Genomic DNA, 56392 nt, shown 5'->3' on the forward strand with positions numbered 1-56392 from the left:
GGCCGACACGAAGGGCGAGGAGCTTGCCTATCTGGCCGCTTGCATCGAGACGGCGGGCGGGAGCGGCGTGCGCGTCGATGTCGGTACACGCGAGCCTGCGACCGCCGTCGACATAACCGCCGAGACGGTTGCGGCCTGCCATCCGGAGGGTGTTGGAGCCGTGCTTGGCTGCGACGACCGCGGCAAAGCAGTCGAGGCGATGGGCATTGCCTTCTCGCGCTTCGTCATTGAACGCCAGGACATTGCCGGGGTCATCGGGATCGGTGGCGGCGGGGGCACTTCTATCATCACCGCAGGCATGCGCCAATTGCGGCTCGGCCTGCCAAAGATCATGGTCTCGACGCTCGCGTCCGGCGATGTCGCTCCCTATGTGGACGTTTCCGACATCGTGATGATGCCCTCGGTCACCGACATGGCGGGTCTGAACCGGCTCAGCCGGGTCATCCTGCACAATGCGGCCCAGGCGATCACGGCCATGGCCCACTGGCCCGCTGAGCTAACGGCATCGAAACCGGCGCTCGGGCTTACCATGTTCGGGGTAACGACGCCTGCCGTAACCGCCATGGTCGAGCGCCTCAGATCGGACTACGATTGCCTGGTTTTCCACGCCACCGGCACGGGCGGGCGCACGATGGAGAAACTTGCCGAGAGCGGGCTTGTCTCGGGCGTGCTCGACATCACGACGACCGAGGTCTGCGACTTGCTTCTCGGAGGCGTCCTGCCTGCAACCCCGGACCGTTTGGGTGCGATTGCGCGCACCGGCTTGCCCTATGTCGGCTCCGTCGGCGCGCTCGACATGGTGAACTTCTGGGCGCCGGAGACGGTCCCGGAGCGCTATGCCGGTCGGTTGTTCTACCGCCACAACCCGAACGTCACCTTGATGCGCACGACCTCGGCCGAATGTGCGCAGATTGGCCGCTGGATTGGAGAAAGGCTCAATCTCTGCCACGGCCCCGTCCGTTTCCTCATTCCCGAGAAGGGCGTCTCGGCCCTCGACATCGAAGGCGGTGCATTCTTCGATCCGCAAGCTGACGTCGCGCTCTTTACCGCGCTCGAGGCGACGGTGAAGCCGACGGCGGCGCGACGTATCGTCCGCCTGCCGCTGCATATCAACGACCCGCAATTCGCAAAGGCCGCCGTCACAGCCTTCCGTGACGTCGCCAAACCCTGAGAGACAAAATCGATGCCAGTCATCCCTCGCAAAACCATCCTCGAAAAATTCCACGGCATGATCGCCGCCGGCGTGCCAATTGTCGGCGGCGGCGCCGGCACGGGCATCTCCGCCAAGGCGGAGGAGGCTGGCGGCATCGACCTCATCATTATCTACAACTCGGGGCGCTACCGCATGGCGGGGCGCGGTTCGGCGGCCGGACTGCTCGCCTATGGCAATGCCAACGAGATCGTGAAGGAAATGGCGCTCGAAGTGCTGCCGGTAGTGAAAAAGACGCCGGTGCTTGCCGGCGTCAACGGCACGGATCCCTTCGTGCTGATGCCGCGCTTCCTCGCCGACCTGAAGGCAATGGGCTTTTCCGGCGTCCAGAACTTTCCCACAATCGGCCTGTTCGACGGCCGGATGCGGCAGAGTTTCGAGGAGACGGGCATGGGCTACGGTCTGGAGGTCGACATGATCGCGATGGCGCACCGGCTGGACCTGCTGACGACGCCCTATGTATTCAATGTGAGCGAGGCGATCGACATGACGGTTGCCGGCGCCGACATCGTCGTGGCGCATATGGGGGTGACGACCGGGGGCACGATAGGCGCAACCTCCGGCAAATCGCTTGATGACTGCGTCGATGAGATCACGGCGATCGCCAAGGCCGCGCGCGCTCTGCGCGACGACGTCATCGTGCTCTGCCATGGCGGCCCGATCTCCATGCCGGACGATGCGCGGTACATCCTGGAGCGTTGCCCTGGCTGCCACGGCTTTTACGGCGCAAGCTCCATGGAGCGCCTGCCCGCCGAGGCGGCGATCCGCAAGCAGACGGAAGATTTCAAGGCGCTCGCCATCGGCGCGGTCGTCTGACGAGAGATATTGGAGGAGACCATCTCATGGCAAAGACCAACTACTTCGTTTATCAGGAGGACGTGAGCACCTTCGGTTTCGACTGGGGTAAACTATCGCTGACGGTGGCGCCGGAGATCAACGGCGCCGGTCGATTTTCCGGTGGTGTCGTCGACCTGCCGAGTGGCGAGGGCCATGCCCGCCACAATCACCCGGGTGCAGAGGAAATCATCTTCGTCATCTCCGGCGAGGGCGAACAGATGGTTGAGGACGAGAATGGCTATCCGATCACGACGAAAGTTGGCCCCGGCTGCACCATCTATGTTCCGGAGAGCCGCTTCCATTCGACGAAGAACACTGGCTCTGGTCCGATGCAGCTCTTCGTCGTCTATTCGCCGCCGGGGCCGGAGCTTGCGCTTCGCGAGCTGCCGGACTTCCGCCTGTTGCCCCCGGGCTCCTGAAGCCGGGGGTCACACATTTTCTGGGAGGAAAAACGTTGAACATCAATCCAGCGGAAAAAAGGCCCACCGTGCCGCCGTTCGATACGGCCAAGCTCGACCGGCTCATGGAGGAGGCCGGTATCGACGTCATCGTCGCCACCTCCAAGCACAACACGCAATATCTGATGGGCGGCTACAAGTTCATCTTCTTCGCAGCCATGGATGCGATCGGCCATAGCCGATACCTGCCAATGCTGATCTACGAGAAGGGCGCGCCGGACCACTCGGCCTATGTGGGCAACCGCATGGAGGGCGCAGAGCATCAGAACAATCCGTTCTGGACGCCCGCCGTGCATGCGGCGACCTGGGGCACCCAGGATGCCGCCGGGCTCGCCGTCGAGCACCTGAAGAAGATCGGCAAGGCCGGCGGGCGCATCGGCATCGAGCCGGCCTTCCTGCCCTGCGACGCCCGCGACCTTCTTGCCTCGCGGCTGGAGGGCGCGCGGTTCGCAGATGCCACGCATGCGTTGGAGCGGCTGAGGGCCGTCAAGACGCCGGATGAACTGGCAAAGCTGAGGCGCGCCTCCGAACTGATCACCGACGCGATGCTGGCGACCATCGGGGCGATTCGCGCGGGCGCGATGAAGACGGAGATCATCGAGCAACTGCGGCGGGAGGAAACGAACCGTGGCCTGCATTTCGAGTACTGCCTGCTTACACTGGGATCCAGCCACAACCGTGCAGCCTCGCCGCAGGCCTGGGCCGAGGGCGAGGTCCTGTCGATCGATTCCGGCGGCAACTATCACGGCTATATCGGTGACCTCTGCCGCATGGGCGTGCTTGGCGAGCCGGATGCGGAGCTGGAGGACCTTCTGGCCGAGGTGGGATCCATCCAACAGGCGGCTTTCGCCAGGGTCAGGGCAGGGGCTGCGGGTAGCGAGATGATCGAGGCGGCGGAAGCCGTGCTCAAGGCCTCGCCATCGGCGGCCTTCACCGACTTCTTCTGCCACGGCATGGGACTCATCAGCCACGAAGCGCCGTTCCTCATGACGAACCACCCCGTCGCCTATGAGGGCATCGATGCCCACAGGCCGCTGGAAGCCGGCATGGTGATCTCGGTCGAGACGACGATGCTTCACCCGAAGCGCGGCTTCATCAAGCTGGAGGATACGCTCGCCATCACCGATGCCGGCTATGAGATGTTCGGCGACCGCGGCCGCGGCTGGAATCGCGGCGGCCTCTAGTTGATCGCCTTTCGGCATATCGCAGACCCGGGACCTTCGGGGACCGGGTCGTTTGCGCTCGTGGCTCGGCTCAGGTGTGGTGAATTTCCGTTCCCAGCACCTTCAGGCATTCGCGGATGAAGGCGGCGAGCGCCGTCCAGCCCTTGGCGGAAACCATCGTGCCATCGACATAGGCCTCGGTCGGAGCGAGGTCGATGTAGGTGCCGCCCGCCAAGGTGACTTCGGGTTCGCAGGCCCCAAGTGCACCCACCTTCTTGCCGCGAACGACACCATCGACCGCGATCAGGATCTGGACCCCGTGACAGATGGTAAAGATCGGCTTCTTCTCGTCGTGGAAATGGCGCACCATCGCCTGCACCCGCTTGTCGGTGCGGATATATTCCGGCCCGCGCCCGCCCGCGCAGTAGACGGCGTGATACTGGTCGAGCTGTTTCTCGGCTTCGGAAAACGTCTTGTTGATGGTGACGTTGTGCCCGAGTTTTTCGGTGTAGGTCTGGTCACCCTCGAAATCGTGCAGCGACGTCCTGAGAATGTCGCCGGCGCTCTTGTCGGGGCAGACGATGTGCACCGTATGGCCGACGGCCTCCATGGCCTGCTGGTAGACGAAGATTTCGTACTCCTCGGTGAAATCGCCGGTGAGCATCAGGATTTTCTTGCCTGGCATGGGTTCTCCTCCTCGTTGTCAGATCGGGCAGGCACTTCCTTGCCTGCCGGGTTCTCAGATTTCGTCGAATGCCGGCAGCAGCCGGTCGCGCGAATGTTCGATATGGATGCGCATTGCCTTCGCCGCAGCGTCGGGGTCGTGGGCCGCGAAGGCATCGAGCAGCGTCTGGTGTTCGCCGAGTGCCTCCTCGGTCACGCGGCGATGGAACATCAAGCGGAAGATGTGGAAATGCGTGTGCTGGAATGTCAGCGTCTCGCGGATCAGCTCGTTACCGGCAAATTCCATGATGCGGTCGTGGAAGATCGCGTCCTTTCGGGCGAAAGCCGAATAGTTCGCCCGCTCGTCCCTGTCGTCGCTGCGCGTCATAACGCCAGCGGCCTCCGTCAGGACAGCGAGCTTTTCGTCGTCCATCGCCTGGGCCGCCTTGGCAGCACCGGCGGGCTCCAGCAGCAAGCGGAGTTCATAGAGTTCGTCGAAGCGGTGGCGCGTGATCTGGGGTGCGGCACGAAAGCCGACGAGATGCTGCTTGACGACGAGACCCTCGCCTTCAAGCCGACCGAGCGCTTCGCGGATCGGCGTGTGGGAGACGTTGAATTCCTTGACCAGATCGTCGACTGTGATGCGCGCGCCCGGCGCGATCTTCAAGGACATGAGCTGGTTGAAGATCGCCTCGTAGACGTCGCCCGCCAAGCTGTTGGCGCGTGGTATCTGGGTTGTGCCTGCTGATGGTTCCTTACGTCTCGTCAAAATCATCTTGTATTGCCCCTTGACAGGTTCAATCGCTAGCACGATGCTGCGGCCAATACAATCCTATATCCTATACGATTATAGGGAGAAGAAATATGCGGATATCCGAAGTGGCAGCCCTTGCGCTCGCCACCCGCCTGCTGGAAGCGCACCGCGCACCGCGTGATCATGCGGTCCTGCAGGCTCGAGTCCTGGTGACGGCGGAGATGAAAGGGCGTCCTTTGCACGGCCTGCACTGCCTTCCGCGACTGGTCGAACAGATCAAGCGCGGTGTCATTGACCCCGAGACGAAGGGCACGCAGCGCTGGCGGGCGGATGCCGTGATGGAGGTGGAGGGTTCGTCAGGGTTCGGCCCTGTCGTCGCCATGGCCGCGATCGAGCGGCTCGCGCCCCACATCCCCGATCTGGGCATCGGCCTCTTCGCCGTGCGTAATGCGAACCATCTCGGCATGCTCGCGCATTATGTGGAGGCTATCGCCGCGATGGGTTTCATCGGCATCGCGCTCTCGTCGAGCGAGTCGCTGGTCCAGCCTTTCGGCGGTACGCGCGCCATGCTTGGCACCAATCCCGTTGCGGTCGCTGTGCCGACCGCCGAGGAGCCGCTCGTGCTCGATCTCGCGACCGGCCTCGTGCCCCTGGCCAGGATAAATCACCACGCGGCGACCGGAATGCCCAATCCGGAGGGCCGCCCGACGACCGATCCGGATCGTACCAAGGCCGGCGCGCTTGCGCCATTCGAAGATGCGAAGGGGCACGGCCTCGGCATCGCCATGGAGTTGCTGGTGGCAGCCATTGCCGGCACGGCGCTTGCGCCCGATGTGCGCGGCACACCGGACAGCCAGTCGCCCTGCAACAAGGGTGGTGACGTCTTCATAATGATCGAGCCCAGTCTGGCGTCGGGATTGCCGGCACGGCTGTCGGCCTATCTCGATGCGGTACGCACCGCACCGCCTCCCGCCGCCGGCGATCCGCTTCTCGTTCCGGGCGATCGTGCCCGCCGGCGGCAGGAGGCGGCGAGCCGCAACGGATTCGATATCGACCAGCGCCTCTGGGAAGACCTCAATGCGCTTTCCCGCTCCCGTATTCTGGCCTTCGAAGGACAAAGATCATGAGCCTGTTTGCCGTCCTGAGGCTGCCGCGCGAAATCCTTTTTGGCGTCGGCCAGCGCCATGCGCTCGCGAGTGTCGCCGGCAGGACGGGCCGGCGCGCACTCGTCTGCACGGACACGCGCTTTGCCGCCACCCCAGAGTTCGCGGAAATGATAGCCGCGCTCGAAGCCGCCGGAATCGCCGTGCTGGTGCACGACCAGACGCTCCCCGACGTGCCGCGCGATACGGTCGCGGGTTGCGTGGAGGCCGCGCGCGGCTTTGCGTCCGACATGGTGATCGGCATCGGCGGCGGCAGTTGCCTCGACATGGCCAAATGCGCCTCGTTGCTGCTCGCCCATGGCGGCACGCTCGGCGACTACTACGGAGAGTTCAAGGTGCCTGGACCCGTCCTGCCGTTCATTGCCGTGCCAACGACGGCCGGTACGGGCTCCGAGGTCACGCCCGTCGCCGTTGTCTCCGATCCCGAATGCATGCTGAAGGTCGGCATCTCGAGCCCCTATCTCATTGCCGCAGCGGCGATCTGCGACCCGGAACTCACGGTCTCCTGTCCGCCGGGTCTTACGGCGATTGCCGGTGCGGATGCTCTGACGCATGCGATCGAAGCCTTCACGGCCATGCGCCGCCCCGGCGATCCGGAACTCCCGCAGCAGCATGTTTTCGTCGGCAAGAGCGATCTCTCCGACCAGTTCGCACTGCATGCAATCCGGCTCCTCAGCCGGAGCCTGGAAAAGGCCTTTGCCGACGGCTCCGACATTGATGCGCGTGCCGATGTTATGATGGGCGCGCTGGCGGCAGGCTGCGCCTTCGGCACGGCAGGCACCGCCGCGGCCCATGCGGTGCAATATCCGGTCGGTGCCCTGACCCACACGGCGCACGGTCTCGGAGTCGCGACCATGCTGCCCTATGTGATGACCTATAATCGCCGCGTCGCCGCTGCGGAAATCGCTGTTGTCGGCAGGGCGCTCGGCCTCGATCCCGTCGGCGCGGAGGACGAGGAGGCGCTTGCCGATGCGGCGATCGGCGAGGTGAGCCGCCTCTTCGCCGCGATCGGCATCTCGCCGACGCTCGCCAAGCTCGGCCTGCCGGAAGACCGTCTCGACTGGACTGCCGAGCAGGCGCTCGGCATCGGCCGGCTGATCAAGAACAATCCGCGTTCCTTCGATTCGGCCGCCATGCACAGCCTCGTGCGCGCCGCCTATGACGGCGACCTCGCCGCCTGCGCCCTCTGACCTCGAGAAAACATCATGAATGGTAACCAGCATCCTTTGCATCCCGACCACGATCGCTTCGGGTTCCGCTCGTTCTCCCACGGTCTTTATATTGGCGGCGTCTGGCGGCCAGCCGCAGGCGAGGGTTGGATTCAGGTGATTGATCCCTCGACCGAGGCGGTCATTGTCGCCGTGCCCGATGCGACTGTCTCGGATGCGGCGGCGGCCGTCGAGGCTGCTGCAAGCGCGGCGGAAGGCTGGCGCGAGACGCCGCCGCGAAAGCGTTCCGAGATACTGCGCCGCTGCTTCGAACTTATGGTGGAACGCTCCGAGACGCTTGCCACGCTCATTTCGCTCGAGAACGGGAAGGCCTTGCGCGACGCGCGCGGCGAAGTGGCCTATGCGGCGGAGTTTTTCCGGTGGAACGCGGAGGAGGCGGTGCGCATCTCCGGCGAGTTCGGCATTGCCCCGTCCGGTGCGAACCGGATCATCGTCGATTACCAGCCTATCGGCATCTGCGTTCTCATCACGCCGTGGAACTTCCCGGCCGCGATGGCGACCCGCAAGATCGCACCAGCCCTTGCCGCAGGTTGCACCGTCATCCTGAAGCCCGCGAGCGAGACGCCGCTAACGGCCTATGCGCTTGCGGCCCTCTACGAGGAGGCTGGTGTGCCGCCCGGCGTCGTCAATGTGCTGACCACATCGACCCCCGGGCCCGTCACTGCCGCGATGCTGGCCGATCCGCGCGTGCGAAAACTCTCCTTTACAGGCTCGACGGGCATCGGCCGCACGCTTCTGGCAGAAGCGGCCAAGAATGTCATCTCCTGCTCTATGGAACTTGGCGGCAACGCGCCGTTCATCGTGTTCGACGATGCGGACCTCGACGCGGCGATCGAAGGCCTGATGGTAGCCAAAATGCGTAATGCGGGCGAGGCATGCACGGCCGCAAACCGCATTTATGTCCAGTCCGGTATCCACGATGCCTTCGCGGAAAAATTTACCCAACGCATGGCCACCCTAAGGGTCGGCCCAGGTGTGGATTCGGATACGGAATGCGGTCCGATGATCACGCGCAAGGCAGTGGAGAAGATCGAGCGGCTTGTTGCGGATGCCATTTCGCGGGGCGCGCGTGTCCTCTGCGGCGGACGGGCACCGGCAGGACGCGGCTTCTTTTATCCGCCGACGGTACTTGCGAATGTTTCCCCCACCTCTGACATGGGCCGCGAGGAGATTTTCGGTCCCGTCGCGCCGCTTTATCGTTTCGAGAGCGAGGCAGAGGTCGTAGCTGCTGCCAACGATACGGAATATGGCCTCGCCGCTTACATCTATACCGGCGACATTGGCCGTGGCATACGCATCGCCTCGAAGGTCGAGGCAGGCATGATCGCGCTCAATCGTGGACTGGTCTCCGATCCCGCTGCTCCCTTTGGCGGTGTGAAGCAGAGCGGCCTTGGACGTGAAGGAGGGCAGCATCACGGTATAGCGGAGTTTATGGAAGCCAAATACATTGCGACAGGTTTCTGAAGGAGGAAGCTGTGACCGCCGATCCGTTCCGCATTCGTGACCATGTCGCAAGTTTTGACGACATTGTCGACGATATTCGTACCCGCAGCATCGCCACTCGCCGCACCGTCGCCATGGAGGCCAACGTCGCCTACGGTGGTGAGCCGGGCGAGACTCTCGACATCTTCCTGCCAAATGGTACCGGCTCGGACATGCCGATCCACATGTTTATTCATGGCGGCTATTGGCGTATGTTTTCCAAGGAGGACTATTCCTGCGTCGCTGAGACCGTTACACGCGCTGGCGCGGTTGCTGCCATCGTCGATTATTCGTTGATGCCCATGGCGAGGATGGACGTCCTGATCGGTCAGGTCCTGAATGCCAAGGCTTTTTTGCTGGCGCATGCCGATCGCTTTGGTGCCACGCCCAGCAGATTTTCCGTCAGTGGCCACTCCGCTGGTGCCCATCTTGCGACCTTTCTCTTCAATCGCTCAGTAGCGCCCTCGGGCGTAGTTGCTGCCTTCTTGCTTGGCGGGCTATACGATCTCGCACCCTTGCAGACGTCTTTCCTGCGTGACGAGATCGCCTTGAGCGACGAGGAGGTGCGACGGTTTACGCCGATGCATCGCGAGCACGATCCTGCAACGCGCGTCGCTATCATGACGGGCGAACTGGAAACTCACCCCTTCAAAATCCAGGCAAATGCCTTCAGGAACATTCTTGCCGCCCAAGGACTTGAAGTGAGAGCATCGCACATTACTGATGGGGATCACATGAGTACCGTACGCGATCTTGCCGTCGTTGGAACCCCTGTAGCGGCAGCCTTGCACGCCTTTATTGCCAATGATGCCAGCGAACAACCGCGTTGAGGACGGCTCGAACCATTCAGCCCTGGCACAAGATACTCGTGGGCTACAATAGACCATAGCTCGCCAGGACCGCGTGCAAGCGGAAGGTCAAGCGGCCACCTGAATCGAGCGAACCAGGGTTGTCCGCGCCGAGGTCATGTGGCGGAGGCATGCGCGCTCGATTTCATGCGCGTCGCCGCTCGACAGCGCGTCGATGTAGGCGAGGTGCTCGCGTATCGCCGCCTCGTTGCGCTGCAGTTCATCTTTCTTGTTCCACTGGTAGTGGTAGTGGAAGATCAGGGTAATGACCTCGTAGAAATCGTCGATGAAGCGGTTCGGCGCAGCGCGATTTATAAGGCGGTGCAGACGATTGTCCAACCGCGAAAAATCGTGGAAGCGCCGGCCGATTTCCAGCAGCAACTGTTGGTGCGCCGTTTTCAGTGCGGCAAGTTCCGTCCACAAGGGCGAGTCATCGGGTAGTTCGGCGAAGAGGATTGCCGAGCGCAACTCGAACATGACGCGGATCTCGAAAAGTTCGAGCGCGAACTCCTCGGTGAATCCCTTGAACAGCCATCCTGAATTCTGCTTTTTCTCGATGAGTCCGAAGCGGCTGAAGCGGATCAGGAATTCTCTGATGCCGTTTGTTGCCACGCCAAACTGCCTCGCCAGCTGCAGTTCGTTAATGAGCGTGCCTGGCTGGGTGTCCCCGCGCAGCATCCACTCCATGAACTGTTCTTCGACATGCTGGCGTTTCGATGTCGTCTCCGGATCGGGAAAATAGTCGGATTTCGATATGGGCCTGCCAGCCCTCGGCCGGTTGCCGGACGCCTGCGTGATGCTGCGGGCATCGAGCTCGCTAAGCACCTTGCGCACGGTGGTGCGGCTGACGCCGATCCTTGCCCGCAGAGCGTTCTCGGAGGTTGCGCCGATGTCGACGTCGCCGGCCTCGATCAGTTGCAGCGTACGGTTGAAAGCTTTCTTGAAAACTGAATCGGGCTTCACAGATGCGCCTGTCTTTTGTTGTTGCACATTACTTATAAAAAACAACTTGACCTTCGTCCAGTCCTGCGGCTTTTTATCGATAAGAATACAAACCCCGGGTTGCATTGTCATCAGGAGGTTGTGTTGACGGGGACGGACGAATCGCTTGAACGAGAAGTCGCTGAACCGCGCGCCGCTGTTGCGAACAGCGAGAACATCGCAGTGGCCGTTGGCCTCAAGTTGCTCGGTGCAGGTGCTGTCCTCATTTTGATCGGGCTCGTTTTGGTCTTGAGCCTCCTGTCGCCATACTTTCTGTCGCCGCGCAATCTCGGCAACATCCTCGCGCAGACCGCGGTGATCTGCGTCGTCGCCATGGGACAGCATCTGGTCATCCTGACCAAGGGGATCGACCTTTCGGTCGGATCGAACCTCGCACTGGCTTCGGTGCTCGGGGCGCTGAGCTTTCACGCCGGCGCTTCGACGCTGACGGTCGTTGCCGTTATGGTTGCGGCCGGCGCGGCCGTCGGTGCCGTCAACGGCCTGTTTTACGTATACGGACGCCTGCCGCACCCGTTTATCATTACGTTGGCGACGCTCAGCATTGCCAAAGGCATCGCCCTCGAGCTTGCCGACGGCCGCGCGATTCCGGGGATGCCGCCAGCCATCCGGAGCTTGGGCCAGGAGGCCTTTGCCGGGCTTCCCGGGTCGGTATTTGTGGTCGCGGGGGTTGCGGGGCTGATGTTTCTCCTGACGCAGTCGACGGTCTGGGGCCGCTGGATGTATGCCGTGGGTGGCAGGGCCGACGCCGCCGTCCGCATGGGCATACCGGTTTCCGCGGTCTTGGTTTCGGCCTACGTCATTTCGGGGACCTGCGCAGGCATTGGAGCCGTACTTCTCGCCGGCCGCACCGATGCGGGATCGCCGCTGTTCGGCAATCTGCTGGAGCTCGACACCATAGCTGCGGTCATCATCGGCGGAGCCAGTTTTCTCGGGGGTCGCGGGCACATCGGCCACGCCCTGATCGGAGCGATCATGATCGGCGTGATCCGCAATGCCCTCAATCTCTTGAACGTCGGGGTGTTTTACCAGCTGATCGTCATCGGGGTCGTCATTGTCGTCGCCGTCGAGGCCGACGTGCTGCGCAATCATCTCGAGTCCCGCATGCGTGTGCTGCGGGCGGAGACCGGACCATGACGCAGCACCAGCTCGCCGCACATCCGCAACATCCCGTGTTGTCCGTCCGCGGTGCTTGCAAGCGTTTCGGCTCGGTGGTTGCGCTCGACGACGTCAGCATCGACGTCCATCGCGGCGAGATCCTCGCCCTGCTCGGAGACAACGGCGCGGGCAAATCCACGCTTATCAAGTGCATCAGCGGCGTCCACCGGCTGGACGCAGGCGACGTCGTGATAGACGGCGCGGCCAACGTTCTGCGGTCGCCCGCCGACGCGCGGTCGGCCGGCATCGAGACTGTCTATCAAGACCTCGCGCTCTTCGACAACCTTACCCCGGCACAGAACTTCTTCGCCGGACGCGAGATTGCCGGTCCGAAATGGCTACCGCGCGCCATGCGCTTCCTCGACAAGCGGAGGATGGACGAACAGACGCGCTCGTTGATCCAATCGCTCAATGTGTCGCTGCCCCACCTTGACGCGGTCGTGGCGTTGATGTCCGGCGGACAGCGCCAGGCCATCGCCGTCGCCCGCTCGGCGGTCTTCGCCCGCAAGGTGGTCATCCTGGACGAACCGACCGCGGCGCTCGGCCAGCGCGAATCTCGCAAGGTGCTCGACCTCATCGGCGCGCTGCGCGACCGCGGAAATGCGATCATTTTGATCACCCACAATATGGAGCACGTGACGGAACTTGCCGGTCGAGCCGTGGTACTCCGACAAGGGCGGAGAGTCGGCGAGCTCGTTCCGACACGGGACAACAAACAGGAACTGGTCTCGATGATCGTCGGGGCTTGAGCCAAAAAAATGGCGGGTTCGAAAGGCGGCCGCGAGGAGCCGTCGCAGGGCCCGTCAAAACAGGGAGGAAGCGCGATGAAACTGCAGTTCTTTATGGGACCGGTGCTGGTCGCCGTGATGGCCAATGCGGCGGTTGCCGCCGAGAGCGTCAAAATCGGACTGATCACCAAATTTCCGGTGCCGTTCTATTCGACGATGGAGGAGGCCGCCAAAAAATACGCAGCCGACCACCCCGGGATCGAGCTCGTCACCGGCCAAGGTCAGTCAGCAACCGACATCGAAGGTCAGATCGCTCTGATCGAATCGATGATCACGCAAGGCGTCAAGGGACTGGCGATTACGCCCGTCGATCCCACCGTCGCACCCGCGCTCGACAAAGCCGTCGCCGCCGGCATCAAGGTCGTGCTGGTCGACAACAGCATCCCTGGCTGGAAAAGCCAGACGGCGCTGGTATCCACCAACAACCTCAACGGCGGCAAGATCGCCGGCGAGTTCCTGAAGACCAAGCTCAAGGACGGCGACAAGATCGCAATTCTGGAAGGCGTGCCGGGTGTGCCGGCGCTGGACGAACGCGTCACCGGGATGATGGAGGGCTTGGGCGGCGTCAAGGTCAACGTCGTCGCAAAGGGCGCGACCAACTGCACGCTCGAACTCGGCACTTCCGTCACCGAAGACATCTTGACGGCCAATCCGGATCTGAAGGCGATCTACGCGGCGTGCGGTCCGCCAATTCCCGGGGCCGTCAAGTCGCTGGCCAACGCGAATGTTGCTAACGATAAAATCATTCTTGTGGGTTTTGACGCCTGTTGCGGCGAACTTGAAGCGATCAGAGCCGGAACGGAAGATGCGAGCGTCGCGCAATTCCCGGCGAAGATGGGTGAGCTTGGCATTGCGACCGTAGTCAAGGCCATCCAGGGTGAGGCGGTGGATGCCAATGTCGACACTGGGGCGGGGCTTGTTACATCCGAAAACGTCAAGGATTTCGATTGACCCAAGGAGCCCGACGGACTTCCGGCGGGCTGCTTGCGACGCTCTTGGGCTTAAGCAAGGGCGCCGCATCGGCGCGTTTGGCCTTGGTGTGCACGAGAACGAGGCATGCCTGGAAGAACGCGGTCCTTGCCCCGCAATCTCCATGCGATCCATGCGCGGTGGCCCGAGGGCGGTGATGCCATCTTCGACCCGCTAGGATAGGGCGTGAATGCGCAGCGAGGAGAGTAGCGTCTGCTTCGATGTGCGAAGGTGATCGCGCGCTGCCGCGAGCGCTGCGGTTTCGTCGCGCGCTTTCAGGGCCGCGATCAGTCTAAGATGTTCGTCGATTGCGGCTGCGTTACGCTCGCGTTCGTCCTTCTTATCCCACTGGTAATGGTAGTGGAAAATCAAGGAAATCACTTTCTGGAATTCGGCGACGAAGCGATTGCGCGTGATGCTGCCTATCGCCAGGTGAAAGCGCTCGTCCAGCAGGGAAAAATCGTGAAAACGCGCATCGATTGCCGCTGCAAGCGCGCGATGCGCCTCGTCGAGCTCCTCTATCTTGTGCCAAATCTGGTGGCTGTCGGGCAGCGCGATGAGCTGCGAAATCGCATTGAGCTCAATCATCATGCGGAAATCGGAAAGCTCGATCGCGAAATCAGAAGTGAATCCAACAAGCTCCCAACCGTTTTTGGGCCGCCGTTTGACAAGGCCGAACCGGCTGAGCGACGCTAAAAACTCCTGCAGGCCGTGGACGCTGACCCGAAACTGTCGGGCAAGTTCGGCGACATTGAGTGGCGTGCCCGGCGGAACGTCGAAGCGCAGGATCCAGTAAAGAAACTGACGTTCGAGCTCTTCGGGAGAAACCTGGCTCGCACTTACCGTCAGCCATTCGTCTTGGCGCGGCATCCGCATGAGCGCTTTCTGGCGTCCCTTCCATTGCACTACCCCGATCATGTCCAGGCGTTCGAGGATTGAACGGATCACTGTACGGCTCACGTCAAATTGCGCAGCAAGCGCCAGTTCCGAAGCCAGCAAATCACCTGGTTTCAACGCGGAACACTCCTCAAGAACCGCATTGAAAGTCGCCCTGAAACGTTCGTCTGTCCGCGCCATTGCGAGAGCCTCCTGTCGTAGCTCCCAATAGACCAAACGACAGGTGTCGACAATAATTAAAAACAATTGACAGCGGGTGTTTCGACCTGCAGTCTGCATTTAATTATTTTATACCGCTCAGGGAGGGGCGTTATGTCAGTTGAAGTGGAACGGCTTGTTGTGCCGTTAGCTGGGGTCAAAATTTCATCGGATGCCCTGCATAAGCTTTCAGCGCTATTCACGCTTTTGATGCTGGTTGGACTGTTCGCCTTCGGCAATGCCGCCTTCCTGAGCGTCGGCAACGGGCTGACGGTGCTGTTGCAAACGTCGGTCATCGGCCTGCTCGGGATCGGAATGACGTTGGTGATCCTGACCGGCGGTATCGATCTCAGCGTCGGTTCGGTACTGGCGCTTTCCGGAACCGTGGCTGGGCTGGCGGTAAAGTTCGGAATTCCTGTACCGCTCGGCATGGCCATGGGAATCGTGGTCGGAGCTCTGTGTGGGGTGGTCAATGGGATCGTGGTCACGAAGATGCGCATCACGCCATTTGTCGCCACACTCGGCATGATGCTGATCGCGCGAGGCATTGCCTTGCAGATCACTGGCGCCGCTCCGATTTCGCAGTTGGGCGAGGCGTTCGGCAAGTTGGGCAACGGTTCGCTTTTCCGGGTCATCGGCATGGGTTCGAACGGGCTGCCCAAGGTCATTTTTCCGGGGATTCCCTATCCGGCGATTCTGCTTGCCGTCGTCGCCGTGACTGTCGCCTACATGCTGCGCCGCCGCTCCATCGGCCGTCACATCTATGCCACTGGTTCGAATGAGGAAGCCGCGCGGCTTTCCGGTGTCGAGGTCGATCGAACCAAACTGGCCGCCTATGTCATGTCCGGCGCGCTCGCCGGACTGGCGGGGATCGTTTTGATGTCCCGACTGGTTACTGCCCAGCCCAATGAGGGCGTCATGTACGAGCTCGACGCGATCGCTGCGGCCGTCATCGGCGGGGCGTCGTTGATGGGCGGGGTCGGCACCGTTTCCGGAACCATGATCGGCGCGTTCATCATCGGCGTCCTGCGCAACGGCCTGAACATGGCCGGCGTCTCAGCCTTCATCCAGCAAATCATCATCGGCTTTGTCGTCATCATGGCGGTCTATGTCGATCAGTTGAGAAGCCGCCGTTAACCGGCAAACTGTCTTCATCAGAGGAGGAGAACATGAAGAAGACCTTGAAAGCACTGTTTCTGGCAAGCACGATGATCGCCGCGCCCGCCACCGTCATGGCGGGGGAAATCGCGGTGATCGTCAAGACAACCAACTCGAACTTCTGGCAGAATGTCAACAAGGGCGCGTCTGCCGCGATCACCAGCCAGAGCGAACATACGATGACCTTCAACGGCCCGGCCACGGAATCCGCGATTGCCGACGAACTCAGCATGGTCGAAAACGCTATCAATCGCGGCGTGATTGGCATCGTGCTCGCACCGTCGGATCCGGATGCACTCGCTCCGGCCGTCAAAAAGGCCAACGAAGCCGGTATCCCGGTCGCCATCATCGACTCCGCGCTCTCGGATGCCAGCAAGGGCACCTTCCAGACCTTCCTTTCGACAGATAACTGCGAGGCCGGCAAGCTTGCCGCGACGATGATGATCGACAAGGTCGGGAAAGAAGGCAAGGTGGCCGTTATGTCCTATGTGGCGGGCGTCGGCTCGGAAGTCGGTCGCGTCGGCTGCTTCGTCGATCATCTGAAGGCGAATTCCAAGCTGGAAATCGTCGGCCCATACTATTCGCAGTCCCAGATGGCGACGGCGCTCAACCAGACGACCGACGTGCTTGCCGCCAATCCGGATCTCAAAGGCATCTTCGGTGCCAACGAGCCGACCGCGGTCGGCATGGGGCGTGCAATCGTCCAGGCCGGCAAGGTGGGCCAAGTTGTCGCCATCGGATTTGACGGCAACGAAGATCTGCAGGCCTTCGTCAAGGATGGAACGCTGGCCGCGACCATGGTCCAGGGTTCCTATCAGATGGGCGAACTCGGCGTGAAGGCCATTCTCGACATCATCGGCGGCAAGAAGGCCGAGCCGCAGATCGATACGGGCGTGGTTGTCGTCACCAAGGACAATATCGCCGCTCCCGAGGCCAAGAACGTTCTCTACTGAACGGCGGGCCGCGAGAAGGTAGAGGCTCAGGCCTCTGCCTTCTCTTTCGTCAGGAAAAGCTCATGAACGCGCAAATAACAGGATCGCGGCCGCTGGTCGAGATGATCAATATCGAGAAGAGCTTCGGCGGCGTGCACGCAGTCGAAGACGTGTCGGTCAACCTCTTTCCCGGAGAGGTCGTTGGAGTCCTCGGCCATAATGGCGCGGGAAAATCCTGTCTGATGCGGATTCTCTCCGGTGCCATGGCGCCGAACGCCGGCCGGATCAGGATGGGGGACGAGGATGTCCGGTTTCTATCACCTCAGGACGCTCGACGTCAGGGGGTCGAGACAATTTACCAAACGCTTGCCCTTGCCGACCATCTCGATGCTCCGTCCAATCTTTTTCTCGGCCGCGAGCTGAAGACGCGCTGGGGCAATCTTGACGATAAGAACATGCTGGAGGAAGCGCGCCGGGTGCTGCATCGGCTCAACCCCAACTTCAAGAATCTGAGCGACCCGGTTTCCCGGTTGTCCGGTGGTCAGCGGCAGGTCATTGCCATTGCGCGTGCCATCTATTTCAAGGTGAAGATCCTCATTATGGACGAGCCGACGGCTGCGCTCGGACCAGCCGAGACAGCAATGGTCGCCGATCTCATCAGGCAGTTGCGGAGCGAAGGTATCGGCATCTTTCTCATCAGCCACGACATGGACGACGTCTTCGACCTCTGTGACCGTATTGTTGTGATGAATCGGGGACGCAATGTCGGCGGCTACTGCATCGAGGAAGTGACCAAGGATGATGTGCTGAGCCTGATCGTCAAGGGCGAGATGCCCGATGGCTGGCGGCCGCGCAATGCGCCAAAACACTACAAACAGGCCTGAGTTCGAATTGAGGAAGGAAGACGAATGTTATGTGGCACCTGCGTCGAACCAGGACGGTTCGAACTCATCGAACGGCCTCTTCCCAGGGACTTGCCGGAAGGCTGGGCTTTTGTCGACATCGCGGCGGTCGGCATTTGCGGAACGGATTACCACATCTATACCGGCAAGCATCCTTATCTCAATTATCCACGCGTTATCGGCCATGAACTCAGTGGCCGGCTGGTCACCCCTGTAGGCGGCATCGCGGCCGGCACCCTTGTCGTGATCAATCCCTATATCGCCTGTGGCACATGCCGCGCTTGCCTGCGCGGCAAGCCCAATTGCTGCACGAACATCGCGGTCTTGGGCGTTCATCGCGACGGCGGCCTCTGCCAGCGTATTGCAGTCCCGGCGGGCAACCTCATAGCCGCCGAAGGACTCGACGAAATCCAGGCGGCCATGGTCGAGTTCCTGGCGATCGGGGCTCATGCGGTGGCCCGTTCGGGATTGGCCGCCGGCGACCGGGTTCTGGTTACGGGCGCCGGACCGATCGGCATCGGGACCGCGCTCTTCGCGCGGCTCGCAGGCGCGGAGGTTCACCTTTTGGATTTGAGCTCGCAGCGGCTGGCTTTGGCGCGCGAGAAGTTCGGTTTTCAAAATACGTATGAAGATATGTCGCGGATCCTTGAAGGCGACCGCGACGATGGCTTCGACACCGTCTTCGATGCGACGGGGGCCGCGGTAGCCATAGAGGCAGGCTTTTCATTACTCGCGCATGGCAGCAGTTACGTGCTCGTCAGCGTCGTGAAGGATCATATTCGTTTTGACGACGCGGAATTCCACAAGCGGGAAACTCGCATCATCGGCAGCCGCAATGCCGTCCAGTCAGATTTCGAAACCGTCATGGCGGCCATCCGTGAGGACAAGATCTCCACGGCTGCCCTCTGCTCGGTGATCCTGCCGCTGGGCGACCTGCCGCAACGCCTGCCCGAACTCGCCGAGGACAGGGCCGGACTGATCAAGGCGGTGGTGAGGCTCTGATCCAGCGCCTAGGGATGCATCCAGAGGATAATTCGGTTTGGCATTCGGTATCGAGTCCATAGTCGAACAGCTTCGACAGGTAGTGTGCATGTCCCATGGCCTGATAATGCCGTCGCATTCTCAAGCGAAATGGCTTAGCCGCGTTTCTGGCGGCACTCGGGCCGAGAAAATCCATGCTTATTGGAAAAATTTCGACGGAACGTTTATCCGTGGGACCTTTGGACAAACTTATAGAAATTTCCACGAAAACGAGCTGGATCTGTTCCCTATCGCAACACCGACGCATCATTTGAGGTGATTCCGCGGAGGTCTCTGCGTACTCGGCTCATGTAGCCGGGCCAGAGCCGGCCTCTCTGAATCGCGTCTCGAATTCCCGTCGCAAGGCTCGCCTTGCTTCTGCGGCGCGCAAGCGTTGCTGCGCGATCTCTGTCGTTGGATTATATGGCGGCACTGCAGTTGGCTTGCCATCCGTATCGACGGCCACCATTGTGAAATAGCAGGAATTTGTGTGTCGACGCGCGCCGGTGCGGATGTCTTCGGCCTCAACCCGAATACCGACCTCCATGGAGGTACGACCGGCGTAGTTGATCGAGGCTCGAAAGGTCACCAATTCACCGACCATGACAGGCTGGCGGAACACGACCTGATCGACGGACAACGTGACCGCGTATTGCTTCGAGAAGCGCGAGGCACAGGAGAAGGCGACGCGGTCCAGGAGATTGAGCAGGGCGCCGCCATGGACCTTGCCGCTGAAGTTGGCCATGTCGGGTGTCATCAGGACGACCATTTCCATTCGACTTGTATCTGTGCCGTCATCCATTGTGCGCCTCCGTTGTCCCAGCAAATCAATTGGTATCAGCTATGGTGTCCCAATAGGAAGTCCGCGCAGCGTTCTGCAATCGTAATGCAGGGAACATACAATATCGCCGCTGTCATTTGGCCCTGCGAGCGGCGCGATGGCCGAGTGGAAAAACCGAACGGTCCCTGGCTGAAGAGGGATCCTACTCATACCGCTGCAACAAGAATCGGTAAAAAAGCTCGCTAATATTGGCATGCACGTGTACGGGTGGTCGCTTCTTGTAGCGGCCACCCATCAGCCTGCATCAACTATTCCAACTAGGCTGCCCGTTCCTCCGAGGCATTGGGCCGCCATTTAATGAGGCGATTTTCCATCACATCCAGTATTCGGTCGATCACTAGGACGAAAACCGCCAGGATAATGATGCCTGCGAAGACGCCGACTGCATCGAAATTGCCTTCTGCCTGGGCAATCAGGTAGCCAAGCCCTGCCGACGCGCCAAGATATTCGCCAATAATCGCACCGACGACTGCAAAGCCGACAGAGGTGCGCAGAGAAGAAAGAATCCAACTTGCTGCCGCCGGGAAATAAACGTGGCGCAGAAGCTCGGACCGCTTGGCGCCAAGAATACGGGCGTTTGCCAGCACCACCGGATTGACTTCACGCACACCCTGCATCGCGTTGAAGAATGTAATGAAGAAAACGAGCGTTACAGCGAGCGCAACTTTCGACCACAGGCCAAGACCGAGCCAAAGCACGAAGATCGGAGCAAGCACGACGCGCGGGATGGCGTTCAAGCCCTTGATAAAGGGGTCGAGAATGCGAGCGGCACTACGGCTAAGACCAAGCCAGACGCCAGCAGCGACGCCTAGACCTGTTCCGATAACATAGCCCAGAACGGTTTCCGTCAGCGTGATCGTCACATGACGATAGAAATTGGGATCAATGATCCAACTGATGATCTGGTTGAAGATGTCCATGGGCGCAGGGAAAAAGAAAACATCGATGATGCCAACGGATACCCCGAGCTGCCAGCCGCCAAGAATGGCAACAAGCAGGCCCAGTTGGATAAATCGTTCAGTCGCGACGTTCATAGCTCTTCTCCACTTCGCCGCGCAGCGACGCCCAGATATTGCGGTACAGATCCATGAAGCGCGGATCCAGTTTGATTTCGGCGACGTCGCGGGGACGCTCAAGATCGACAGGGAAGCTGTTGATAACCCGGCTGCGCGGTCCGGCGGCCAACACGGCCACCCGGTCGCCGAGGGCAATGGCTTCCTCCAGATCATGTGTAATCATGACCACGGCCCTGCGTTCCTCCTGCCACAAACGCAAGAGCTCGTTCTGCATCAGATGGCGAGTATGGATATCGAGCGCCGAAAACGGTTCATCCATCAAAATGACCTTTGGACCGCTGATCAATGCCTGGGCCATCTGAACACGCTTTCGCTGACCGCCCGAAAGCTGATGGGGATATCGCTGTTCGAATCCCTTAAGACCCACCTTGGCAAGCCACGCGGTCGATCGCTCGCGGCGGTCCGACGTGCCTACGCCTCGAAACAGCAAGCCAAGTTCGACATTCTCGATGGCCGTTTTCCACGGTAACAGCGCATCCTGCTGGAACAGGTAGCCGATATCATTCTGAATACCCGAGACGCGATTGCCATCGATCGAGACGCTGCCGCTGGCCGGTTTGAGCAGCCCGGCAATTGCGTTCAGTATCGTACTCTTGCCGCATCCGGTCGGCCCGACGATGGCAAGGAATTCGCCGTCCGCCACCGTCAGATTGACGTCCTCCACCGCAACAAAAGTTCCGAAGGACATTGTCACGGAGTCGATGGCAACCATCGCCTTCTTTCGTTGCGGGGCGGTTTCCTCCACCACCGGTTTTACCACTGCCAGGGCCATGGCTTCCTCCTCAGTTCGTGCTTTTGCGCGGCGCTTTGTCGACGAAAGCGTTGGTGTATGTTTTCTTCAGATCGATTTCCGTTGCGGCAACCTTGTCATTGAAACTCCTCAGAACAGCGAGCGGGGTTTGAACCTCGGCTTCATTGAAGCGCCCATCCACGGAGAAGATCGGCTTGGCATTTGCGACAGCCTTCACGTAAGTCTCGCGGTCACCGGAAATGAAGGCTTCGGGTAGTTTTTGAACAATCTCCTCAGGAGAGCTGTTGTTCATCCATTCCAGTGCCTCAACTGTCGCGTTGACGACCTTCTGGATCGTTTCCGGATGCTCATCAATATAAGCTTGCGTGGCATAGAGAACGGAGGTCGGGTAGATGCCGCCGTAAATCTCCTTTGCGCCTTCATCGCTGCGCGCATCAATCAGGATCTTGCCGACGCCCTTGGCCTCGATGAATGTGGCGGCGGGATCATAATTGACCAGCAGATCAACTTTTCCCTGTTCGAGGGCGGCGACCGCAGCTGAACCGGAGCCGACCCCAATCAGCGAAACATCGTCCGCAGAAAGCTTGTGGCGCTGCAAATAATAGCGAACAAAGAAATCCGATGAGGAGCCCGGAGCAGTAATGCCGATTTTCGCGCCCTTGATGGTCTCAGGCTTTGCCGGGTCAAATGTCGAGTTCTTGCCGCCTGCAAGGACAAGACCGGAATTGCGCGCCAGCAACACAATACCCACGACGTCCTTCCTTTGTGCCTGCATCTGGATCGTATGATCGTAGAAGCCGACGGCTATATCTGTGGAGCCTGCCACAAGCGCCTGCAGGGTCTTGGATCCGCCCGAGGCGAAATTCTCGACGGTGACGTCGAGCCCTTCCTTTTCATAGAGACCAAGGCCCGATGCTACGGGGAACGGCAAATTGTTCAGATTGTAAGAGCCGACGCTGATTCTGACGGGATCCGCAAAGGCCGATCCGGCGAATACAACAGTAGCCGCGAGCGAGAGCATGAGTTTACGCATGGTATTTCCTCCCTGATGTGCGGCGCCCTCCCGGCCACCGCTTTCAATTATGCCGCGCAAACCATTTGCGCGATAGGTTTTGCAAAGACCTGGCCCTCGAACAGACGGCGGGCTGTACGCAGAATGCCTGCGACTGTCTTGCCGTCCCGGGAGTCCAACTTTACCTCCAGGCGTCCGCTTGGATGTTCGAGAACGAGAACGACCGGGGGCTTGCGTCCGCCAATCAGTCTGGACGCAACGGTGTTGTCGCTTATGCAGGCCGTAGCAATGCCGACGGCCCCCGTCGTGGCGAGCGAGGGATGGCACTGATGCGGCATGAAATAGCGCACATTTAGATCGCCGCCGGCTTTCGGCTTTGAGATCAGTACCGGTTTCGGAGCAACTTGTGCCGTTACGTCACCCATACCCATACGCTGGCCCGCCTGCTGCCTCAATTTTTCCAGCCGCTCGAGGAGAGCGCTGTTTGCATTCAGCTCCGTCGCCGTTTCATAACCGGTCGCCCCGATGGCCGCTGCCTCAAGGATCATCATTGGCATGGCGCAATCGATACAGGTCACTTCTATGCCGTCGATCGTCTCAAGACGCTGTCCAGTGGGGAAGAGCCTGCCAGTACGGGCACCGGCGGCATCCATGAATGTCAAGGCGATCGGCGCGGCGTGGCCGGGAACGCCGTCAATCGAAGCATCGCCAAGATAGGCGACCTGGCCCCCTGGCGTTGGAACGTCCGCCTCGATGAGCTTGCCCGTATTCACATTGTATATTCGCACCCGCGTCATCGGTCCCGTTACCTTGACGAGGCCGGCTTCGATGGCAAAAGGACCGACGGCGGCAAGCATGTTGCCGCAATTGGGCGATGTGTCGACCATTTGCTGATCAATACGCACCTGGGCAAAGAGATAATCGACATCCGCCCCCAATACAGTCGCCGGTCCAACAATGGCAACTTTGCTCGTGACGGGGTTGCCACCGCCGATGCCGTCGATTTGAAGCGGATGACCGGAACCCATCACGGATAACAAAATCTGGTCGCGTTGGCGCGGATCTGAAGGGAGGTCCGACGCCAGGAAAAACGGGCCTTTGGACGTGCCACCTCTCATCAAAACACAGGGTATACGAATGAGGTCGTTCATGGTTACCGCTCTTATTCATGCGCGTGGCAGATCAATCTGCCCATTTCTTGCACTTTGCGGTAAAGTGATTGATATGTGAAATGCGAAGATTCGGAGGATTGATGTGTTATGAGCATTAATTGTGAGATACTTGACCTCCGGGCGTTCTTAAGCGTCGTAGAACTCGTGAGCTTTCATCGGGCTGCAGAGGCGCTTAACCTCTCTCAGCCCGCCCTCAGTCGGCGCATTCAGAAGTTGGAGATGGCCATCGGCGCTCCCCTACTGGAGCGGACGACACGGCACGTCTCTTTGACAGCTTTGGGGACGGAATTACTCCCGCTTGTTCGCCGGATGTTGGAAGAGTTCGATGGTTCGCTATTTGCGGTTCGCGATGTCGGCGTCAACCGGGGCGGTCTGGTGACGATCGCCTGCCTTCCCACCGCTGCGTTTTATTTCCTGCCGACTGTCATTCGGCTGTTCAATGAAGAACATCCGAATATCCGTTTCCGTATCCTTGATTTGCCCGCGACCGACGGCTTGCAGGCCGTTGCGCGGGGTGAGGTGGAGTTCGGCATCAACATCATGGGTACATCCGATCCGGATCTGACGTTCGACCGTCTTGTTGAAGATCCGTTCGTTCTCGCGGCGCGCAAGGATCATGCGCTTGCGGAGAAAGCGGAAGTGGGGTGGGCAGACCTGGAACCTTACCCTCTGATCACGGTTCACCGGTCAAGCGCGAACCGCACACTTCTCGATGCGGCCTTGGCTAAGTCCAGCATCAAGCTTCGATGGTTCTATGAGGTAACGCACCTTTCGACGTCCCTTGGTCTTGTCGAAGCCGGGCTTGGCATATCTGTGCTGCCGCAGATGGCAACGCCCCAAGGGGAACATCCTTTTCTCATTAGCCGCCCGATACGCAATCCGGCAATTTCAAGAACAATAGGCGTGGTTAGGCGTCGCGGAGGGACCTTGTCGCCGGCTGCTGAGCGCTTCCTCCATATGCTAATTGGTACCTGGTCCGAAAGGCGCTGACGTGTCGTCACATTGATCTGAAACCGCCCTTCATCCGCAGTGGAAACGAATTCGGTGCCGGCCAGCGGAACCATGCAGACGCTGCCGAGGAAAATTTGCGACGGAACCTTTGCGCGCGCCTAGCATCCGAGAGTCAATGGAGCCAGGAAGTCGCAAGCGAGAGATAACCTCGCCAGTCCAACGGTCTTGAAGCTCAGATCGCTGCAATGACCTTGGCTTCGCCAGCCATGAAGTCGCAGAACAGCTTCACTCGCAAGGGTACGGTGCGCCCGAAGGCATGCAGAGCATTGAACGGTAGCTTGGGCAGGGCGATTTCTGGTGCGAGATCGAGCAAGATGCCGTCATTCAGCTCTCGGGCTACCAAACATCTCAGAAGATAAGCCGCACCAAGCCCACTCCGCGCGGCGTAGATCAATGCCGCTCCAGAATCGCAGTCAACTCGCCCGGAGGGAATGACTGTTCTTCCATCGGCCAAACGCAAGGGCGTTACTATGCCACCGGACATGAATCGAGCGAACGGAACGTCTGCCAGCGCCTCGGCGGACCCCGGCATTCCCCAACTCTTCAGGAATCGAGGGGATGCGACCACTGCCATCGGCAGATCTGCCAGGTGACGGACAATGAGATCCCCCAGTGCAGGATCTCCGACACGCAAAACCACGTCGTAGTCTTCCCTGATCAGATCGACGAAACGGTCCGTCAAACCGATATCAAGATGCAGGTCTGGATAGGTGGTTGCAAAGCGGTCAAACAGGCCAGGCAGCAGCAAGGGCGCCAGTTCCCCGGGCATGCTGATGCGCAACCTTCCAGACGGCACAGCCTGTGACCGGATCGCTTCGTCGCTGGAATCGAGTTCCCGAAGGAGAGGCGCTACGCGTTCGAAAAAAAGCTGGCCGTCCTGCGTAAGGGTGAGCGCACGGGTAGAGCGGAGAAAGAGCCGTGTTCCGATTTTCTTTTCCAACCGAGCAACGCTCTTCGAGACTGCCGATGGAGTCGTGTTCAGATCGCGTGCTGCGGCGCTGAACGATCCGGCCTCTACGGTCCGCACAAACGCCATCAATCCGGACGTCTCACCCAATAGATTTGGCATTTGCATCTCCCCGGCACAGCTCATGTGCCTGACTGTGATCTAATGGCGCGAGGCGCTCACGTTTATCTTAGTTTCACCAGAAAACGGAGATAGACAATGCAACATCTGAAAGACAAGGTTGCCGTGATTACCGGCGGCAATAGCGGCATTGGCAAAGCGACTGCCCGCCTGTTTGCAAAGGAAGGCGCGCAGGTCGTCATTACAGGTCGGCGACAGGACGTTGTCGATCAGGTGGTGGACGAAATCGGAAACGGCGTCGTTGGCGTCGTTGGTGACGTTGCCGACCTTGAACACCATCAAAGGCTCGCAGAAATAGTGACGAGACGGTTTGGCAATCTGGACATCTACATGGCCAATGCCGGGATCATCAACCTTACCGCTTCCGCCAACGTCACACCGGAAGACTATGACAGGCACTTCGCCACCAATACGCGCGGTGTGTTTTTTGGCGTGCAAACGATAGAGCCGCTGATCCGCGATGGTGGCAATATCATTGTCACGAGCTCGCTGGCCGCGACGAAAGTTCTGCCGGATCATACCGTCTATGCAGGCTCCAAGGCCGCCATCGCCGCATTTGCAAAAAACTGGGCGATCGAGTTCAAGCCCCGAAAGATCCGCGTCAATATCTTGAGCCCGGGACCGGTGGATACCGCAATCCTCGGCAAGCTTGGGGTTTCGGATGCCGATCGCCCGGTCCTCGAACGCCATTTGGCTACCATCATCCCGGCGGGCCGTCTCGGACAGCCTGAGGAACTGGCCCACGCCGCTCTCTTTCTCGCCTCCGAGGCGGGTAGCTTCGTCAATGGCGTAGAGCTGCATGTCGATGGCGGTATGACCTTAGCTTGAAAGGAGTGAAGAGATGCATCTGCAACATAATCCTGAAATCCTTGCCTTCATCGACCGCCTGGCAGAGACCGGCAGCAACTATCGGATGGAAGAGATGGAGAGCCTGTATACGGAGGACCTTGGATTCCTTGTCCTGACACCAGAAGGCGCGATTGCGCGGTTCTCCAAGGAGGAGATATTCGCGGAGTTCCGGAGCCGCCGCGACGCCGGTGAAAAGCCGCTGTCGACAGCGAAGAAGGTCCTGCATATCGAGGAACAGGGCCATGAGGCGACAGCCATCCTCTATCGTCAAATGGGTGATCGTGCTTCTCCGGCATTCTACGAGCTACGATTGCGCCGGGTGGCTGGTGAATGGCGCGTTGCCGGCGAGACGGTGCTTCCGTGGCCGGATCTCGCCACGGTCAAGAGTTTCCTGCCACCACGGGAGAAATGACGTCAACCAGTCCGTAGCGATTGAAGACTGACCAAACGCCGGGAGGCAAGGGCGAATCCGATACGACTGTCGTATTCGCCCGCCACTTCGCGAAGTCGGAATCTCTCAAACTCGACTAGATCGATCGGCACATTATGATGCAGCCTTGGATTCCCGTCGCTGAAACCCTGGTGCGATCAGGAGCGAGGTCTAACGGCGAACGCAACCTATACTGAAGGGTAGTTTTCCCCCTCGAAAATCTCTGATATTTCCTCCGTACAAGCAACGCGCGAATAACTGGATGCACGGCGGAATCTCTCGCAACATTGGGGATGTCATGTGTAGCAAGACTGACAAAGCCGGCCGCCATGGGCGGATGTACGATAATGCGGCGATCGTTGCCGGAATCGCACATAAGCAGCGCCGGTCAAAGAGCGTGCGTCCATGAGCTTGCCTTGCCCCTCCAATCCTCTCGATGGCTGTCCGGTTGAGACAATCGAGGCGCCGCAGCACGAGATGCCGGAGGTCAACCGGAACCCTGCGAACGAGATGTCACGCGTTCTCGGCACCGCGCCGGTCCACCTGGCAGCAGATTCATCCGGAGGCGCAATCGCCCATTGGCATCACGACCCGTTGCATGACGTCGTCGAGCCCATGACCGATCACGTAATCATGGCTTACAATGGCATGATGCAGCGCATGGAGCGGCGGTCGGGAAGATCGGTTGAGGTTGGAACGTTTCGTCCTGGGGTTGTGATAATCATCCCGGCCGGATCAAGCTCCCGGTGGGACATCCCAAAACCTGTTGATGTCGTCCAGCTCTATCTTCCTCACGCAACACTGAAGCGCGTTGCATACGAAGCCGATACTGCAGCGCCGAGCGATCTCCTGGAACGAACGGCGCATCCGGACTATATTACATCCCGATTGCTCCTGAGCGCGGCCGATGTCCTGGAGGACAACGGGGCGCTGGATATACTGTTCAGGCAGCAGTTGACTGACCTTCTGGCCACGCGCCTACTGGCCGCACATACCGGCAAGCCGCCCTCTTATCAGCCGGCGGTTGGCGGCCTCGCGCCTAACGTGTTGCGCCGGGCAATTGAGCGTTTGCGTTCGGACGCTGACGCGGACGTCTCCCTTGCGGCCCTCGCTTCCGACTCCGGGCTGTCACGTTTCCATTTCTGCCGCGCCTTCAAGGAAAGCACGGGGCTTTCGCCTCACAACTGGCTGCGTCAATATCGGCTCGAACAGGCCATGAATATGCTGCGCGATCCTCGAAATTCGGTCGCGCTGGTCGCAGCCTCGCTTGGTTATGCCTCGCAAACAGCGTTTGCCGCCGCGTTTCGAAAACTGACCGGAGAAACGCCGACCGATTGGCGGCGCCGCGGCTAGCCGCAGTCACTTTCGCCCTCGCTTCTGATTTTTTTGGACTGTGGCGTTTTTCTGCGGCGTGTTCAAAGAGAGCGCGCGTCTTTCACCACATTACCTGCTTCGCTGCTATCGGCTGACAAGAGAGGACATGCTGAGCGATACCACAACTCAGCCATAATGATCGCAGCTTCGCCTTGTTATGTCTCGCAACCAGTAATTGCCGCCGCATTTCGAAAACTGATCGGAGAAACGCGGGGCGGTGAGAGGTGGCGCGGCCGTTAACCGCAATTGCTCTGCAATGGCGTCAATCGCTCTGGCGCAGCCGCAGACCCGATTCGCTAAACCTCCATTGTCGCATGCCAATGATCCCTCGGAGACAAAGGGATGGCCTGGGGCAACTCGATCGGGCTGATTACGGGCGATCTCGACCAAGCACTCCCATAGCGGCCGTTCGAACCGATGACGGGAAACGAAACAAATATTCTACAAAGGATCAGCACAATGACCTCCATTACAACTAGCGACGGTGTTCAACTTTTCTACAAGGACTGGGGACCGAAATCCGCTCAACCGATCGTCTTCCACCACGGCTGGCCACTCAGCTCAGACGATTGGGATAATCAAATGCTCTTCTTCGCCGGCAAGGGCTTTCGTGTGATCGCCCACGATCGCCGCGGCCATGGCCGATCAAGTCAGGTAAGTGATGGCCATGACATGGATCACTATGCCGCCGATGTCGCCGCAATGATCGAGCACCTCGATCTTCGCAATGCGGTTCACATCGGCCACTCTACCGGTGGCGGTGAAGCCGCGCGATATGTCGCGCGCTACGGCAAGGGCCGCGTCGCCAAGCTGATCCTGATCGCGGCCGTGCCGCCACTGATGTTGAAGACCCCAACCAATCCCGGTGGTCTGCCGATCGAAGCGTTCGACGGATTGCGCCGCCAGCTCGCCGCCAACCGTTCGCAATTCTATCGCGATTTCCCGAGCGGCCCGTTCTACGGGTACAACCGTCCGGGTGCCGAACCTTCGGAGGCGGTCATCTCAAACTGGTGGCGTCAGGGCATGATGGGCGGCGCGAAAGCACATTACGAAGGCATCAAGGCATTCTCGGAGACGGATTTTACCGAGGACCTGAAGAACATCGCAGTGCCGGCGCTGGTGTTGCATGGCGATGACGACCAGATCGTCCCGATCGGCGCCTCCGCTCCGTTATCGGCGAAGCTCCTGCAGGCCGGCACGCTGAAGATCTACGAGAAGCTGCCGCATGGGCTATGCACGACCCATGCAGATGTCATCAATGCCGACGTGCTGGCCTTCATCACCGCCTAAGCGATGTCACGTCACCAATCCGCGCGCCATCGATTGCCGATCATCTTCTGCGGACGGTGACGCGCGGCCATTGAAACTACAAATTACGGAGTGAACAACATGAGACTTGTGATCGTGGGTGCCGGCTTCGCCGGCATGTACGCCGCACTTTCCGCGGCCCGCCTGCGCGATATCGAAGGCGTTTCGCCCGAAGAGCTCGAAATCGCGCTGGTATCCCCCGAACCGACACTCGTCATCCGCCCCCGGCTTTACGAGCCGAAGCCCGAGACTCTGACGGCACCTTTGCAGGATGTATTTGATGCCATCGATGTCGCCTACGTGCAGGGCAGCGTCGAGGCGATCGACGCCAAGGCCTGTACCATAGACATTGTCAATGCCAAGCACGAACGAAAGTCCCTTCAGTATCATCGCCTTGTGCTCGCCACCGGCAGCCGGCTGTTCCGCCCGAACATTCCCGGCCTTGCCAAATACGCCTTCAGCATCGATAACATCGATGACGCTATTGCCCTCGATCGCCACCTGCACGAGCTTGCGAGGATGCCGGCCTCAGCTGCGCGCAGCACCATCGTTGTTGCCGGCGCCGGATTCACAGGGATCGAGGCGGCGACCGAAATGCCGTCGCGGCTGCGGACCTTGTTCGACAAAACCGTCAATCCCCGCGTCATTATCATCGATCGCACTAGCGCGGTCGCCCCCGACATGGGCGAAGGTGCTCGCCCGATCATCGAGGAAGCATTGCGCAAGCTCGGCGTGGAAACGCGGCTCAACGCCGGGATTTCATCGCTGGATAAATCCGGTGTCACGTTAATTACCGGCGAGTATATCGAAACCATGACCTTGATCTGGGCGGCAGGCATGCGCGCCAGTCCGCTTACCACGAAAATCCCCGGCGAGCGCGACAAGTTCGACCGGCTGCTGGTCGACGGCTGCTTGCGTGTGCCGTCCGTGCCCGGCGTCTTCGCCACCGGAGATGCGGCGCGTGCCGCTTGCGACAATTGCGGTAACTACGCATTGATGTCGTGCCAGCACGCCACCCGCATGGGCGCTTTCGCTGGCAACAATGCCGCCGCCGAACTGTTGGGCGTACCGACGCGGCAATATCACCAGGAAGCCTATGTCACCTGCCTGGACCTCGGCGATGCGGGAGCACTCGTCACCCGAGGTTGGGACCGCAAGGTGGAGATGGTCGGCGAGAAAGCGAAGGCGATCAAGCAAGAGATCAACACTGTCTGGATCTATCCGCCGAAGCCTGAGCGCGCGGCTGCGTTGGCCTCCGCCAATCCTGAGCGTGTAACGAACCTCTGATCGCATCACAACAGGAGCTGTGCTCCGGCCAAGAGCGTAGCTCATTATATTCTGGCCCTCCTCGCGAGGCGCCCCATCATGGCAGAATCACCGATTGTGGTTGCGTCAAGGAGCGGCCGGGCACCTGCACTGCAGGCCCGGCCTGTTAGCCTATTTCTTGATCGGGAAGGTTAGTTCCTGCTCAGCGGTATCAACCACGAAGACAGCGAGCAGCTTTGCCGGCTTAGTCTTGCTGGCGTTTTCGCTGACGCCGTGGCGATCGCCCGGCAATTCCGAAAAGCTTTCACCGGCGTTATAGACTGTGACGGGACCGTCGTTGACCTGACTGCGGATCGCGCCTTCGAGAACGGTCGCGTAGATGAAGGCGGATGTTGGATGTGTATGGCCCTCCGAGAAGCCGCCCGGTGCATATTCGACGAGAACACCTTTCATGCTTTTGCCGGGAACGTTCGGCAGTTTATGGTCATAGACCAGCGTAACCTTTGCGCCCTCTCCGCCACCAGGCGTATCATGTGCAAGAGCGGCACCTGACAGGAGAACCGTCAACGCAACGGCAAAATGCAGTGACTTGATCATGTCTATCGTCCTTTCGTGAGTGAGGCACCGGGCCGCCTCTCAGACGGCCCGTATGCACGTTGTTATTTTCTCGGTGTTGTCGCAAACCAATCATCGAAACCGATGCGGCCGATGCGAGGATGATTGTCGGAGACGAGTGACCCGTCCTCCAGTTTGGTCCCGAAATACCGGGCCTCCGGATCTGCGACAACGTTGCGGGTATCTCCGATCGCCTTGAGGTAGCGCGCGGCGAAATCGCACAGACGCGCGCGCTCGGGGCCGCAGATTTCAACGGTGCCGTTAGCCGGCTTGGCAAGGGCCGCGTCCGTTACGAAATCAGCTACGTCGTCGGACGCGATCGGTTGCAGGAAACCCGTCGACAAGCGGGCGGTATCGCCGACCGTACCCTCCTGGGCGATGCCGCCGAGAAACTCCATGAACTGTGTCGAACGCACGATAGTATAAGGAATGCTGGCTTCCCGAATAATCTTTTCCTGAGCGACCTTGGCTCGAAGATAGCCGCTATCCGGCAATCGATCGGTGCCGACGATGGAAAGCGCGACATGTGTTTCACGCCGGCATCCATTTCCGCTGCCATCAGGTTCCTGCCCGCCGTCTGAAAGAATTCGAGCACGGCCTTATCCTCGAAGGAGGGCGAGTTCGCGAGGTCTATCACCACCTCCGTATTCTTAAGTACTTCCGCCAAGCCCTCCCCGGTTAGGGTGTTAACACCGGTTTTCGGGGCAGCGGCAATGACCTCATGACCTTTCTTTCGTAAGCGTTCTGCAGTCTTGGAACCGATCAGTCCGGTTCCGCCAATAATCACGATTTTCATAAGTTACCTCCATATGCAGCTTCCCGAATGGGGTGCATCGTTCGTAGGGAATAGGGGGAAGGCCGAACCGGTATAACCTTCAAGGGCACATGTCCCGGCTCGACCCCAACTCGAGTGGCGTTAGTAGTCCCAGGCGATCGGTACCCAACGAAAGGCGTCGCCTTCGATCGCGACGTGGCCGGTGGAGGGGAACGGCATATGCGTCGCCACCAGCAGTTCGCCGGTCGCTGCCAGCTCCTGCAAGAGCCGGACCCGAACGCGGGCAGCCTCCTCTGGGTCGTGTTCGAAGCCGTTGTACCAGTCGGGGTGGTCGAACCCGACCGTGAACACGGCGTCGCCGGCAAACATCAATCGATCGCTGCCAGACGTCAGGCGCACGATGCTATGGCCGGGGGTGTGGCCGCCGGTGCGGGTAACGACCACTCCCGGCGCTACCTCGTATTCCTCATCGAACAGTCGCAGATTGCTGTGATATTCTTCCGCGAACCGCTTGGCGGAAGCCCGAAGCGCGTCCGGGAAACCCGCCGGCATGTGCACACGAGAGAAATCGGGCGCCTCCCAGAATTTGACCTCGGCGGCGGCAACGTGGATCCGCAGATCCGAACGCAGCCGCTCCTTCACTCCGCCAACGATCAATCCGCCAACGTGGTCCATATGCATATGGGTCAACACAATATCGGTCACCGAGCCGAGATCAATGCCGGCGGCCTCCAGTCGCCTGACCAGCTGCCCGGCCTTCGGCAGGTTCAAGTCAGGATCCAAACCCAGTCCAGCGTCGATGAGTATCGTCTGCGCGCCGCTGCGCACCACAACGACGTTCAACGCCCAGTCACAAGCGTCTTTCGACAGGAACATGTCGCCTAGCCAGGTTTCCCGGTCGGCCAGGGCGGCGTTGTGTCCCAACATTTCGGTTGGAAGCGGTAACACTCCATCGCTGACCACCAGAACGTCAATCTCGCCGATCTGCAGCGCGTAACGCGACGGAACCAGCTCTTCGGCTCCCGATCTGCCGGTTGGTGGGGTGTTGTCCAGTTTCATGCTTGCCTCCTGAGAGTTATTGATCATCTGGTTCATCTTTGAAAACTCCTGCGTTCTATCTTGGTGCTGGATTCTGGGTGGCTTACTCTTCCTAGCTGGACTGGAAGCGCAGTCGCCGGTGAAGTCTTTGGCTATTGGCGACACACTCACTGCTGGCGTGTCCTCTGATGTTCTATCGAAACTGATGTGCCGCTGCGCCAGAACGATTGCTGCCGCTGTAGAGCGATTGCTGCCGACGCATGCGCATGCAGCAATCGTCCGAAGTTTCGCCGGTCAGTCGAATGCGGCCGCGAAAGTAACGTCCGGCAATGATCCTCGAGGGCATCGCCTTGGTTCTCGACCGCTTCGACCGTAGGATCGGCACTTCCTGCAGTCTAGCAACCGATATGGGGGCGACGCGCATCCCGCCCCCTTGATAATACTCCAGGGCCATGCCTCCTCTATTTTGCGGCGCTTTCACTCCTCGAACGGAGCTTTCGCCACGAGGTCGACTGAAGAATCCGGAACCTTATAATCGGGCACGAAGCGTTCGCCGAAGTCCCGCACGAAGTTGTCGTAGGTTGTTCCCGGCGTCGTCTCGGCGATGTGGCAGAAGCATTTGGTCATCTGTCTTTTCATTCCGAGCCGGGGGAACTCGGCAACGATCGCCTTCATTTCAGAGGATGGAATGGCACTGTATTGCAGGCCTACTACGTCGAGGCAGATCCCGGCGGTGCAGAGTGCGACCTCGGCTTCCTTGTAAAGGCCGATCGACGGCGTTGAGTTGAGCGCGACGCTGTCCCAGATCAACTGGGCGCGATACTTGTCGACTCCTGCGTCGGTCGCGAATCTGTGCGCCAGGTCGGCGGCTTCCACCTCGAAGCGACGAGGCCCCTTGAATCTCTCGTTGAGCGTTATGTCATGCAACAGCGCACCGACCGCGAGAACCTCCGCGTCGTGTTCGATGTTCCGAAGCTGCCCGATCCGTTCTGCAAAGACCCACGACCTGACAACGTGATTGTATAGATAGGGTTCGCATGCCTCATGAGCATAGTCCAACGCGCGCTCTATGAGAGGTGTCGTGGGAACCGAAATTCCAGCAAGTTTTAGTGTCTCTGTCACGCCCGTCTTCGCAGGTCCATGGTTCATCTGTCTACGGGGGTATCTCCCGATCGGCGACGCTGTCATTTCTCGCAGGTCGTCAGGTCTTCTCGTCGGTATCGATGACGAATATCTGAGGGATTATTGCGTTGATGCGGCTTCCTTGATCAGCGCTGCGACTTCGCCCGGATGCGAGACCATGAGCGCATGCGAAGCGCCATCGACGACGACAGTCTTCCTGGCAGGAGCACGTTCTGCCATGAAACGCATCACGGCCGGCGGGATATTGCGGTCTTCCGATCCGTAGATACTGTAGGACGGTAGCACCTTCCAAGTTGCAATTCCCGACGGTTCGGCGAGGGCAGCCTGAGCAACGGGGCGCTGCGTCGAGGCCATGAGGTCGGCGGCTTCTTCAGAGATATCGGCGGCAAACTGGAGGTGGAATTTCTCAGGCTTGATGTAGAGATCCTGCGTCCCATCAGGCAGGTTTACCGGCGCCAGAGCAGCCGCCAGGGTACTGCCGGGAAACTTGCCCGACAACGTCAGGCTGGATTCGCCGGTATCCGGCATGAAGCCGGCGACGTAGACCAACGCTTTTACATTCGGGTTGCCGTTCGCGGCGGCAGTGATCACGGGGCCGCCGTAGGAATGGCCCACAAGCACCACCGGCCCGTTGATGGAACGAACGACTGCCGAGACCGAAGCGGCATCCGAGGCGACGCTTCGAAGCGGGTTAGCCGCTGCGACCGCCGCGTAGCCATCGCTGGTCAAGCGGACAATCACGGCGTCCCAACTTGAGGACTCTGCGAAAGCACCGTGCACGAGAACGATCGTTGGCCTGGCGTGGCCATCTTTTGACTGCGCGATTGTATTGGCTGACATGGCAAGTGTGGCGCCCAATGCCAGAATCCTGATAGTTTTTAGCATCTGCATTCTCCTGTGCTGCGGTTGCCGATGCCGGGAGAATAATGTGGGTGGCGTTGCCAAGCCATTCTACGGGGGACGCGCCAATCCCCCGCTGAAGTATAGGGTGAGGTGTCCCTAACGATGGGAAACCTGATCAATAGGATGGGTCCCGTTCAATTCGGCAGTAGCCGAATGCACCGTCTCGCCAAATGGATGATCCGCTCCAGAGGATACTTATACGTGGGGTCGGCCTTTCGGTATCGTGGGCGCGCGTAGCGCTCGCATGGGCAGAGGCGCTGACCAATATTGCAGCAAGCCATGCATCGGATTCAGATTGTGACGCAGCACATCACATCTCGGATGAGGAACTCGTGGCGCTCTCAATTGGCGTCGCCATGATCAACGTTTGGAACGGGTTGGCTGCTGGCGATCGACTTTCGGCAGACAACAAGCGTGCCGCCTGACAATCCGGTTTACAGGGGTTCACCAGGCGAATGAGTTCGCCCGGTGGCGGATCGAATTGTATTCCGGGCGACACGTTGCGCGCCCGCAGCAAGCGTGTTCTGCAGTGCACGACCGATAATGACCACGGCCACGCCCGCGGTCAGTAGTCCCAGAAGACTGGTACCCAACGAAAGGCATTACCGTCGACCGCGACATGGCCAACAAAAGGAAACGGCATATGTGTTGCCACCAGCAGTTCGCCGGTCGCTCCCAGCTCCGGGGGTGTGGCCGCCAGTACGGGAGACGACCACACCCGGCGCCACCTCGTGCTCGTTCTCGAACAGCCGCAGCTGGCTCTGGTGGTCTTTGCTACACCTTTTGGCGGCCGCCCGAAGCGCATCGGGGAAGCCTGCCGGCATTGAGACGTGGGAGAAATCGGGCGACTCCCAGAATTTGACCTCGGCAGCGGCCACGTGGATCCGCAGCTCCGGATTCAGTTGTTCTTTTACTCTGCAACATGATTCCCTCCTGTTTTGAGTGATCGAGACGTGCCGGTCACAAGCCACAGCGCGGATTTTATATCGAGACGCCTTGGCGATCGAGCTACGTTGAAGGATAGGGCAGCCTATGCACCGCAGTGATGCTTTGGTCGTGAAGAGGCTGGTATAAGGGCTTCTCGCCCGCCGAACGGTGCCCGTGACCGCCGAAGCCTTGGCAGCTCTACCCTTCGCCCCGCTATGCATTGGGCGGCGTCCACAGCCCCCGCGTCTTGCGGACGAGATGCGCTTCATTCCCTCCGGGCCTATCGATTGCGACTCGGGAGCCGCGCTCATTCAGGCTGCACTCGCCGGGTTAGGCGCGGCATATCTTCTGCGATGCTTGGTCGAGAAGGAACTGGAGGCTGGCACGCTTGCGCCCGGCATTGCGGTTCCCAGGCTACCTTCAATGCATTGCATGCCGCACGGTACCGTTGCGCGTAAAGCTGTTTTACAATTTCGTAGTCCGCGAGGCAAAGGTCGTCGAAAAGATCTGGGCAACGATGCATCATCGTCAACGCGGGCCTCCGTGCGGATGTGGTGCGGGCCTGAGAACAGCCTCTCCCTTACCTTACGGATGACTCGGTCAAAATCCGGGCGCTCCGATCTCGCGCATACCCGGAGGCAGGGTCTCCCATGCCCTGATCAGCTCTCCGATGGAGCCGGCCTCCATCTTGCGCATGACGTTGGAGCGATGCAGCTTGACCGTAACTTCGCTTATGCTGAGGTCGAAGGCGATCTGCTTGTTGAGGCGTCCGCGCGCGACTTCGCGCAGGATCTCACGCTCGCGGTTTGTCAGTGTCTCAAGGCGCTCGAGATTGCGTTTGACGACCATAGCCTCCGCCCGCCGTGCTGCATCCAGCGCAACACCGGCGATCACTGCATCGAGCAGTGTCTGGTCACGCACTGGCTTGGTGAGGAAGTCTACAGCGCCAGCTTTCATCGCCTCGACCGTCATCGGGATGTCGCCGTGCCCGGTCAGGAAGATGATTGGCTTGAGATTACCGCTTCGTGCCAGATGGTGTTGTAGATGCAGCCCGCTCGCTCCGGGCATGCGCACGTCGAGGATCAGGCAGCCTGGGCTGTCCAATATGTTGGCGTCCAGCACTTCGCGGGCCGAGGCGAAACTGACCGGCTGGAAGCCTGCCGAGAGAATCAACTCCGACAAAGCCTCACGAACGGCTGCGTCGTCATCGACAATGATGACGATCGACTCTGTTGCGTCATTCTTGCGCTGCGCCACCAACGGCGCCAATTTCCGGGACGGTTGGTCCATTCTCATGTCACCCTCCATTTCTCGATTTTTGCATTGCCTCTGCGATGGCTACGAGCAGGGCAGGAGCGTCAAAAGGCTTGCGGAAAAAACCGCTAATGCCCTGGGCGCGGCCCTGGTCTGCGATTTCGTGGCGGCCGGTGATCAGGAAAACCGGCAGTTCCGGACGTGCCTTCTTCACGATGTCACGAAGTTCAAAGCCGTTCGTGTCGGGCATGCCAATGTCCGTTATAAGCACATCCAGATCTGCCAATCCGCGGACAAGCAAATGCCCGGCCGACTGGAAGCAGCAAGCCGCATAGCCGGCGGATTCCAGCAGCTCTTCCAGCGACTCGAGCAGCCTTGGATCATCATCGACAACCGCAATGATAGGTTTCCTTTTATCCATAGTTAGTTCCCTCCCGGCCGGCGCGAGTGGGTGATCGCTATTTCCAATCTTTCTGCGATACGCACGAGATCGGCGAGCGATGCTGCTCCCATTTTCTGCATTACTTTCCTTCGGTGAATTTGCAGCGTGACTTCGCTGATCCCCAGTTCGGATGCTGCCTGCTTGTTGAGCAGACCGCTCACCACGAGCGGAAGCACCTCACGCTCTCGTGTCGTCAATTCGAGATAGCGTTGTTTCAGTATGCCGAGTTCGGCTCGTTCCGAGCGGTTTTTTCGATCTTCGGCGATCGCCGTGTGGACCGCGGCCATGACGTCTGTATCGCTGAACGGCTTGGTGAGAAAATCCACGGCGCCATGCTTGATCGCCCGCACCGAGGACGGAATGTCGCCGTGCCCGGTAATGAAGACGATTGGCGGATGATCCCCCTCGGCGATCTGCCGCTGCAATTCGAGGCCGTTGATATCGGGCAATTCGACGTCAAGGATAAGGCATGCGGGAACATCCGGCTTCTCGGTGTTCACATATTCGCCCGCCGACCCGAAGGCTATGGCGCGCATTCCGTGGGCCTCCAGGAGTTCCCCGAGCGCTTCCCGGATGCGTCCGTCATCGTCCACGATGAAAACAACATAGTCGTCCGCCGTCATGGTGCCGCTTTCGTTGCAATTGGTAAGGTGAAAATGAATCGCGCGCCGTGCGGTTCATTCTTTTCGGCCCATAAACGCCCGCCATGTGCCTCGACGATCGAGCGGCAGATGGCGAGCCCCATGCCCATTCCGTTTTCCTTCGTCGTGAAGAAGGGTTCGAAAATCCGGTCGGGAAATTCGATACCGCGCCCATGATCGTTGATTTCTGTCTGAATCTCGCTACCCAGGCGATGCGTATGCACCTGAAGGACTTTTTCGCCTGCAATGAGATCCATCGCGTCCATGCCGTTGCGGATGAGATTGATCAGGACCTGCTGAATCTGGACGGAATCCAGCGTGACGGCTGGCAGGTCGCTTTCGATGGAAATGTCCATGCGAACGCGATGCCGAGCCCCTTCCTCGGCCATAAGAGCGCCAGCCTCGGTAACGACACTTGCGAGCGTAGTGCTGTTCCTCGTCTCCGTGGATTGCCTGAAGAGGCCGCGGATTCGGCTCACGATATCGGCCGCCGCGTTGGCGTCCCGGATAATGCGCGCGGCGACGGTCGTCGCGCGTTCCACGTTCGGAGGCTCGACCGACAGCCAGCGATGGCATGCATGCGAATTGGCGACGATGGCGGCGAGCGGCTGATTCACCTCATGGGCGATTGATGCCGAGAGTTCCGCGAGGCTTGCGGCCTGCGACGCGACCGCCAGTCTCTCCTGTGTCCGGCGCAATTCCTCCTGCGTGCGCACGTCGTCGTCTATGTCGTGCGAAAGTCCGTACCACTGGACGATCCGCCCGCTTTCATCACGTAACGGCTCGGCGCTACCGTCCACCCAGCGATAGACGCCGTCCGCCCTTCGCAGCCGATAGCGCATGGAGAAGCGTTTGCCGGTCGCCAAGCTGCAGTTGAGCGCTTTCGCCATTCCCGCCGAGTCGTCGGGATGGATGGCCGATTTGATGATGGCTGCCATCCCGCTTGTGTCCAGCATATCTGCTTCTCTCGTGTCAACGCCGAAGAAGTCCATCATGCGTTTGTTGAAGAAGGTCGGCTCGCCGGTTGGACTAAGCCGCCAGAGAAGGCTGGGCACCATGTCCACGAGCTGCGAGAACTCCCGTTCACGGTTGCGCAACGCCTCCTGCGCCTGCATTTCGTCTTCGATGTCGATTGACGCGATGTACCATTGCACGATCGCACCGTCGGCAGCGCGCAGAGGCTGGGCGCGCGCTTCTATCCAGCGATACAGGCCATCCTTAGTGCGCCGGCGAAACCGATTCACGAAAGGCTGGCCGGTCGCGAAGCCGTTCGTTGCTCTCTGAAACATGGTTGGAAAATCTTCAGGGTGAGCCACATCTCGAGCCAGCGCATCGAAATCCTTGATGTCGGGCGTCGGCGAACCGGCGCTGTCCAGATATCGCTTGCTGGCGTAGGTCATCCTGCGCGAAGGAGCGAAACTCAGGATGTTGATGGGCAAGGCGTCGATCATTTGCTCCAGTTGCTGCTTGCTGCTTTGCAACGCCTCCTCGGCCTTCTTGCGCTCCGTGATATCGATGAAGCCGACCAGACTCTTGTCGGCGACTGCGCCGGGGCGGGCGGTGGCGAAAACGACGTCCATGACGCTGCCGTCCATACGCTCCACCTTAGTCTCTTCCTGAAAAACCTCCTCGCCGCGATAACTTGCCTCGATGGAGCGGCGGATGGTGGAAAGGCCCGGCTGCCAATAACGCGTTATCGGCCCATACATTTCTTCCGCGTTCTGTGCACCGAACATTTCGACAACATGCTGGTTCACTTCTTCGATCTCCAGGGCTTCCACAGCGTGAACCAGGAATTCAGGGTGCTCGTCCATATAGGTTTCGAGATCGGTGACGCCCTCAGCCCGCAATTCCTTGAACAATGGAATGAGCTTGCTGGCATCCACCTGTGTCAACCCGATTGGCATATAGTGGAACAAATCGCGGTAGCGGCGCTCGCTTTGCTGTAACGCTTCCAGCGCGCGCACCTCGTCGTCGATGTCGATAGAGATTGCGAACCATTGCACTATGGTTCCGTCGTCGTCGCGCAGCGGTTCAGCCCTGCCATCGACCCAGCGGTATACGCCGTCCGCGCGGCGCATACGATATTTCAAGGAATAGGGTTCGCCGGTGGCGACGGAGTGACGCACCGCTTGCAGTAGGACAGATGCATCATCCGGATGGACAAGGGTCTCTATGTTCGTCGCCAGCCGGCTCATGCCCGGCTTGTTCAACTGTTCCAGGTCAAGCCCGAAAAAATCCACCAGGCGCTTGTTGAAGAAGGTCGGCTCGCCCTCCGGCGTCAGCCGTCTGATGTGGACCGGGACCATATCCACGATCTGCGAAAGCTCCCGCTCCCGATCACGCAGGGCCTCCACGCTTTGGCGCAATGTCAGCAACGCCAGCTGGTGCTGTCGGGATATGGCGGCCACGATCAATGCCGAAAATGCCGAGATCGCCAGGAAGAGCTGCAGCATGATCTGATTGTGGCGCTGGGTCTCGGGATCACCGGCAAACTGGCTGGCGCCCGATATCGTGAATATCGCTGTTATCAGCGCAAGGAGGGCCAGCGTGACAACAGCCCCTTTGAACTCGAAGCGCACCGCAGCCCAAAGCAGTGGCGGCATGATGATGTAGGCGAAAGGCAGGTAGCCGCCGAGCGAAAGGGCGGCGACGCCGAGCAAGATCAGTCCCAGGACACAAGCTTCCATCCATCGCGCCATGGAGAATTCGGTCTTCCTGTGCCAGTTCTGGATCACGACGAGCGCGAGCGGCGCGACGATCAGGACCCCAGTTGCATCCCCGATCCACCAGAGGGGCCAGGCCCCCACGAAGGTTTGCGAAAGTATGCCGAACCAGGCAAGCGTCGCGCTTCCGACCGTCGCGCTCACGACTGGCGCGAAGACCGCACCCAGTACGACGAATACAATAACTTCCTGCAAGGTTTCCAGCCGAGCTGGCCGGCCTAAGGCCCGGTTCACGAGCCACGCGCCGACCACAGCTTCGAGCGCATTGCCAGCATACATCAGGAAAGCTGCAGGCAGAGGGCTATGGAACCACAGGATATTGCTGAGCAGTTCGGCCAGACCGCCCGCCAGCACCCACCACGGCCAGCTCTTCATGGGAGCGAGCACGAGGGCCGCGATGAATAACCCGCTCGGAGGCCAGATGGAAATGCCTGTTCCAGGTACGATTGCAAGTGCCTGCGCGAAACCGCAGCCCAGGACGTAGGCCAGAAAAAAGAGACCCAGATGCAGGAGTGGGGGGCGGTACGACCAGACGCGCGTCATCGGCTGCTCCTGCAGGAAGAAAATATGGGATCGTCAGCATTTCGTGTTGGACTTGTTGCCGAAATCGGTGCCGGCAACCCGTTGCCGCACCCTAATCGCGCCACCGCGCGGCTGCAACTTATGGAAATCCATATATTGGCGGCCGACTCTGTGCGGCCTTCGCGAAAAGCGTCGAGCCTAAATGATATCCGAAATCCGCCCGACCCTTGCCGCTGAACTCCCGGTAGGATAGGCGGTGTACATGCCGATGAAGGACGGGCCCATGTTGGAGGCTGACAGCAGAAGGTGCCAAGCAAACGACATGCGGGAAAGAAAAGCCGCATCAAAAAGCATGTGGCGGTTCCTGTCCTACTCTAAAAGCCGCAGGGGAATGATATGCTCTTCGATGTCCGTCGACCGGCTAACCTCGTTCCAGCGGAGCGCGACCGCGGATCGGACCGCATCGCTCTGGGCAATTCGCGCCAGCGCATCGCTTCCCAGGATGAGCTGTTCCGGTAGATCATCCTGGCGTGAAAGATCGAAGATGACCGCGGCCACCTTGTCGGGATCGCCAGGCTCGGTGCCGGCATAGTCCTGCGTCATCTTCATGATCGCACCGATGGTCGGTTCGTATTCCGGCAGCAGCGGCGGAACATGACCGCGCGCAATCCGTGTCCAGTTCGTGCGGATGCTGCCCGGCTCGACAGCGATAGCTGTCACACCAAACGGTTTGACTTCCTTGGCGAGCGAAGCGGTAAAGCCGCTCACTGCCCATTTGGCAGCGCTATAGGCGGTGGAACCCGGACTGCCAAAGCGGGCGGAACTGGACGAGATGTTGATGATATGTCCTGATTTTTGCTGGCGCATCACAGGGAGGGCGGCGCGTATCAGATTGACAACGCCGTAGAAATTGGTGTCGATTTCGGCCTTGAAATCATCTTCCAAGATTTGCTCGAAGGGACTGAGGTGAGCATAGCCGGCATTGTTGAGCAGCACGTCGAGCCGCCCGAACCGGCCCATGGCAGCCTCGACGGCGGTACGTGCAGCCCCCATATCCGTTACGTCAAGCTCTACGAGATTCACCTGCTCGCCGTAGCGCTGTACCAAGTGCGAGAGGCGGCCAACACTCCGTGCTGTCGCCACCAGATTTTCGCCACGCGCGAGTACGAGTTCGGCTGTACTTAGACCGATTCCGCTGGCGCTGCCGGTTATGAGCCATGTCTTGGGCATTTGGATTTCCTTCAAAGGAAATGATCGGGAGCAGGTTTGGACGGATGTGGCGCCGCAGAGCCGCGCCATTGCTGTGTTTGCCAGTTCTTAGCTCAGCATTGTCTTTTCGAGACCGAACTTGGCGTCCACCGAGCCGTTTGCCGTTTTGAAGCCGATGTTGTGGCGGTTCCAAGAGCTGGCGCCATCACGACGAAGCTTAGGTCCGAGATTTCCTTCTCGGAACGCTGGGGTGCAAATGCTGGTATAGCTCGCCCGGCGTGCTTGCTCGGGAAGCTTGGTCAGGACTTCGGTCCGGGCCAGTAGATTTCTGTGCCGTCCTTGGTGGTGATCGTACTCATCGTCTGCTTTCCGTGATTGAGGGTAGAGGGCGTCTTGGCCGCGGCGACCGAGGGCAAGTCTGCTGCGATACCGGCGGCGAGGCCGCCGAGCAGAGCATCGCGGCGTGAGATGCTAATGATCGATGGATTTGAAATATCTCGCATTTTCTATCCTTCGCGGTGGAATTGACTATACCAAGGAGGATGGCGATCGGCGGCCCGTAAAACTATTGGGCGGAAGCGTCTGCGGACTGTGCGAAAGTTTAGATGAACACATCGAACGATTAGACGGTTGGCTTTTGCGTCCAAACGCGGCGTGTGCTTGCCGATAATGCGGAAATCTTTCGGGTCCTTCAGCGCAATTTTCTGGGGCACGGGCATGGCCATGGCCGCCTCGGCGAGCTCTCCGTAAAGCAGCTTGCAGCCATCGGTGGCAAGAACAGCGCCCCGCTCGTCCCCCACGTTCCAGCGGTCCGCCGCAGCAGCAAGGAGCATGGCGCGGACGCGGACGCGGGCACCGAGTTCCCGATATTGCGTAAAGCTGTTCTTGATGGTGTTCGAGCCTCCGGTGAGGTGCATGCCGAAAAGCGGATCGACGTAGGCCGCGTCATTGGTGCCGAGCTGACTGCGTACCAAGCTCCAGTCCGCGTCGAGCTCTTCGGCCAGGATCTTCGGCAATGCCGTCTGAATTTCGCCGCGCTCAAAAGACTTTGCACCAAAAAGCACCAGATGAATGGGCTCCTGCTGCCATTTTCATCATGATCGTCGCGGTAATAACACTAAGTGCTTGACTTGGCTGTCCTAAGGCACTTGGCACGACTCTTGCTCTCCTGTCTGGTATGCAAAATTCACATACAGGACAGACCGCGCAGGGTGATATCGAGGAGGCCATCGTCTCCGGCATCCTTTCCGCTCGCATCAAGCCCGGCACCCGCCTCAGTGAAAACCAGCTGGCAACACTCTTTCGCGTTTCGCGAACGCGGGTGCGGGAGGCGATGATGCGGCTGGAAACACGCGCCATTGTCCATGTCAGCCCCCGCCGCGGCTGGTTCGTTGTTGAACCGTCGGCCGAGGAGACGATGACGGTCTATGCCGCCCGGCGGGTCATCGAATCCGGCCTGCTTCGCTGCATGAGCGAACTGACGGTTGCTGGCGGCGAGAAACTGCGCGCGCATCTCGCCGAAGAGAAGGAGGCTATTTCGGCCGGAGACAAGCGGCGGCTGACCTGCCTGATGGGCGATTTCCATATCCGGCTGGCGGAGTTGAGCGGCAATATCGTGCTCATCGACATCCTGCGTGACCTGACGGCGCGGACCATCCTGATTTCGATGCTCTATCAGTCCGACTTCCATGCGATGCAGTCCCATCTGGGGCATTGCAGCATCGTGGAGGCCTTGGAGGCCCAGAACTTCGCGAAAGCCGCCGAACTGAACATCGCGCATCTCGAGGAGGTCGAGGAAGGTCTCGACCTGACGTCGCGCCCCGATCCGCTCTCGGAGCTACGCACCTCGCTTTCCCTTCCCCCCGCGGCCGCAGCAACGAAGGAAGCGGCCGTCTCATCCCAGAAGAATTAAATCCAAAGGAGAAAAGCATGACATTCACCAAACGCTTCGCCGCCGCGGCTATGGCCGTCGCCGCCATCTTTGCCACCGCTTCGGCCTCCCGCGCCGACGCGCTCGCCGAGATTACCGATCGCGGCACGATCCGCGTCGCTGTTCCGCAGGATTTTCCGCCTTTCGGCAGCGTCGGCACGGACATGGTCTCGATGGGTTATGACATCGACATTGCCAATCTCATTTCCGAAAAGCTAGGCGTGAAAACCGAACTCGTCCCCGTCACCAGCGCGAACCGCATTCCCTATCTGCAGACCAACAAGGTCGATTTGGTGATTTCGAGCCTCGGCAAGAATGCCGAACGTGAAGCGGTAATCGACTTCTCCACGCCCTACGCCCCGTTCTTCAATGGCGTCTTTGCCCCCGCCGGTATTACCGTGACGAAGGCCGAGGAACTTTCCGGCAAGACCGTCGGTGTCACGCGGGGCGCCGTCGAGGACTTGGAACTGACCAAAGTTGCCCCTGCCGACACCGTCATCAAGCGCTACGAAGATAACAACGGAACGATCTCAGCCTTCCTCTCCGGCCAAGTGGACGTGGTGGCTACGGGTAACGTCGTTGCGGCTGCCATTCTCGCCAAGAACCCGCCGAAGCGCCCGGAGCTGAAGTTCCTCATCAAGAACTCGCCCTGCTACATCGGCATGAACAAGAACGAGCCGGGCCTGCTCGAAAAGGTCAACGCCATCATCGCCGCTGCCAAGACGGATGGCACGCTCAACGGCATCTCCCAGAAATGGCTCGGCGCCGACCTTCCAGCCGGCCTCTGATCGGATTCAAAGCCGCCATCCCGCAGTCGCGGGATGGCGCAACCGCTGTTGAAGATGAAGAGGGGCACAACTTGAACTATGTTTTTGAATTCGGCTGGTTAGCCCAATATTATCTACAGATCGTCAAGGGCGTTCTGATAACGCTCGAGCTGATTGCCATCGGGGCGGGGTTTGGAATATCGCTGGGCATCTTCTGTGCCTGGGCGCGAGCGCTGGGGCCATCATGGCTGAAGCCGATCGTTGCGACCTATGTCGAACTGATACGCAACACGCCGTTCCTGATCCAGCTTTTCTTCATTTTCTTCGGTCTACCATCGATCGGCCTGCACCTCGGTGAACTGACGGCGGCCAACATCGCGATGGTGATCAATCTCGGCGCCTATACCTGCGAGATCATCCGGGCCGGCATCCAGGCGACGCCGAAGGGACAGTTCGAGGCCGGCGCTAGCCTGGCGATGACACCTTTCGAGACCTTTCGCCATGTCGTGCTGCTGCCCTCGCTGCAGCGCATCTGGCCGGCACTGTGCTCGCAGGTGGTAATCGTCATGCTCGGCTCGTCGGTGGTGTCGCAGATCGCCGCCGAAGACCTGACGTTTGCCGCCAATTTCATCCAATCGCGGACCTTCCGGGCATTCGAGGCCTACATGGTCTCGACGGCCATATACCTTGGTCTGGCCATCCTGCTCCGGCAGGTACTTGTCGTTCTCGGAAGCTTCATCTTTCCCCGGAGGCTGGCGCGATGATCGAATTTTCGACATGGGACATCCTGCGCAATCTTTTGTTGGCGACGCGCTGGACCATCCTGCTTTCGCTTGTCTCCTTCGTCGGAGGAGGGGCGGTCGGATTGCTCTTGCTCTTTCTGCGCATCAGCAAGCGCAAAGCGGCGAGGGCTTTCGCCACCTACTACATCGAGCTATTCCAGGGCACGCCGCTCCTGATGCAGCTTTTCATCGCCTTCTTCGGCCTCGGTCTGTTCGGCGTCGACGTGCCGGCATGGCTTGCCGCGGGTCTGGCGCTCATCCTGTGGTCCGCCTCGTTCCTCGCCGAAATCTGGCGGGGCTGCGTTGAATCGATCGCCAAGGGACAATGGGAGGCATCCGCCAGCCTCGGCATGGGGCGGCTGCAGCAGATGCGCTACGTCGTCTTTCCGCAGGCGCTGAAGATCGCCGTGCCGCCGACCGTCGGCTTCTCGGTGCAGGTCGTCAAGGGCACGGCACTGACCTCGATCATCGGCTTCGTCGAACTGTCGAAGGCCGGAACCGTCGTCACTAACGCCACCTTCCAGCCTTTTACTGTCTACGGCCTCGTCGCCCTCATCTATTTCGCACTCTGCTGGCCCTTGTCCAGGAGCAGCCAAATTCTCGAAAGGAAGCTCAATGTCGCTCATCGAAATCACTGAGGTCCGCAAGAGCTACGGAACCAATGAGGTTCTCAAGGGCATCAATCTCGACGTCGAACCCGGTGAAGTCATCGCGGTCATCGGCAAGAGCGGTTCGGGCAAGTCGACGCTGCTTCGCTGCATCAACGGGCTGGAAACTATTACGCAAGGGTCGATTTCGGTCGCCGGCGCGCAACTACTGGACGACGAGGTGCATCTGAAAGCATTGAGGCTGAAGGTCGGGATGATCTTCCAGCAGTTCAACCTGTTTCCGCATCTGACGGTCGGCGGCAACGTCATCCTCTCCCAAGCCGTCGTCAAGAAGATTGCGAAAGTGGAAGCCGAGGCGACGGCGCGCAAGATGCTCGACCGCGTCGGGCTGGGGCACAAGTTCGATGCCTATCCGGACGAGCTTTCGGGCGGCCAGCAGCAACGCGTCGCAATCGCGCGAGCGCTTGCCATGCAGCCGATCGCGCTTCTCTGCGACGAAATCACCTCGGCGCTCGATCCGGAGCTGGTGTCAGAAGTGCTTACGGTCGTGCGCGAGCTTGCGGCGGAAGGTATGACGCTGTTGATGGTGACACATGAAATGAAGTTCGCCCGCGACGTCTGCTCAAGGGTCGTTTTCATGCACCAGGGGCGGGTGCACGAGATCGGACCGCCGCAGGAGGTGTTCAACAGCCCGAAGACGCCGGAACTGCAACAGTTTCTCGGGGTGCATTGAGGGGGGCTTGCGTTGCTGCGCATGCGGCGCTTACCCGATCCATGTCCATCGCCGTTTCATCCATGCGCCGACGCGTTCGTCATGTCCTCCAGCTGAGCCGAAATGCGGTCCGGATTCTGGCGCGCCGGATCGCGCTCCCGAACTCTCGTCGCAGCGGCATGAGGTGCCGGCGAAGGAGCCCGAACCGCTGTCAGTCGAGGCATGCCCGCAGAGCTGTCTTCCCAATAGCGTGAATTGCTTCCGTAGATTCAAAGCGCGGTGGTCCGGCGCTTTGACGAGGAGGGGATGGCATGTTCATGATGCGAGTATCTTCGAGATGGTGATTGTCTCATGTTTCCCTGCGTCCGGCTTGACCTCGACGCTCCCAATGTTGTCGATCTCACGCAATACCTGTTTAACCTCTTCGTCGCTGAACTTGCCGATAGTTCGAAGCTTCTCGGCCAGATCGTCAGTCGTTGTCTTGATCGGACCATAAACAAGTCGGCCACGTGCTTCGATCGTGAATACAAGGGTAGGCGTAGTCTCGAGCATTTCGAATCTCCTGAACATCTATGATTCTACCAAAACACAAGAAGGGCGGTTATTACCGCGGTCACTTCCCTTCCGAGAAGCGCTGCCACCACTGTTTTTCAGAGGATCGTTTCCCAGTAACCGCGGGGTACCAAGTCAGGATAGTTTTCGGACAGGCCGTTTCGGCACACCTGAAACCCTCCGAGACGAACGTTGATCGTTGGAAGGTCGCTTGATGACGTTGACGCCGAAATTGTCCGTGTCCATTCTGCTTCGATGATTAGCGGTGTTCTTCTGGATCTTGCTGGCGTCCTCTATGATGGCAAAAAGGTTATCCCGGGTGCAACGGATGCTGTTGCGCGCCTGCACGAGGCTGGTCTTCCCGTACGCTTCGTAAGCAACACGACACGGTCGAACAAAGAATCCATTCTTAAACAGCTCGACAGACTTGGCTTCTCTGTCGCATACGGCGAGCTTTTCACCCCAGCGCAAGTAGCGCGTGAATGGCTTGGGCAGCACAATCTATCGCCGTACCTACTGGTCCACCCGGACTTGGTGGCGGATTTCCACGATGTGGCGGGCGGGGACGGAAAGGCGGTCATTGTCGGCGATGCGGGCAAGGCCTTCGATTACCTGACGCTAAACAGGGCATTTAGAGAGTTGATCAAGGGCGCAGAATTCCTGGCATTGGCGCCGAACCGGACGTTCAAGGATGCAGATGGAGAACTCAGTCTCGATGCGGGGGCTTTTGTTGCAGCGCTGGAATTTGCTAGTCAACGAAGGGCTGTTGTCTTGGGAAAGCCGTCGCCTGCGTTCTTCCTGTGCGCATTAGCCAGCATGGAATGCCCGATTGCAGAAGCCGTAATGGTCGGGGACGACGCGGAAACAGACATCGCAGGGTCCTTGCGGACCGGACTTGCCCACGCCTTGCTGGTACGCACGGGCAAATACCGCCCCGGCGACGAGGACCGCTTCAACCCTCCACCAACGGCAATAGTCGACAACATTTCTGCTGCGGTTGACTGGATTTTAGCAGCGCGCATTCGCGAATGACACTAATTGTGTCAGCCTGGGCGGGATTGGATTGCACAAGTGACCGGAACATTTTTGCGTGAAGTGCCAACGTCTGGATCGAACTCTTCGGTCTCGATGAATCCACTAGTCGAAACATTCTTCCAATATTGCCAACCTTCACCTTGTATAAGACCGCGATCAGACAGATCTTTCCAGTTTTTGTAAACACCCGTGTCCTCATACAGAAAATGACTCATGTCCTCGCCTGAGGAATACGCTGCGTATTCTTCGGTGTGCTCCGATCGGTTTGCCATATCAGAAACCCGGTGCACGAAGGTCGATAGAAACTTGAAATGCAAAAGGGCGCCCGATACGCCGAGTGCTCCACGCATGTCACCTAAATTCAAATGCAGCGGCCAAACCTGATGCGATGATTTGAGAAACAGGCACTCACCCGTTACGTAAACGAGAGGTATCTTGTTGAGCGCAGGACCGTCCCAGATACGGCCCTGGAAGTAGACCCGCCCACGGACCCCACCCTTGATCCATATCGTCAGATTGCGCTTGTCGAAATGCGACACGTAGCCCGACCGGTCGAAGAGGTTGCAAACTCCCAAGGGGTTTCTTCCGGGCTCGCATACGTTATCAACGATAGGATTATGGCTGTACATATCGACCATGACCGATCGCAGAGAACGAGCGCCCACGGTATCCATGTAGGCGGTCAGTTGACTAATCGATCTTGTATCGCAATGCGGGTAAACCAGAAACTCATCGGCATCGACGTAAAGGACCCATTTTTCCTGGCAATACCGGTTGATGACTTCGTTGATCCAGTCGTTTCCGAACCTTGCTGCCTTGTAAGACCCGTTGGCCGAAAGGAGGGACACGTCGTCGAAGCTGGACAATTGTTCGAGCGTGCCGTCGGTCGACCCGTTATCGATGCAAAGAAAATGCTCGAAGCCAAGATCGCGATAGTACTGCAGAAAGAAGGCCAACCGATGCCCTTCGTCGCGGATGACGCATATGAGGACATGGCGTGCGCGCTTGAGCCCGCTGCGCAACAGGTCGCACCTGACCTGCCTGGCCTTCAGAGATCGGCGCAGTCGGGCCTTTGTGTAATGTGAAATGCTGGTGAGGGAGGCACTGTGAATCATGTTTTTTCGATCATCACACGACATAGTCGCCGACAAGCAGACTCTGCACTTGCGGATTGGACTTGTCCTGTTGGAGCGCGTGTTTGATGCGCTCCCGAATTGAGCGATACTTGTATAACATTTTACGGTCGAATGTTATTCCGCGGTACAGCGCATCGTATACCGGGTGCGATTTGCGCAAGTCGACGTAAACCTGGCTTTCTGCATCGCTCCACGGAAAGAAGGTCCCATGCCACGGCTTTGGATGCGCCATGTAGTGCACGATAGACAAGGAGGACATGTTCACAAGATGAAGAAACTGCTTCGGAAAGTTCCAGCGGTTTGACACGAGGATGAGTGAAGATCCGCAGACATAGTTCAGTGCACCTTGATCATGCTTGCCCTCGCAGGCCTCCGGATTTTTCACAAAAAGTTCTAACGCCTCTTGCCCGATCCAGCCGTTGCGGTGAAACTTCAGAACACCCGCGTTGAAATAGTGGCTGTCCCTTCCGCTGTGGAGGAGGTTATGGATCGACGTGTAATCACGCGCCGCAAAAAACTTTCCCTCAGGGGCGACGGCGTTCTCCAGTTCAGCCAGATTGCTGACGACCTGTGTGTCCCCATCGAGGTAAATAATCTGGGTATACTCGGCGGGCAGGACCTGGCAAAGGACCAGCTTGGCCATTGTGCTGACACTGATGCGTCCCTGGAAATGCGAGCCGTCGAGCTTGCCGAGCGAGTCCTTCAATGCTGCAGTCGCATCGATCAGTTCGACCCCGCTCATCGCGAGCAGACCTTTCAGCTCTGCAAAATTATCAAGGTGTTCCGACATGAGGACGCAGATGTCGGTCACTGCGCTGGCGAATTTGCGAGCCTGGAGGGCCGAAAGAATAGTCGGAAACGAATACTCGACATCCGTAACGTAGACGACGCATTGATTGTTCATATCACCGCCCCTCTGATTGGTCTTCGCCGTGAAAACGCTTTATTGAACCCGTCACTGATACTGCCGTATGGAAACGCAGTCCGGTATTTTGTTGCCAATGCGTAACTCAGCCGTCGGTTTGAAATAAATGGCTGGCTGACGACGATTTTTGAGCGTTTAATTGTTGAAATTTTAACCCCGGTGGGCGTTCCAATATCGACAGTCCGCGGTGCTAAATCGCGAAGACCGGCAGTTGGGACCCTTGCCGTGATGCAGAGGGAGGGAGGATGACAATGCTGAGCGGCGCAATCGTCGTGATGCTGATTTCGATCACGGCGGGGACCGCCATCCGTGTCTGGGCATTCGCAATCTTTGCGTTTTTCGTGGCAACTGGCTTGGGGGTCGTGACCTTCACCGGAGGGTCTTCCCTGATTGCCGCTACGCTCTCCAGCATGGCTATCCTTGCGCTCATGGAGGTCAGTTACCTGGTGGGCGTCTTCTTGTCGGGACTTTGGCGTCGCACTCGCAAATTTCCAAAAAGTGGTTCCACCGCTGACGCGGCGCATGCAACAGACGAGCACCGCGGGAGCTGACTTTCCAAGGGGACTTCCGGAGCTGCTTTCGTCCACCAACCACCTGTCATTGACGATCTTCGAGGCGCGCCGCGTAGAAAATCTTCGGGTCCGCCCAGATGCGGCCAGGATTGGATGGGATCGGAATTGGCCTATCATGGCGCCGAAACCATCGGCGTTCTCATCAAAGATGCCGATGCCTCCAAGGGATGTGGGCTCGCAGACGCCCGGGCCGCGCGTCGTGGCAAGACGTGGGAGCCGGCCAGGCAACCGGTGGCCAGCCCTGCAGTAATACTGAACAGCAAGCCCAGATCGGTACTACTCCCGGAGATCGTCGCCGAGGCGATCTGGGCGATTGATGCCAACACGGCGGCAATTCCAATTGCCCGGTCCTCTGATTCATTCCGCCCGGCCGCTGTCAAGAGGCTGTACAGGAAGACGGCGAAAAGCACGGTGCCGCACAATCCGACATTCGACAGCAATGCGGCAATAAAACTGGAAGCCCGAACTGTGCCGAGCCCGGCACCGAAAGTGGCCGTCTCAACGAATGAGACTAGCGCCAGAGTGTTCCAGGCGGTGCGTTCTTCGCCGGATTGAGACTGGAGCTTGTCTGCGAAGGTAATGCTCGTGAGGTCCGTGACCGAATTCCACGCATCCGGTATCAGCATGAGTGCAACGATCGTGCAGGGAATCATGAACAGTGTGATGACCAGGAAAGCAGCATAGGGGGCCGTGGCCCGGCCACTGGGAAGGCGTTTCAGGCTTAGCAGTACGACAAGGCCGAGAACAAACAGACCGGCAATGTAGGCAGTTGTCGACGTGCAGAGTATGATTGTAGCGCCAACAGATACCGTTGCCATACCGGTCAGGCGGCTTGGAAAACGCTCTAGCCAAAGCAGGAGCGTGAAAGAAAAGAAGACCAATGCAGCCGATCCGTATGAGCTTGCTTCGGGAAAGGAACCGACGATGCGCTTGAAACCGCTGATCGTCTCGGCAGTGTGCATCGTATAGTTGGCATTGCGTATGAAATCGAGTAACTCGGCTTGGTCGGTCATGAACGCTCCGATGTCGAGTAGCGCCAGGCCGAGGCACGCCATGGCCGTCACGATCAAACTTCGAGCGATGAGACGAGCGTGCCCGAGCCGGGTGAGCCCACTGATGACGGCAAAGCAAGCGAGGTCGCCGAGCAGATAGACAGCCTGTGTAAAATTGGACGAACCTGGAGCCAGCGGAGAGGCCACAGTCGACATCGTCCCCGACGCGTCGCGGGCGGACGAGTAGACCAGGGTTGCACCTGCAAAGATGCGGGGCAGAAAGAAAGCCGATACGGCAGAGAACAGGATATAGACAGCGAACCAAAAGCCGGGGCTCGGATACGCGATGCTGGCCAAGGCTGCTTGCGTTTCGACGGGGCGCAGCAAGGCGGTCGCGACAAAGAAAAGCACCAGAAGATGGCTGGGCTGGATGCTACCACCACCAAGCGAGGGCAGCTGGAGCGCCGCCGCAGCTCCAAAGAGCGTCGACAAACAAAGCGTCCCGATTGCAAAGCGTGCACCGTAGATCACACTAAGTGCGCCAAGCAGGAGGACGAAGTAGCCGATCGGTTCTATCGTCATGCTTCAACTTCCGATCTGGACGGTGATTGCATGGCCTGCGTTCGCAACGTACGCCGGTGGCGTTTCCAGCCGGCTTTCCCGGAGCCGTGGCAAGGAAGAGGGTAGGCCAGGAACGCCGCGATGGTATCCTCTTTAATCACGGATGCCTCCTTCGATCCTGCTTGAAATATCGTGGCGGGAAGCCGACTGAGCGCCTAGGGTTACGTTGGGTGGTCGGGCAACCGATGCATGCGGTTGCAGCAGGGAAGACGCTTGAGCGTCAGCGTCGACACCGATCTCGATGAGGTCGTGCGGCAGCAAGGCGGTCGTCTCATCCGCTTCGATCGTATGATAGGTTCCATCATCGCTGCGACGCACGATCTTGAAGGTTTTCTGTGTACTTCCGAGGCTCGTCGTCTCCGTCCCGATCCGGGCGACTTGAGCATTGTACCCGGCCTCCTCGCCCAGCAGCTGCGCTACCTGGATGTCGATTGCCGCCTTGCTGATATCAAGATCAACCGTATTGAGCAGCTGTTGGTTTTCTGCGTTCTGCTTGTTGATGATCCCTGTCTTTTCGCGCTCACTGTCGCTCAGCGCCTGACGGGCCTTGGTCAGGGCAATTTCCAGATCGAGCATGCTGCCTTGGGCATCCGCCAATGCGCGATCGAGTGAAAATTGGCGTGCGTTGTTCGACAGACCTTTGCTCGCAAGGCCGTTGACGGCATCCAGTTCCTCCTGCGCAAGGGCGATCTGTCGCTTTTGCGAGATGATCTTGGCTTCAAGTGACTGGATTTCCTGACTGTACAGACGGCTGAGATCATTCGCCGCGGCGATCTGACTATCGGACTCGACGCGTCGCAGCCGCATCAGGTTGGACTCCTCCGTCTTCAGTTTCTCGACATCTGGCGTTCCCACGAGTTCGCCAGGAATAGCGAAGCTGGGTTCGCCGGCGATCTCGGCGCGCAAACGGGCCTGTCGCATCAGAAGATCACGCCGGCTGAGGATGGCGGTGCGATAGGCCCCGGCAGCCTGGATCCGATCGCGTTCGAAGACGGCATTGCCCTCACGCGCCCGCAAAAAGCCGCCCGCGATGCTCACCGCCTTCATTACGGTCATGTTCGTCACAAAAGGATAGCGCCCCGGGGCCTGCACGGTTCCTGTCACGAAGACTGGCGCGTGCTCGGCGATCTCGACGGCAATAAAGGGTCTTCCCGGTAACTCGGCCCTCTCGGCCAGCGCGCTCGCGATGGCGTCGGCGAGTTGCTCTGTCGTCTTCCCATTCGCCTTTATCTGGCCCGCGATCGGGATCGATAGATTGCCCATATCGTCGACGGCATATATTCCCTCAAGCGCCTCCCAACTGGCGTATCGGGTATCCGACGATCGCCATTCGACGATGCGTAACTTTATCTTGTCTTCTGCCACCAGCGTATACGTGTCGGCGCTGGCCGCGCTCCAGTTGGTCATGCACGAGAAGATAAGCAAGAGAAGGCCGGCAAATACGAGGCGCTCGGGCAAAATCCGAATTTTCGAGTATGACAGACGGAGCAGTCTGCCGGCGTGTCCTATAGGGGGACTTGACCGCCTGTTGAGCACTGGCAAGGACATGCATTGCATGACGTCTGCTACCTCCGTTTTGTTGCGATGGATGGTGAAGACATCTCGCGCTTGGAAGAAATGCCGAATTCGAGAATGCGCGCGGGAGACGCGCGACCTGTGAGAAGATCTGCCAGAGCCAGCATGTTACCGCCCAAACGTCCCCGTCGATCGATAGAACGGTCGCCGAGCAGCGCGCCGCGAGCGTTGGCCAGAATGTTGCGGCTAATTTGTGCGATCGCGCGCGGCTTCGACATCGTGCCCTTCCGGATCAGGTGGGCAGGATTGGCTATCTGCGAATAGCCGAGCCTTCGCCCGGGCTGACGCGCGGATTTGACACCCAGATGAACACCGCGGGCGCCCTCGACGCGCACTGATCTACCGTAACGGGCGATGGATCTGCTGAAATCGACATCCTCGAGCCAGCCGTAGAGCGGGAGCTGCTCATCAAAGGCGAGGCCATGCTCGATAACGGGCGACAGGCGGACCACCATGTTGCAACCGTAGGCGTTATAGACATCCGTCACCAACTCAGCCCGCTCGCCAGCGGTCTCGATGATTTCCAAGGCGTCGGACATGGTAAGACCCTCGTCAAGGATGCCGTCTGCCAAGACCTCGCCCGTTGCGATGGTCACGTCCGGTTCGCGTGCGAAGACTGCTTCCATCCGTTGTATGAAGTTCGGGGCTGGAATGAAATCGTCGTCCAGAAAGATCAGAATATCCGTATCGGGAACGGCCGCCCGGAGAATCCTGTTGCGTTGGCAAGTCAACCCGCGGGAGCCGACAATAAGCTCCACGTCGAGGCGATCGCAGAGCCCGACTGCATCGTCGATGTCGGGTACGCAGACGATGATCCGCTCCGGGCGGTTTCGCAGGCCAGCAAGATAGTCGATCGTCTCCAGCAGTGTTGCGGGGCGGCCTGCCGAAGCGATGCCCACGGTAATTCTTGATTGCGGGGTCATGATTGCATACTCAGCGGCGCTTTGTTGATGATCGCGCCGAGAACCTCCGCGCCGACATTTCG

General features: G+C 59.4%; 57 protein-coding genes and 4 pseudogenes (2 of these 61 running past the window's edge). 30 read left to right on the forward strand and 31 right to left on the reverse strand.

The genetic code is table 11. The features are described 5' to 3' along the window. The 4 genes in view from N8E88_RS18515 to N8E88_RS18530 are tightly spaced (at most 35 nt apart) and all read left to right on the forward strand, a layout consistent with a single transcriptional unit that may run on beyond the window. Positions 1-1171 carry the 3' portion of a Tm-1-like ATP-binding domain-containing protein gene (locus N8E88_RS18515; protein ID WP_262294950.1) on the forward strand. 26 nt of this gene lie to the left of the window's left edge, so only the last 1171 of its 1197 coding nucleotides appear in the window; its start codon lies beyond the left edge, outside the window; its stop codon occupies positions 1169-1171. A 12-nt stretch (positions 1172-1183) separates the two neighbouring features. Continuing rightward, entirely contained in the window at positions 1184-2026 is an 843-nt protein-coding gene (locus N8E88_RS18520; RefSeq protein WP_262294951.1) for a phosphoenolpyruvate hydrolase family protein, read from the forward strand. Positions 2027-2052: 26 nt separating this feature from the next. Further along, positions 2053-2466 carry a cupin domain-containing protein gene (locus N8E88_RS18525; RefSeq protein WP_262294952.1) on the forward strand — a complete coding sequence of 138 codons (414 nt, stop codon included), beginning with the start codon at positions 2053-2055 and terminating at the stop codon, positions 2464-2466. Between the two features lie 35 nt (positions 2467-2501). Then, positions 2502-3689: a M24 family metallopeptidase gene (locus N8E88_RS18530; RefSeq protein WP_262294953.1), complete on the forward strand. Its 1188-nt coding sequence runs from the start codon at positions 2502-2504 to the stop codon at positions 3687-3689. Between the two features lie 70 nt (positions 3690-3759). Here N8E88_RS18530 and N8E88_RS18535 read toward each other — a convergent pair whose 3' ends face one another. Next, positions 3760-4353, reverse strand: a complete 594-nt coding sequence (locus N8E88_RS18535; protein ID WP_262294954.1) for a DJ-1/PfpI family protein — start codon at positions 4351-4353, stop codon at positions 3760-3762. Between the two features lie 54 nt (positions 4354-4407). Continuing rightward, positions 4408-5106: a GntR family transcriptional regulator gene (locus N8E88_RS18540; RefSeq protein WP_262294955.1), complete on the reverse strand. Its 699-nt coding sequence runs from the start codon at positions 5104-5106 to the stop codon at positions 4408-4410. Between the two features lie 89 nt (positions 5107-5195). Between N8E88_RS18540 and N8E88_RS18545 the strand changes: the two genes are divergently transcribed. The 4 genes from N8E88_RS18545 to N8E88_RS18560 are packed head-to-tail and all read left to right on the forward strand — an operon-like array spanning position 5196 to position 9789. Beyond that, complete coding sequence (locus N8E88_RS18545; RefSeq protein WP_262294956.1) at positions 5196-6212, forward strand: Ldh family oxidoreductase; 1017 nt, start codon at positions 5196-5198, stop codon at positions 6210-6212. Further along, positions 6209-7438 carry an iron-containing alcohol dehydrogenase gene (locus tag N8E88_RS18550; RefSeq protein ID WP_262294957.1) on the forward strand — a complete coding sequence of 410 codons (1230 nt, stop codon included), beginning with the start codon at positions 6209-6211 and terminating at the stop codon, positions 7436-7438. The genes N8E88_RS18545 and N8E88_RS18550 overlap by 4 nt, the downstream gene beginning before the upstream one ends. 15 nt (positions 7439-7453) lie before the next feature. Then, positions 7454-8941, forward strand: a complete 1488-nt coding sequence (locus tag N8E88_RS18555; protein WP_262294958.1) for an NAD-dependent succinate-semialdehyde dehydrogenase — start codon at positions 7454-7456, stop codon at positions 8939-8941. An 11-nt stretch (positions 8942-8952) separates the two neighbouring features. Next, positions 8953-9789, forward strand: coding sequence for an alpha/beta hydrolase (locus N8E88_RS18560; protein ID WP_262294959.1), 837 nt, complete (start codon positions 8953-8955; stop codon positions 9787-9789). Positions 9790-9876: 87 nt separating this feature from the next. Here the strand turns inward: N8E88_RS18560 and N8E88_RS18565 are convergent, their stop codons facing one another. Continuing rightward, positions 9877-10770, reverse strand: a complete 894-nt coding sequence (locus N8E88_RS18565) for a GntR family transcriptional regulator (RefSeq protein ID WP_262294960.1) — start codon at positions 10768-10770, stop codon at positions 9877-9879. A 195-nt stretch (positions 10771-10965) separates the two neighbouring features. Between N8E88_RS18565 and N8E88_RS18570 the strand changes: the two genes are divergently transcribed. From N8E88_RS18570 to N8E88_RS18580, 3 genes are all read left to right on the forward strand, one after another. Continuing rightward, the gene (locus N8E88_RS18570; protein ID WP_262295526.1) at positions 10966-11943 is read left to right on the forward strand and encodes an ABC transporter permease; all 978 of its coding nucleotides are present in this window, start codon (positions 10966-10968) and stop codon (positions 11941-11943) included. Next, positions 11940-12713 (forward strand): ATP-binding cassette domain-containing protein, encoded by a 774-nt coding sequence (locus tag N8E88_RS18575; protein WP_262294961.1) that lies wholly within the window; start codon positions 11940-11942, stop codon positions 12711-12713. Before N8E88_RS18570 ends, N8E88_RS18575 begins: the two co-directional genes overlap by 4 nt. A 75-nt stretch (positions 12714-12788) precedes the next feature. Continuing rightward, on the forward strand, positions 12789-13703 hold the full coding sequence (locus tag N8E88_RS18580; protein ID WP_262294962.1) for a sugar ABC transporter substrate-binding protein: 915 nt from the start codon (positions 12789-12791) through the stop codon (positions 13701-13703). A gap of 192 nt (positions 13704-13895) precedes the next feature. Here N8E88_RS18580 and N8E88_RS18585 read toward each other — a convergent pair whose 3' ends face one another. Next, the gene (locus tag N8E88_RS18585) at positions 13896-14798 is read right to left on the reverse strand and encodes a GntR family transcriptional regulator (RefSeq protein ID WP_262294963.1); all 903 of its coding nucleotides are present in this window, start codon (positions 14796-14798) and stop codon (positions 13896-13898) included. Between the two features lie 132 nt (positions 14799-14930). Between N8E88_RS18585 and N8E88_RS18590 the strand changes: the two genes are divergently transcribed. From N8E88_RS18590 to N8E88_RS18605, 4 genes are all read left to right on the forward strand, one after another. Next, complete coding sequence (locus tag N8E88_RS18590; protein WP_262294964.1) at positions 14931-15953, forward strand: ABC transporter permease; 1023 nt, start codon at positions 14931-14933, stop codon at positions 15951-15953. Positions 15954-15985: 32 nt separating this feature from the next. After that, the gene (locus tag N8E88_RS18595) at positions 15986-16927 is read left to right on the forward strand and encodes an ABC transporter substrate-binding protein (RefSeq protein ID WP_262294965.1); all 942 of its coding nucleotides are present in this window, start codon (positions 15986-15988) and stop codon (positions 16925-16927) included. Positions 16928-16989: 62 nt separating this feature from the next. Continuing rightward, positions 16990-17790, forward strand: coding sequence for an ATP-binding cassette domain-containing protein (locus tag N8E88_RS18600; protein WP_262294966.1), 801 nt, complete (start codon positions 16990-16992; stop codon positions 17788-17790). A 24-nt stretch (positions 17791-17814) separates the two neighbouring features. Further along, a complete protein-coding gene (locus N8E88_RS18605) occupies positions 17815-18810 on the forward strand; it encodes a zinc-binding alcohol dehydrogenase family protein (RefSeq protein ID WP_262294967.1) in 996 nt (331 codons plus the stop codon). Between the two features lie 325 nt (positions 18811-19135). Here the strand turns inward: N8E88_RS18605 and N8E88_RS18610 are convergent, their stop codons facing one another. From N8E88_RS18610 to N8E88_RS18630, 5 genes are all read right to left on the reverse strand, one after another. Continuing rightward, a complete protein-coding gene (locus N8E88_RS18610; protein WP_262294968.1) occupies positions 19136-19630 on the reverse strand; it encodes an acyl-CoA thioesterase in 495 nt (164 codons plus the stop codon). 296 nt (positions 19631-19926) lie between these two features. Further along, on the reverse strand, positions 19927-20703 hold the full coding sequence (locus N8E88_RS18615; RefSeq protein WP_262294969.1) for an ABC transporter permease: 777 nt from the start codon (positions 20701-20703) through the stop codon (positions 19927-19929). After that, complete coding sequence (locus tag N8E88_RS18620) at positions 20687-21517, reverse strand: ABC transporter ATP-binding protein (RefSeq protein WP_262294970.1); 831 nt, start codon at positions 21515-21517, stop codon at positions 20687-20689. Before N8E88_RS18620 ends, N8E88_RS18615 begins: the two co-directional genes overlap by 17 nt. A 10-nt stretch (positions 21518-21527) precedes the next feature. Then, on the reverse strand, positions 21528-22529 hold the full coding sequence (locus tag N8E88_RS18625; protein WP_262294971.1) for an ABC transporter substrate-binding protein: 1002 nt from the start codon (positions 22527-22529) through the stop codon (positions 21528-21530). 47 nt (positions 22530-22576) lie between these two features. Then, complete coding sequence (locus N8E88_RS18630; protein ID WP_262294972.1) at positions 22577-23659, reverse strand: 4-oxalomesaconate tautomerase; 1083 nt, start codon at positions 23657-23659, stop codon at positions 22577-22579. 108 nt (positions 23660-23767) lie between these two features. On the opposite strand from N8E88_RS18630, the gene N8E88_RS18635 reads away from it, so the two are divergent. After that, positions 23768-24670, forward strand: coding sequence for a LysR family transcriptional regulator (locus N8E88_RS18635; RefSeq protein WP_262294973.1), 903 nt, complete (start codon positions 23768-23770; stop codon positions 24668-24670). A gap of 193 nt (positions 24671-24863) precedes the next feature. On the opposite strand, the gene N8E88_RS18640 is transcribed toward N8E88_RS18635, so the two are convergent. After that, complete coding sequence (locus N8E88_RS18640) at positions 24864-25760, reverse strand: LysR family transcriptional regulator (protein ID WP_262294974.1); 897 nt, start codon at positions 25758-25760, stop codon at positions 24864-24866. 96 nt (positions 25761-25856) lie between these two features. Between N8E88_RS18640 and N8E88_RS18645 the strand changes: the two genes are divergently transcribed. The 5 genes from N8E88_RS18645 to N8E88_RS18665 all read left to right on the forward strand — a co-directional run bounded on the left by N8E88_RS18645 (position 25857) and on the right by N8E88_RS18665 (position 31026). Then, a complete protein-coding gene (locus tag N8E88_RS18645; RefSeq protein ID WP_262294975.1) occupies positions 25857-26606 on the forward strand; it encodes an SDR family NAD(P)-dependent oxidoreductase in 750 nt (249 codons plus the stop codon). 13 nt (positions 26607-26619) lie between these two features. Then, a complete protein-coding gene (locus tag N8E88_RS18650) occupies positions 26620-27039 on the forward strand; it encodes a nuclear transport factor 2 family protein (RefSeq protein ID WP_262294976.1) in 420 nt (139 codons plus the stop codon). Positions 27040-27462: 423 nt separating this feature from the next. Further along, positions 27463-28410, forward strand: a complete 948-nt coding sequence (locus N8E88_RS18655) for a helix-turn-helix domain-containing protein (protein ID WP_262294977.1) — start codon at positions 27463-27465, stop codon at positions 28408-28410. Between the two features lie 480 nt (positions 28411-28890). Further along, on the forward strand, positions 28891-29721 hold the full coding sequence (locus tag N8E88_RS18660) for an alpha/beta fold hydrolase (protein WP_262294978.1): 831 nt from the start codon (positions 28891-28893) through the stop codon (positions 29719-29721). Positions 29722-29820: 99 nt separating this feature from the next. After that, a complete protein-coding gene (locus N8E88_RS18665) occupies positions 29821-31026 on the forward strand; it encodes an NAD(P)/FAD-dependent oxidoreductase (RefSeq protein ID WP_262294979.1) in 1206 nt (401 codons plus the stop codon). 150 nt (positions 31027-31176) lie between these two features. Here the strand turns inward: N8E88_RS18665 and N8E88_RS18670 are convergent, their stop codons facing one another. The 5 genes and pseudogenes from N8E88_RS18670 to N8E88_RS18690 form a co-directional block, all read right to left on the reverse strand. Further along, complete coding sequence (locus N8E88_RS18670) at positions 31177-31602, reverse strand: cupin domain-containing protein (protein WP_262294980.1); 426 nt, start codon at positions 31600-31602, stop codon at positions 31177-31179. Positions 31603-31664: 62 nt separating this feature from the next. Then, positions 31665-32416 (reverse strand): annotated as a pseudogene (locus N8E88_RS18675) (SDR family oxidoreductase). 120 nt (positions 32417-32536) lie between these two features. Beyond that, complete coding sequence (locus N8E88_RS18680) at positions 32537-33490, reverse strand: MBL fold metallo-hydrolase (protein ID WP_262294981.1); 954 nt, start codon at positions 33488-33490, stop codon at positions 32537-32539. 420 nt (positions 33491-33910) lie between these two features. After that, positions 33911-34555 carry an HD domain-containing protein gene (locus N8E88_RS18685; RefSeq protein WP_262294982.1) on the reverse strand — a complete coding sequence of 215 codons (645 nt, stop codon included), beginning with the start codon at positions 34553-34555 and terminating at the stop codon, positions 33911-33913. 120 nt (positions 34556-34675) lie between these two features. Continuing rightward, entirely contained in the window at positions 34676-35461 is a 786-nt protein-coding gene (locus N8E88_RS18690) for an alpha/beta fold hydrolase (protein WP_410010658.1), read from the reverse strand. Between the two features lie 248 nt (positions 35462-35709). Here N8E88_RS18690 and N8E88_RS18695 point away from each other — a divergent pair. Then, positions 35710-35904: pseudogene (locus N8E88_RS18695) on the forward strand (carboxymuconolactone decarboxylase family protein); the annotation flags it as partial. Between the two features lie 140 nt (positions 35905-36044). Here N8E88_RS18695 and N8E88_RS18700 read toward each other — a convergent pair. Further along, a pseudogene (locus tag N8E88_RS18700) lies at positions 36045-36393 on the reverse strand (MBL fold metallo-hydrolase); the annotation flags it as partial. Positions 36394-36577: 184 nt separating this feature from the next. On the opposite strand from N8E88_RS18700, the pseudogene N8E88_RS18705 reads away from it, so the two are divergent. Next, a pseudogene (locus tag N8E88_RS18705) lies at positions 36578-36908 on the forward strand (LysR substrate-binding domain-containing protein); the annotation flags it as partial. A 98-nt stretch (positions 36909-37006) separates the two neighbouring features. Here N8E88_RS18705 and N8E88_RS18710 read toward each other — a convergent pair. From N8E88_RS18710 to N8E88_RS18745, 8 genes are all read right to left on the reverse strand, one after another. Further along, positions 37007-37702: a response regulator transcription factor gene (locus N8E88_RS18710; protein WP_262294983.1), complete on the reverse strand. Its 696-nt coding sequence runs from the start codon at positions 37700-37702 to the stop codon at positions 37007-37009. Between the two features lies 1 nt (position 37703). Further along, entirely contained in the window at positions 37704-38081 is a 378-nt protein-coding gene (locus tag N8E88_RS18715; RefSeq protein ID WP_262294984.1) for a response regulator, read from the reverse strand. 2 nt (positions 38082-38083) lie between these two features. Next, entirely contained in the window at positions 38084-38725 is a 642-nt protein-coding gene (locus N8E88_RS18720; RefSeq protein WP_262294985.1) for a response regulator transcription factor, read from the reverse strand. Next, a complete protein-coding gene (locus N8E88_RS18725) occupies positions 38722-42012 on the reverse strand; it encodes an MASE1 domain-containing protein (protein WP_262294986.1) in 3291 nt (1096 codons plus the stop codon). Before N8E88_RS18725 ends, N8E88_RS18720 begins: the two co-directional genes overlap by 4 nt. A 177-nt stretch (positions 42013-42189) precedes the next feature. After that, entirely contained in the window at positions 42190-42345 is a 156-nt protein-coding gene (locus N8E88_RS18730) for a hypothetical protein (RefSeq protein ID WP_262294987.1), read from the reverse strand. A 15-nt stretch (positions 42346-42360) separates the two neighbouring features. Next, positions 42361-43221 carry an SDR family oxidoreductase gene (locus N8E88_RS18735; RefSeq protein ID WP_262294988.1) on the reverse strand — a complete coding sequence of 287 codons (861 nt, stop codon included), beginning with the start codon at positions 43219-43221 and terminating at the stop codon, positions 42361-42363. 278 nt (positions 43222-43499) lie between these two features. Continuing rightward, complete coding sequence (locus N8E88_RS18740; protein ID WP_262294989.1) at positions 43500-43703, reverse strand: hypothetical protein; 204 nt, start codon at positions 43701-43703, stop codon at positions 43500-43502. A 3-nt stretch (positions 43704-43706) separates the two neighbouring features. Further along, a complete protein-coding gene (locus N8E88_RS18745) occupies positions 43707-44264 on the reverse strand; it encodes a hypothetical protein (protein WP_262294990.1) in 558 nt (185 codons plus the stop codon). A 113-nt stretch (positions 44265-44377) separates the two neighbouring features. Between N8E88_RS18745 and N8E88_RS18750 the strand changes: the two genes are divergently transcribed. The 5 genes from N8E88_RS18750 to N8E88_RS18770 all read left to right on the forward strand — a co-directional run bounded on the left by N8E88_RS18750 (position 44378) and on the right by N8E88_RS18770 (position 48020). Continuing rightward, positions 44378-45112, forward strand: a complete 735-nt coding sequence (locus N8E88_RS18750; RefSeq protein WP_262294991.1) for a GntR family transcriptional regulator — start codon at positions 44378-44380, stop codon at positions 45110-45112. A 50-nt stretch (positions 45113-45162) separates the two neighbouring features. Then, a complete protein-coding gene (locus N8E88_RS18755; RefSeq protein WP_262295528.1) occupies positions 45163-45918 on the forward strand; it encodes a transporter substrate-binding domain-containing protein in 756 nt (251 codons plus the stop codon). 71 nt (positions 45919-45989) lie between these two features. After that, positions 45990-46661, forward strand: a complete 672-nt coding sequence (locus N8E88_RS18760; RefSeq protein WP_262294992.1) for an amino acid ABC transporter permease — start codon at positions 45990-45992, stop codon at positions 46659-46661. Further along, positions 46658-47317 (forward strand): amino acid ABC transporter permease, encoded by a 660-nt coding sequence (locus N8E88_RS18765; protein WP_262294993.1) that lies wholly within the window; start codon positions 46658-46660, stop codon positions 47315-47317. Before N8E88_RS18760 ends, N8E88_RS18765 begins: the two co-directional genes overlap by 4 nt. Next, entirely contained in the window at positions 47295-48020 is a 726-nt protein-coding gene (locus N8E88_RS18770) for an amino acid ABC transporter ATP-binding protein (RefSeq protein ID WP_262294994.1), read from the forward strand. The genes N8E88_RS18765 and N8E88_RS18770 overlap by 23 nt, the downstream gene beginning before the upstream one ends. 294 nt (positions 48021-48314) lie before the next feature. On the opposite strand, the gene N8E88_RS18775 is transcribed toward N8E88_RS18770, so the two are convergent. Beyond that, positions 48315-48551, reverse strand: coding sequence for a hypothetical protein (locus N8E88_RS18775; RefSeq protein ID WP_262294995.1), 237 nt, complete (start codon positions 48549-48551; stop codon positions 48315-48317). A gap of 192 nt (positions 48552-48743) precedes the next feature. Here N8E88_RS18775 and N8E88_RS18780 point away from each other — a divergent pair, with 192 nt between their 5' ends. Further along, the gene (locus N8E88_RS18780) at positions 48744-49583 is read left to right on the forward strand and encodes a TIGR01458 family HAD-type hydrolase (RefSeq protein WP_410010659.1); all 840 of its coding nucleotides are present in this window, start codon (positions 48744-48746) and stop codon (positions 49581-49583) included. 11 nt (positions 49584-49594) lie between these two features. Here N8E88_RS18780 and N8E88_RS18785 read toward each other — a convergent pair whose 3' ends face one another. Continuing rightward, complete coding sequence (locus N8E88_RS18785) at positions 49595-50701, reverse strand: glycosyltransferase family 2 protein (protein ID WP_262294996.1); 1107 nt, start codon at positions 50699-50701, stop codon at positions 49595-49597. Between the two features lie 13 nt (positions 50702-50714). Beyond that, the gene (locus N8E88_RS18790; RefSeq protein WP_262294997.1) at positions 50715-51626 is read right to left on the reverse strand and encodes a glycosyltransferase family 8 protein; all 912 of its coding nucleotides are present in this window, start codon (positions 51624-51626) and stop codon (positions 50715-50717) included. Between the two features lie 266 nt (positions 51627-51892). Here N8E88_RS18790 and N8E88_RS18795 point away from each other — a divergent pair, with 266 nt between their 5' ends. Then, entirely contained in the window at positions 51893-52198 is a 306-nt protein-coding gene (locus tag N8E88_RS18795; protein ID WP_410010660.1) for a hypothetical protein, read from the forward strand. A gap of 134 nt (positions 52199-52332) precedes the next feature. On the opposite strand, the gene N8E88_RS18800 is transcribed toward N8E88_RS18795, so the two are convergent. The 4 genes from N8E88_RS18800 to N8E88_RS18815 all read right to left on the reverse strand — a co-directional run. After that, positions 52333-53793, reverse strand: a complete 1461-nt coding sequence (locus N8E88_RS18800; RefSeq protein ID WP_262294998.1) for a hypothetical protein — start codon at positions 53791-53793, stop codon at positions 52333-52335. Between the two features lie 132 nt (positions 53794-53925). Further along, positions 53926-55239 carry a polysaccharide biosynthesis/export family protein gene (locus N8E88_RS18805; RefSeq protein WP_262295531.1) on the reverse strand — a complete coding sequence of 438 codons (1314 nt, stop codon included), beginning with the start codon at positions 55237-55239 and terminating at the stop codon, positions 53926-53928. 158 nt (positions 55240-55397) lie between these two features. After that, positions 55398-56330 carry a glycosyltransferase family 2 protein gene (locus tag N8E88_RS18810; protein WP_262294999.1) on the reverse strand — a complete coding sequence of 311 codons (933 nt, stop codon included), beginning with the start codon at positions 56328-56330 and terminating at the stop codon, positions 55398-55400. Further along, positions 56327-56392: the 3' portion of a GumC family protein gene (locus N8E88_RS18815; protein ID WP_262295000.1), read on the reverse strand. The gene runs 1671 nt beyond the window's last position; only the last 66 of its 1737 coding nucleotides appear in the window; the start codon falls outside the window, past its right edge — the gene reads right to left on this strand; its stop codon occupies positions 56327-56329. The genes N8E88_RS18810 and N8E88_RS18815 overlap by 4 nt, the downstream gene beginning before the upstream one ends.

The organism is Phyllobacterium zundukense, assembly GCF_025452195.1.
Taxonomy (GTDB): Bacteria; Pseudomonadota; Alphaproteobacteria; order Rhizobiales; family Rhizobiaceae; genus Phyllobacterium; species Phyllobacterium zundukense_A.

Coding starts and splice junctions, on each gene's coding strand:
- N8E88_RS18555 (WP_262294958.1), top strand. CDS start 7,454: ATGAATGGTAACCAGCATCCTTTGCATCCCGACCACGATCGCTTCGGG.
- N8E88_RS18580 (WP_262294962.1), top strand. CDS start 12,789: ATGAAACTGCAGTTCTTTATGGGACCGGTGCTGGTCGCCGTGATGGCC.
- N8E88_RS18680 (WP_262294981.1), bottom strand. CDS start 33,490: ATGAACCAGATGATCAATAACTCTCAGGAGGCAAGCATGAAACTGGAC.
- N8E88_RS18650 (WP_262294976.1), top strand. CDS start 26,620: ATGCATCTGCAACATAATCCTGAAATCCTTGCCTTCATCGACCGCCTG.
- N8E88_RS18535 (WP_262294954.1), bottom strand. CDS start 4,353: ATGCCAGGCAAGAAAATCCTGATGCTCACCGGCGATTTCACCGAGGAG.
- N8E88_RS18625 (WP_262294971.1), bottom strand. CDS start 22,529: ATGCGTAAACTCATGCTCTCGCTCGCGGCTACTGTTGTATTCGCCGGA.
- N8E88_RS18550 (WP_262294957.1), top strand. CDS start 6,209: ATGAGCCTGTTTGCCGTCCTGAGGCTGCCGCGCGAAATCCTTTTTGGC.
- N8E88_RS18645 (WP_262294975.1), top strand. CDS start 25,857: ATGCAACATCTGAAAGACAAGGTTGCCGTGATTACCGGCGGCAATAGC.
- N8E88_RS18660 (WP_262294978.1), top strand. CDS start 28,891: ATGACCTCCATTACAACTAGCGACGGTGTTCAACTTTTCTACAAGGAC.
- N8E88_RS18755 (WP_262295528.1), top strand. CDS start 45,163: ATGGCCGTCGCCGCCATCTTTGCCACCGCTTCGGCCTCCCGCGCCGAC.
- N8E88_RS18595 (WP_262294965.1), top strand. CDS start 15,986: ATGAAGAAGACCTTGAAAGCACTGTTTCTGGCAAGCACGATGATCGCC.
- N8E88_RS18615 (WP_262294969.1), bottom strand. CDS start 20,703: ATGAACGTCGCGACTGAACGATTTATCCAACTGGGCCTGCTTGTTGCC.
- N8E88_RS18730 (WP_262294987.1), bottom strand. CDS start 42,345: ATGCTTTTTGATGCGGCTTTTCTTTCCCGCATGTCGTTTGCTTGGCAC.
- N8E88_RS18655 (WP_262294977.1), top strand. CDS start 27,463: ATGAGCTTGCCTTGCCCCTCCAATCCTCTCGATGGCTGTCCGGTTGAG.
- N8E88_RS18585 (WP_262294963.1), bottom strand. CDS start 14,798: ATGGCGCGGACAGACGAACGTTTCAGGGCGACTTTCAATGCGGTTCTT.
- N8E88_RS18765 (WP_262294993.1), top strand. CDS start 46,658: ATGATCGAATTTTCGACATGGGACATCCTGCGCAATCTTTTGTTGGCG.
- N8E88_RS18810 (WP_262294999.1), bottom strand. CDS start 56,330: ATGACCCCGCAATCAAGAATTACCGTGGGCATCGCTTCGGCAGGCCGC.
- N8E88_RS18775 (WP_262294995.1), bottom strand. CDS start 48,551: ATGCTCGAGACTACGCCTACCCTTGTATTCACGATCGAAGCACGTGGC.
- N8E88_RS18740 (WP_262294989.1), bottom strand. CDS start 43,703: ATGCGAGATATTTCAAATCCATCGATCATTAGCATCTCACGCCGCGAT.
- N8E88_RS18665 (WP_262294979.1), top strand. CDS start 29,821: ATGAGACTTGTGATCGTGGGTGCCGGCTTCGCCGGCATGTACGCCGCA.
- N8E88_RS18725 (WP_262294986.1), bottom strand. CDS start 42,012: ATGACGCGCGTCTGGTCGTACCGCCCCCCACTCCTGCATCTGGGTCTC.
- N8E88_RS18735 (WP_262294988.1), bottom strand. CDS start 43,221: ATGCCCAAGACATGGCTCATAACCGGCAGCGCCAGCGGAATCGGTCTA.
- N8E88_RS18790 (WP_262294997.1), bottom strand. CDS start 51,626: ATGAACAATCAATGCGTCGTCTACGTTACGGATGTCGAGTATTCGTTT.
- N8E88_RS18770 (WP_262294994.1), top strand. CDS start 47,295: ATGTCGCTCATCGAAATCACTGAGGTCCGCAAGAGCTACGGAACCAAT.
- N8E88_RS18785 (WP_262294996.1), bottom strand. CDS start 50,701: ATGATTCACAGTGCCTCCCTCACCAGCATTTCACATTACACAAAGGCC.
- N8E88_RS18610 (WP_262294968.1), bottom strand. CDS start 19,630: ATGGATGACGGCACAGATACAAGTCGAATGGAAATGGTCGTCCTGATG.
- N8E88_RS18635 (WP_262294973.1), top strand. CDS start 23,768: ATGAGCATTAATTGTGAGATACTTGACCTCCGGGCGTTCTTAAGCGTC.
- N8E88_RS18630 (WP_262294972.1), bottom strand. CDS start 23,659: ATGAACGACCTCATTCGTATACCCTGTGTTTTGATGAGAGGTGGCACG.
- N8E88_RS18590 (WP_262294964.1), top strand. CDS start 14,931: ATGTCAGTTGAAGTGGAACGGCTTGTTGTGCCGTTAGCTGGGGTCAAA.
- N8E88_RS18545 (WP_262294956.1), top strand. CDS start 5,196: ATGCGGATATCCGAAGTGGCAGCCCTTGCGCTCGCCACCCGCCTGCTG.
- N8E88_RS18710 (WP_262294983.1), bottom strand. CDS start 37,702: ATGAGAATGGACCAACCGTCCCGGAAATTGGCGCCGTTGGTGGCGCAG.
- N8E88_RS18525 (WP_262294952.1), top strand. CDS start 2,053: ATGGCAAAGACCAACTACTTCGTTTATCAGGAGGACGTGAGCACCTTC.
- N8E88_RS18520 (WP_262294951.1), top strand. CDS start 1,184: ATGCCAGTCATCCCTCGCAAAACCATCCTCGAAAAATTCCACGGCATG.
- N8E88_RS18605 (WP_262294967.1), top strand. CDS start 17,815: ATGTTATGTGGCACCTGCGTCGAACCAGGACGGTTCGAACTCATCGAA.
- N8E88_RS18805 (WP_262295531.1), bottom strand. CDS start 55,239: ATGACCAACTGGAGCGCGGCCAGCGCCGACACGTATACGCTGGTGGCA.
- N8E88_RS18715 (WP_262294984.1), bottom strand. CDS start 38,081: ATGGATAAAAGGAAACCTATCATTGCGGTTGTCGATGATGATCCAAGG.
- N8E88_RS18640 (WP_262294974.1), bottom strand. CDS start 25,760: ATGCCAAATCTATTGGGTGAGACGTCCGGATTGATGGCGTTTGTGCGG.
- N8E88_RS18540 (WP_262294955.1), bottom strand. CDS start 5,106: ATGATTTTGACGAGACGTAAGGAACCATCAGCAGGCACAACCCAGATA.
- N8E88_RS18600 (WP_262294966.1), top strand. CDS start 16,990: ATGAACGCGCAAATAACAGGATCGCGGCCGCTGGTCGAGATGATCAAT.
- N8E88_RS18800 (WP_262294998.1), bottom strand. CDS start 53,793: ATGACGATAGAACCGATCGGCTACTTCGTCCTCCTGCTTGGCGCACTT.
- N8E88_RS18750 (WP_262294991.1), top strand. CDS start 44,378: ATGCAAAATTCACATACAGGACAGACCGCGCAGGGTGATATCGAGGAG.
- N8E88_RS18795 (WP_410010660.1), top strand. CDS start 51,893: ATGACAATGCTGAGCGGCGCAATCGTCGTGATGCTGATTTCGATCACG.
- N8E88_RS18690 (WP_410010658.1), bottom strand. CDS start 35,461: ATGCTAAAAACTATCAGGATTCTGGCATTGGGCGCCACACTTGCCATG.
- N8E88_RS18670 (WP_262294980.1), bottom strand. CDS start 31,602: ATGATCAAGTCACTGCATTTTGCCGTTGCGTTGACGGTTCTCCTGTCA.
- N8E88_RS18620 (WP_262294970.1), bottom strand. CDS start 21,517: ATGGCCCTGGCAGTGGTAAAACCGGTGGTGGAGGAAACCGCCCCGCAA.
- N8E88_RS18575 (WP_262294961.1), top strand. CDS start 11,940: ATGACGCAGCACCAGCTCGCCGCACATCCGCAACATCCCGTGTTGTCC.
- N8E88_RS18720 (WP_262294985.1), bottom strand. CDS start 38,725: ATGACGGCGGACGACTATGTTGTTTTCATCGTGGACGATGACGGACGC.